This window comes from Aliihoeflea aestuarii (genome assembly GCF_024105665.1).
GTDB lineage: Bacteria > Pseudomonadota > Alphaproteobacteria > Rhizobiales > Rhizobiaceae > Aliihoeflea > Aliihoeflea aestuarii.
The window spans coordinates 1-42,034 of sequence record NZ_JAAAMK010000017.1 but is presented as its reverse complement, the minus strand read 5'-3'; the positions used below and the strand labels follow the sequence as shown (position 1 = coordinate 42,034).

Here is a 42,034-nt window from a genome sequence, read left to right as displayed (position 1 = left end):
GGCCACGAAGCGTAGACGTTCTTCCATCACCGAACACTCCATCCACGGCATCAACACCTCCCGGCAAAGCCGAAAAGTGTTACCCATGTGTCCGGTACAAAACGTCACCTATGTCTCGGGTCGTTCTATTGTAGGACCCGGAGACATGGGTAACATGTCGCCAGTCGCATAGTTCGCACTCAAACGCGCATAGTTTGCACTCAAATAGCCCTTCAATCCCGCTCTGCGCGGCTTAAGGAGGCTGGCCCCCGATTGGTCGCAGCAGCTTTTTGCATTTCAATTCGATCGGAAGTTGACCGGAGACCTGGCTTTTGTCCTTGGCGGCTCTAAGCTCCGAACGACTGCCATTCGGCATCATTCGGCATCTCACCGAAAGAGCCGCTGAACGAACTCCCGGACGCCTAAGGTCGATAGCCCTTCTGTAGAACAGCCTATAAAGGACTAGGATGAGGCGAGATTAATCACGTCCTCAGCGGGGAAGAGACGCGACGCGACAATAGCGGCATGAGCCTGTGCAGGGTCATCTGCAAAAAACACGACACCCAAATCCTCGCCGGCTCTGGAACAGCAGACATACAGAAGGCGACGGGTGCGCATAATCGTCGTTTCCTTGCCGTCCCGAATGTTTTGTTCGTCCGTGTCGGATAGAGGTGTTATGCCGAAATACTTCCCGTAGTTGAACTGATTATGCCGACCTTCTTCGTCATCTAAGATCGCGAGAACTCGGCTGAACTCCGCGCCCTTTACGCCCTGATGCGTCTCGAACGGCGACTGCTCCTCGATGTAGCGACGATAGCCCCATAGTTGCCGGATCGGCGTGTGAAGAAGCTTCACCAAAGCGGCATCGTCGCCGCTCTCGGCAGATGGAGCCGCAGGATCGTATTCGGCCATTGCCTCAACGATGCGATCATCCAGCTTAAACATGCCTCCGTCCCGCAAGTGCTCGAACGCAGCAAATGCAGGACACGCTGAAGACTCTCCGCAGATCTGTGCGAGCGCCTTCACCCGAGTGTCCATATCCTTTAGAATTCCGGGGATAGCGTTCGCCTGCATGTATTCGCGCTGCAAAAAAGGCGCATGGCGACGTAGAAGGCTCATAATTTCGAATTGATCGTCATCGGCATGGGCCAGCATCAAAGGAGCCAGCAGCTTCAAAAATGGAATGACGGACCAATGTGTGCCGTCATCGAAGCCGGCTTTGAGACCGTCAGAGGTTCTGTCGTGAAAGGCTTCATAAAGGGTGCCGAAGCCAAGGCGGTTGGCCGCCATCCGGTGGGCAATTACCAAGACCTTCACGTCAGCGTCAGCTTCATCGCTGAGCCAAAGGGCGTCGTTGTTCTGATGGGCTAGCCACTGTCGCGCTTCGGCAAGGCTCTGGGTACGGTCGGCCTTGGACACCACGAGCAGCTTCGCAGAGCCCTGGACCGGTACGCGTGCACCTCCGACCTCTTTTGTTTTGCCGCCGGTCTGAACAAGACCGTCATCGCCCGCGCGGATCTGATTGATCACATTGAGGACAGCGACGGGGCAGCGAAAATTTTCAGGCTTCTCGATAGGCTTCCAACCTTCGAGAGGCGCTATGACGCCTGCCCCGGACGTGTAGATTTTTTGCATCGGGTCGCCAATGAAACCGAGGCAGAACTTATTACCAAGCAAGGCTGAGATCGACTTAAGTGCCGCAACGACACCCGGATCGGTGTCCTGACTCTCATCGACAAAGATGAACGGGTACTTCTGCCCAACAACCTTGGCGATAACCGGCAGGTGTTGGACTAGCTCGGTCGAAAGCTTGATAACGTCGTCGTGCCCCAGAATTCCCTTCGGGTAGTCGCTTCCGACGCCATAGGTGAAGCGCTTCACATCTCCGATCGTCAGCTTTTGGGCTCGATATCGCTCCAGGTCGGCGTGTTTACGTTCGCGCGTCAACGCCCGCGTCCTGTTCGTGAAGCCTGCAATCTCAGTTTCAGTGTCTGTGATTTTCTTGTCGAGCCGACGTCCAACCCAGCTTGCGATGTCGCTCTGAAATGGCTTCACGGCCGCCCAGAGGAAGCTGTGAATCGTGGACACTTGGAATAACGGGTTGTTGCCGACATCACCCCAAATCTCGCCGACCGCGACTTCTGTGTAAGTAATGCAGGCGATCTTTTTGGACTGCGCTCGCAGAGCGCGGCCTCGCGTTTTGAGAAGATGATCGAGCGCTTTGACGATCGATGTCGTCTTTCCTGACCCTGCACCTGAGACCATCACGAACCCGGTTGACGCATCATCATCTAGCAAGGTTCTCAGTTCGATATCAGCTGGCGTATCAGGCTTTCCTGCGCGGCTGGTCATTGAGCCGCCTGAAGGTCTTGAGGTTGGGCAGGAGCGGCGTCGGTACCGGCGATTGCAGCCGTGTCGTCCGTCTCCTCTTCTACGACTGCGACGTGTTGTGCCAGCCAGTCCAAGCCCTGCTGGATGTAAGTAGGGACGACCCAAGTCGCGTCGCTGCTAGCCAACAGGCCCAAGGCGAAGTTGGTTTTCTTAAAATGCTGGCCTTTGACGCGCGTATGGATCCTGGAAGCCAAGTCGGCAAGCGGCATCGTTCCCGCCTTGCTCCATCTCAGCTTCAGATCGTGGTGCTCCTTCTTCTGGCACCACTCAAGATTTTCGTAGGCAAAGGCTTCTTCGAAGGTTCGGCTCTTCAGCTCGGCCGTCTCCGCTCCCCACGTCACGGTCACGGGGCACTGATACGTCACCATCACATGCGCACCGGAGCCATCCTGCGGCGCTTGCAGCTTGCTTTCAGGCATCGCGGCCAGAAGGTCTTCAATAAGTATCTTGCCGGGGAGCCACTGGCGCAGGGTCTGGTTTGCCGTCACAGCTCCAGGCGTTCCGGCAGGGCATTTTGAGCTTGGCTTCGGCTCATCCCCTTCAGTCGCAGCCTCATCGTCGAGATCATCTTCCTCGTCTTCGTCTTCACCAGCGGCGTTGTTACCTTGGGCAGCGGCGTCCCAGTCGGCCTCCGGAACAGCCTCAGCAACCTTCTTAGGCTTGGGCGGGTACACGCTGTCGAGATCAGTCACGATCAGGGTCGGCAAGCCGAGGAACTCAATCAGTTTCTGGAAACGAAAGGCGAAAGCGCCACCAACCTCAAGAATGCTGAGATAAGCCGCGTTCAGCTTCTCAGCACCGTGACCGATCATCAACGGAAGTACGAGGCGCTCGACGTTGCCTTCAACAAGGATTGCGCCGTCAGCGAAGAAGAGGTCACAATGCGTTAGCTTCATGTATCGCTGGAGAAAGTCCCGGTCGTCCTTGTTGCTCGCGTAGAAGGCAGAGAGGTTGAAAACGGAGGAGCTTTGCTTGGAGCCGATTTCGGCCGATCGGCGGAAGTAGCGGATCGGTTTGAAGCCCCGCTCGTACAGGATGTGCGGGGAATGCGTCGTGATGACGAACTGCGTGACGTGACCGTCTGCCCCTGCAGGTGGGATGAGTTCGGTGAGCTTGCGAACGAAGGCCTGCTGGAGTTGCGCGTGCATATGCGCCTCCGGCTCCTCGATAAACATCAGGTGGATTGGCTGGCGCTTTTCTTCCTCGCCTTCTTCCGTGAGCGACCACGCAGCGTGGAGGTCCAGCAGCTCGACGCCCATGTAGATTAGGTTTTTGAAACCCAACCCGTTGTAGCTGTCGGGGAGAGACAGGGCTTCTGCGCCATCCGCCGCCTCTTCAAGCAGGTAGTGCACCTTGGCCTGCTGATCGCCCATCAGCCGCTCCAGCCGTAGAGCGGCGCGGATCTCCAGTGAAGGGTGGGAAAGGCCGGGATACCCGAGCTTGCGTAGCGATTTGAATGTGTCCTTGAACACGTCCGAAAAATGCTTCGTCAGTTGATCTTCAGAGAGCGCCAACGCGCGCAAAGCGTTATGGTCGTCCTCGCGCTTGCTCTGGTTGCGCGTGTAGAAACGGCTGAGCCGTTTGGACAAATCCTCTGTTCGAGCTTGTGCGTTACCATCACCAAGATGTCGTTGAGCGCTCAGGAAGTCCACCTTGATCAGCGAATTGATGATTGAGTGTCCCGTTCGCTCGGTGTCTCCCAGGATCTCTTTCGGCGCGTACGTCTTACCAGCGTTGGCGGGGTCGAGCGACGCCTCGTCGAGTATGAAATAGCGCAGGCCGTATTCATTTTTCAGCTGGCGCGCGAGATAGTCGCGCATGTTGCGGGGCCAAGGCTTATAGTCTGCGCCGTGCTCAGCCTTATTCTGGGCGAACTTCGCGGCCTCGGTCGCCATCCTTCGGTAGCTGGCCAGCGTTTGAGCGGCGTCCTTCACGGCAAACTCAATCCGGACACCGACGAGTGCCCCTTCCCATGCGGCTCGGGGCAGGAGATCCACGACCCGGTAGAGATTGTCAGGATCAACGCTGATCCACACATCAAGAGTTATAGCCGGGAATTCGAAGGCTTGCTCAACCGAATCGTCCGCCGGAAAATTTTCAAAGTCCGGCCAGCAATCCGCGCTAAAATCATTGACAGTAAATTTGTCCTTCGAGCCGGATAGAAACAGATCAATAGCGTGAGTTGCAGATGTTTTTCCACTGTTGTTGGCCCCAACAAATATGGTCAGGTCGTTCGAGAACTCGACGCGCGCATTCTTCAATCTACGAAAATTCATGAATGAGAGAGAGTGAAGATGCATCTTGTTTTGGCCCCCGCCCGATCGTATCAAGACTTAATATCGATTACTGACTATCTCTTAGGCTGTGCCATAGCATATCCTCAACTGTAGGGGGAGAGGGTTCGAGGACGAGACCGGCAATCTCTCCACATCAAAAGACGGGGCAAAACGTGAAATTGGCGGTTGTGAATAGAGAGCGAACAGAGGCTCAACCAAAGCTCAAGGGAACCTGCCTGAGCTGTGGCGGTGCCGTGGTCGCCAAGTGGGGGAGGGTCGAAGTCTGGCCCTGGTCAGTCTCAGGCCAGCGCAGCTTCCTGAACAGATTATAGGAGGTATCCTCGCGTAGCATCGTGCTGGTCAGCACGTCCACGTGCGGCACTGCAGCGACATCAGGAAATGCTGTTCCTGAGACTCCCTGGGCTTCGCCATGGCCCAGCCCTCCGCCTGCAGGTTTCGGCGTCGACGAGCGTGGCAGGGGTCCGAGTTCATCTCCCGAGACCTTGACCTGTGGGCCTACACGAAGGGCGTCACGCTCGACTTCTCGCGGCCGGGAAAGCCAACACACAACGCCTACATCGAAGCTTTCAACGGTCGCTTCAGGGCAGAATGCCTGAACGCGCACTGGTTCCTGACGCGATGCGGCCGAAAAGATGGAGGATTGGCGCAGATACTACAACGAGGTTCGTCCGCATGGGGCGATCGGGCACAACGTCCCGATCTCGTTGCTAAATCACGATGGCGCTGCCAGCCCGCCAACGTGACAACATGCCGGAAACTCCAGCATCCGGCGGTCCAAAGAATGGGATCGGAGCAAAACAGCCGAGGCTCTAATCGCCGCTGGATGAAAGTTCAGTGGCAGGTCACGGTCTGCCTAAATTGGACGCCAACTTCGCGAGCTGTGGCTGCAGGTGACGCCCCTCATGCGCCTGAGACCTAGCAGCGCATTTGAAATCCTCGGTAAGACAGAAAAACTATGCTAAAACGACTTGAGCCCCACAGGCTTGGACCTGCAGGGCTCTGACGATCTAGCTTGCCGAATGGATACGGCTGACATGCGAAATATGGCGGCTCACAGATGCTCTGTCAAGCGGCTGAAGCCTAACCAATGCAGAACAGCTCTCCGAACCTCCAAAGAATGATCCTTTGAGAGTTTCACATTCGACCTCTTTCCAGCAAAAAAAGGCTGATCGAGACGTTCGTTGCTAACGGTCTCCAGCATGTCGGCCTTGAGCCAATTTTCCTCATGCGGATCAAAAAATCCGTACGAACCCGGAGGAATGCAAAAGTGATACTTTTGCGGTGTCCTTGGAGCGACCGTTGAAAACGGCACGATTGTAGTCAGCCCTCGACCGGCACTCAGCACTACACAGTGACGCTCCTTGTACATCTCAGGCTTTACACCAAGCGGACCAGTCATGATCCCAGGCTCCGCGATTTTGTCGGGGTCTGGTCCAAAATTGCATATTAACACTTGCCCCGCCTGAGGGAAAATTCCAGCCTTTAACGCCATTCCCCGGCACTATAGCTTAGGCGTCATTTTGGCAATGTTAAATGAGAGATTCTGCGGCTAGCCCAGAAGTCTTAAATGTGACGCTGGGAACTGCGCAATCCCTGGAAATTTCGTGGAGGCCCCACGAAGGCTTTATTAACTCTTCAGCGATGAGTGATCAAAACCGGTCAGAAGAACTGTGTGCGTGGGGCGAGGGCTTCGATGATCGAGTATTAATTAGGAAGGGTAGTCAGAACTCGCGCCACGCCGTCGAAGAACGGTAACCTCGCCTCTTCGGAGATCGAAGTGTCGAGCTGCTCAGGCGCATTGTTGATCCGCTTCCGGACCCTGACTTCGATGCGTCGTCGTTCGGCTGCGGCACCGGAATTCGACCCGTCAGTCACAGTATCCCCGGGCAAGATTAGCTGTCCACCTGACATCGGAATAAACGTGACGTGGGTAGCCTCTGATAGCTCCGGAAGGCCCTTCAGAAACGTCACGACCGACAACGCGCGTGCGAGCCCGAGACCTGCATTGTCGACCGGTCTCAACGCGGACACGGGCTGCGAACCTTCCAGGACTTCCCGCATGCTGCGGTCCATATTCGAAGCTGTACCGGACATCGCTTGCTCGTCTGTGTGGCCAATGACTTCGACGATGTCGACATCGAATTCCTGCAAACGCTCTGCAATAACCGGGGCGACCTCCTGGAGGCGCGTCTTGAACCCCTCCGTGAGCTCGGCACTGCCGCTCGCAAACGACTGGCCGTCGGTTTCGCTTAGGTTGATGATCGGCGGCCAATCGTGCGGGCCATCGTCACGTCCGTCAGCTCGCCCCGCAGCTTCCAGTATCGATGCCAATTCGGCCGCGGTAGCGGCTTTGTCGTAGCCGAATTTTTTGAGAACTTCCGCTGCGGCTGTAATCTCCTGCACTTCGGCAGAAGTCATTCCCTGATCGGCGGCAGATTTTGCCGCACGAACCATATCTGCAATCGTTTCTGCTTGGAGACCATGCTCGCGAGCAGATTTCGTCAACGCGGCGCTTTCTACCGCTTCTGCCAACGTTAGCCCTGCTTCCTCGATCTTCCTCACACCTTGCTGCGCTGCGCGAAGCTCACGCCACTCCTCGTCGATAGTTGCGCCACTTCGCGAGGCCAGCATCTCTTTCATCTGCTCATCAAGCGCTGCTCTCTCGCTTTCGATCGCTGCGAGCGCCGTTTCGGCGGCCTGCCGCGCAGCGATCGCCTCCTTGGTTTCCTTATCCTTGTTGCCGATGATGGCCCCTACCGCGAGCAGGAGACAGAAGACGAGCAATAGCATCGTCTCCGCCATTGTCAGGCCAAGGATCAGGCCTCGCCCGTAACCACTTCTTTCGGAGCCTATCTGCGTTCTGCTCATCGGTTCCAAAATCCGGTGAAGCGCTGGGGCCTCTCGGCAGGCTCGATGACCGGTTGGAACTCGTCGGTCCTTTCAGGCCCATCGATCTCGACGGTTCCTCCCACAACATTCGGCACTGTCTTCGGGGCGGCGACCGTTAAGGGCACGGCCTGCATTTGGGCAGCGTCGTTTTCAGGAACGGAGATATCGACGATCTCTTCCTTCGCCGCCTTGCGTGCGACAACCTTCGCAACCCGCGAGATATGTATGCCCTGCTTCTCGACCGCTTCGGCGAGCTTTGCAAAACGGTCTTCTTGATCCGAGGAGACCTCTGCCGCCGTCTCGGCTGCTTTGGCAGCGCGCTCCGAAGACGTTGCAACCTTCTCCACCATCGCAGCTATGGCCAGCATTCGCTCGTTCTGATCCTTCGCGGCATGCTCGGTTTTGACCGCATACATGCCCACAAGTTCACCAAGCTTCTTGACCATTGGGGCGAGGTCGTTTTTCAGGACCTCGTCCGGGACGATCACCTTCTCGAGCTTGTCGGCGACATTTCCCGCCTGATCGCCCAGGCGGGCCGTTGATTCCGACATGGACGTGTTAGCCTTGTCCAGAAGCTCTCCGGCGGCTTCGACTTTCTGTGCGATCTCCGCGAATTGGCGTTCGATACGCTCGTAGTTCTGGTTCATCGCCGCGCCGAGCCGCTCAGACGTCTCCAGAACGGGTTTGATGGCTTCGCTGGCCTGCTTGTCCAAAATATCGCGGATGTGCTCACCGTTTTTGGCAGCCTGCGCCGCGATCTCGTGGAAGCCTTCCTCGAGCATCTGGTTGCTGATCCGACGAAAGTCCGCGAACTCGCGGCTGACACTGTCCATTTCCGTGCGGACCTTACGCGACATCTCTGCCAGTTCGTGCCGGGCGGCCTTCTCGATATCTGCAGGATCTCGGCGCATCTGATTGTACATGATGCGAAGTGCGATGCCCGTAATCGTCGAGCTGATTGCGATGCCGAAATTACGAACCACGTCGTCGGTGGAGGTCCCCGCACCGAAATTGTAAAGCGAAGCGCCAAGAGACGTGAGCGTGTACAGGAACCCCATGTAGTAGAGGTTGTCTCCCGTCTGTTCATCGTGCATCCGCAGTTTGCCGAGCACCTTCGAGATGATCATGAATATGACCATCAGAGCGACTGGCACCACCAGCGACAAGGTTGGAGACATATTCATTGACTTCGCGACAAAAATGAAACCGCAGCCGCCAAACGTGAACACAGCGAATGTGCCTAGTTGGAGGTACGGTCCATCCACGAACGAAGATTTCGATCTGGCCATCAGTTCAACCCCTCAAGCCGTTTGATGCTGCCGATCCTGCCGCCGTTCTCAATAATCCAATCGTTCCAAAAACGGACATGCTCAGACGACGGGAAGCGCCTGTTGGCACGCTCGACGTAGAGGATCGTAACCTCGACGTCGCTCAGAGTGGTCCTGAAAGTCCGATATGCGTCGGACGCCAGATACGCCGCGAAATCCGCGCCGGAGCGATATTGCGAATAGAGATCCGTGTGCTCAATCATGTCCGAAACGATGATGATCCTTTTTGGGGATCCCGGAACGGCGATATCACTGTCGAAAAGATCGTTTCGGATCTTCTGAACGGCCGCCATCACGGGCGACTGGGAGGCTCCAATGCCATTGTCGAGGCTGGCAGGAAGCTGCTCGAGCGGCTTGCCGAACTCCTCCTCCCATCGGCGTTGCCGCCTATTTGGGTTATTGGTCCACTGGTCGACACTTGACCCGTCGCCTGGATTGCAGCCATCGAACATCATCGGGAGCTCTCGAGGTTGCCCGGTCAGAGAGGCAATCCGCAGATACTGACCCTTGCCAACCTGAGCGACCTCACGTCTGAACTCGTTCTTCAGGTTGGCCATGGTGATTTCGGAAATCGGATCTGTGGCATCTATGATGATTGCCGTCATCCCGGTCGCTCCCGTCACAGGACACCCGAGCTGATCCAGTGCGACATCCTGATCCCGCCCATAGCTGAGCCACAGGTAGCCGCCAAGCAGCGCTGCACTTGCTCCCGTCACCAGGACGGCAGCAAAAATTTGAAGTGCTGTAACGCCGGATCCGCTTCTGCGCCGGGTGCCACGCCCCGAAGACCGTCGACTGCGAGATCTAGCCATGAAGCTTGTCCGGATGAATGTTGTCCAGCGCGCGGTACTGCTCAATCCCGCTCTCGCATTCCTTGCTTATGAGCTTCATCTGGGCGCGCAGTTCATCCTGCGCGGACCTGATCCCCTCAGAAAGCTCCTTCTCGCCCCACTCTGCATCACCGGGTTTTCGAGGCTGGATACGATCCATTTTCCACTGGCTCTCGAAATACTTAGGTGGAGCGGTTTCGCGCGCTTTCGTGTTTTCTGCGCGGTAGCGTTTGAGAAGCGTGTTCCCCGCCCGTTCAAGCTGATCCTGATGCGTTGCGAAGAGCGACAGGATGCGCGCGCGGTGCTCGACGATTGCCCGGTACTCTCTCTGGCTTTTCGAAAGGTTGCCGACCACTTCCTCGACCTTGGCGTTATGATCGTCGCGAATTCCGCAAAGAGTGTCGATCAGATCGTCCTTCCGACTGATGTAATCTTGTCGATCACGATCGAGACGTTTCCTGACGCCGCCGTAGCCTTGGTAGGGATCCCGGATGTAGGTTCCGTCGATGAAGGCAATGATCGAGAACATGAAACCCAGGCCGAAAAGCAACCAGGAATTCACCGAATCCAATTGGAACGGGGTGCTGGTCAGGCTTTGCATCGTAGCTGTGCCGATATCGCCTTCAAAACCGGGCCGCAGCGAGATGTCGCGGTAGTGTGCCAAGCCCAGGTTAATGCCGACAGCGTAAGCGGCATATGCAGAAGCACCCAGCAGGCCAACCAGCTTAAACAACCAGTTCCGATGGACCAAATGCGTGGCCAGGAACATGGAGAACAGGAGCGCGCCGCCGATGTTCATGACCGAGAAGGTCAGCGCCAAGGTAAACCCGCCGACCAATCCTTCATCGCTGCCTCCGGCGAGGAACGACCCGTTGAGAATCGTCTCGATGATCAGGAGCAAGACGATGATCGCGAATTTCATATAGAGCGTGAAGCCGCTGGAGACGCGAGCTGCTCGAACCAACCGATTTCTTTTTCTGAAATCTTCATATTCGACTTCGGCGGTGTGAAGGATTCGACGCTTGTCGTGCAACTCATCCAAGCCCACCGAGACCTCGCCCTTGAAGTCAGTGACGCTGGCTTCGTTTGCTTGACGGATCAGGCCGAACTTTTCGTCGAAATCCAAGCCTGCCATGCGCTCCGAGAAGAGCTGCAGATTGTCCTCGACGATCTGATGTGCCGATTTTTGCTCGTCCCGGATCAGTTCGACGACGGTCCGCTCGAAGGCATCTATGCTTTTCGCCGAGCTCGGGGGCCGGTTATTTCGCCCATTTTCCTGGGCTGCCTCGACCAGATCAAGGTCCTTAGCGACCTTCTCAACGTCGATGCTGGCAAATGTTTCGGTCGATGACCTGTAACCATGACTGCTCGTCGCGATTTTCTCGCGGAGCTTATTCAGACTGTCGAACTTTTTCGCCAATTCCCATACCCCTGCAGCGAAGCCTTTTCACTCGGCAACTACAGCTTGTAAGTACGGATAGCGAACCAAGCAATATACATGTTCACAGTTATCTTCGGGCAGGCCTCCAGCCTGCAGCGATTGCTTCCTCTTGCGAACAAAACCACCGCTGTCCTCGGTCCTCATGGATGACGGTGCGCTCGTAGTCTCTCTGCCCCGGCGAATGAAAAATCCGCTCCCCCTTGGAGTTGATGTTGCCCTTGATCACGCATCCGGATTCAGTTGAAGGCTGGCGGGCCGCGGTCGCCTCCCTGGCCCCTCTTCGCCAGTCCCATGGCCAGTCAAAGCTGCCCTGCCAAAGGCCGCGGCTCTCACGTTCTGCAAGTTCCTGAGATAGGGCGTATGATCCGCCACTGTAGCGAGGCCAATCGAAGGCATGGCCGTTTTCGACCATCCATTCGTTGACGCCGGCTCCATCGGCACGGGTGCATGTCCCGACAAACCTGCCGTATCTGTCGCGTTCAACGAAATCACACGAAGCAGGGACGGATTTAGCGAGGAACTCAGCCAATGCATTGGCCGAGGCAGCACCACATCGGTATTCACGCCCTCCGGCCGACAGGCAGGTTTGAGCGGATTCCGGCGCATCGATCCCATTGAACCGAATGCGTTCGCCATGAATTTCGATAGTGTCGCCGTCGATGACGGTAGCTCTGCCAATGAGACGGTCTGCGGCGTGTGCACCAGATTCATCGGCTACCAAAGTCATCAGGACAGCCGCAGCGCATGCCGCACTGCGCAAGACGACGAGACGGTACGTGTCGAGCGTTCGCATTTTCAGGCTAGATGGCCTCCGAAATATTCCACCAGGTCGGTCGCAAGACATCGCTGTACCTAGCTAGGAGCAGGGTTGCGAATTGCCTCAGGAAATCCCAAACCGATCGAGGTCATGATTTACGTCTACGACCCGGTTTTGCACCTGTTTTCCGCCCCAATCCCAGTTGCAGTGCGAGCTCCGAGCGAGCCTTGGAATAATTGGGAGCGACCATCGGATAGTCAGAAGGCAAGTTCCACTTTTGTCGATATTGGTCCGGAGTTAGGCCGTACCTGGCCGACAAGGCACGCTTCAGCGATTTGAATTTCAGTCCATCTTCAAGCGAAACGATGTAGTCCGGTGTCACCGATTTCTTGATCGGGACAGCAGGCTTCTGGGTCTGTTCGATTTCAAGCGGCGCGCCCGTCGGCGAGAGCCGCGCAATGGCTGTCGCCACGCTTTCGATCAATGCCGGAAGTTCAGTCGTCGGCACAGCGTTGTTTCCCACATACGCCGACACGATGTTGCTGATGATTTCAAGCTGAACCTCAGCTTCGTTTTGATTCATGGTCATCGTGGCCTCTTTGCTCTGGTCAGCGATAGTAACAATCGCCAATCTTCTCAAGGGGTCGTAGACCAAATCACCGAACGCCAGGTGGGCTAGCCAGGCATGGTACCTGTGTTACCACCCGCCGCTACGATGAAGTGGCAGCTTCGGGGTGGTTTTCAGACGGTCGGCTTTCAGGTCGCTTTCGGAGAAAGCAGACGTTGCTGGTCCGGCAAAGTTGGGGTCGAAAGCCGCTGCCCGTCATCGGAGTCTGGTGCTTGGCAGTTGATCGATCATCGTCGCAAGCGCATATGAGGAGTAACATTCAATACTCTGCCCGCGCGCTCGCTCTTATGCGGCTTCCCAAACCTGATTGAGAATGCGCGCCGCGATCTCCGCTTTATCTTGTGGCAAGAAGCGACCGTAGTGCTGCGCAACCATCTCTGGTGTGTCCTGGATCGCATAGCTTGCTTGCTCGTAAGAGCCTGTTTGTTTCAAGATGTGCGTCGCAAGGACATCGCGGACATTGTGGGGACCGTGTGGTAGTAAGCCTTCAATCGCGCCCCGACCGGTGAACGGATTATAAATCCCGTAACGTTGGATCGTATGCCGCCAAGCCTCGAAGAAGGTGTTTTGGCAGTATGCGGCGTCGGTACTTGTGAGCTTTGCTGACTTTACAAAAAAAGTACCTGGATCTTCCGCCGGGCCGATCAGGAGCGCTCGGTGACGAGCGATCCAGGCTTCGATCGTTTCGTAAAGTCCGCCGAGATCCGGCAATATCAGCCGAAAGGGCTTCGATCCAAAGAACGATGAATTGGCGTTCTTAAAGGCCAGTGCCGGGATCAACACTTCCCACCCTTGATCTCGGCTACTCCAGCGAATCTCACCCCGTCGCTGCTCCTCCAGAATGCGTTCCGCTGTCGGCAGCCGCCCATGCGGGCACAGCAAAAGTTCACGCAAGTTCTTTTGCCTAAGCCCTGTATGCAAACCCAGACGCAGGATCAGCAACGATCGAACGGCCTCTGCCGCCGCCTTTGGATAGCGGTTCTCATCGGGCATGCGCTTGACAATTTCCTCGGTGATCTTGCGGTACTCACTCACCGGGCTCTTCGCTTCGAGAACCGGGAGGATTGGCTCAAAGGGATCGCGATGCACTCGAGCCACGCGCTTGAGCTCACGTGTCCGGTGTCGGCCATGTGCGTGCATGGCATCGCATGCAGCGTCCCAGTTGCCACGAACTGTCTCAATGTCATCCCAACTAATCAAGCCGGGGATCGGTTGGAGATTTTCAGCTATCCGAGGATTCTGACGCAGCCAGCCCGTCTCATTGCGCACGAGAGCCAGACCGATCGCGAGCATGTCGATCTCCCATTTGGTGTAAAACCCACGCCGTTGCTCACGCCATTGCAGATACCAGTCCCAGACTTGCGGAAACATTAGGATGGCGAAGCTCAGTGTATCGAGCTCGGCACCGTAACCGCGAATTTCGCTGTCGGGTGACGCAACAAACGCTCCAAACATCAGGCCAAGATGTTCGATTTTCTGCGCGGCAGTTTCGCTGTTCCAAACTCCGGTTCGGCGCATACCAAAGGCGGTCAGGGTGGCGGTTTTGAAACGCAGCAGATCATTCATCTCGCTCTGAAGCTGCTGCGGGGCGTCAACGACCTTGTTCTGCCGAGCGGCATCGTGTTGGATTCCGTGGGGAGCTGCATTCCGCTTATTCGCGCGCTTTCCTGCCCAACGCGCTGATCCATCAGGACCTCGAAAGCGGACGGCGAAGCGTTGACGCTGCGCCGCGGCCTGATATCGGCGGTAGTCCGTCGAGCCGCTAATGATATTCTTACGCACCCAATCTAGGATTTCCTGCTGCTCAGCCTCGGGACGTCCCGCAAAATCTGTCGGGAGGTGCCAAGCGAGTCGTCGGCGCTCGGGAAGTGGGATGTTGTCGAGAAGGTTGGCGACAAACGCACGGTTGGGATGCGGAAGTTTCGCTCGAAGATTGCCGTCTGGAAGACCATAGCGCTTTTCTATGCAGGCAAGTGCTTCCAGACTGTTGACCGTGCGGGGGGATGCGGTGCCAGCAACCCATTTAGCAAGGGTAGGTCGATCAAGCAGGACGCCCGCGAGAGTTACGGCTTTCGCGAGGCGGTAAACGGTCTCACCATGTCGCTCCAGATGTAGGCGAAGTGCCGATGCCAAATCCGAAGGCTCAGACCAGTCAGTCCAGAGAGCCTCAGGATTGTCGTCGATTGAACATAGCTTTCGGCTATCGGTTCTTGGCCCGTCCGATACCAAATTGTCTGATGGCTCGGCGGATTTACGTGGTGCGCCTCGCGGATTGGACGTCTTCGAACGTCGCATCGACCGCTTCAATTTTCGTGCGCTTAGCGGTCTGTTGGCCAGCGCACGGCATATAGCATCGCAGATGGACTGTAACTCGCTTTGAGCTTTGCGAAGCACCGCGGGGTCAACGCCGCATCCATTTGCGATAAGCTCAATGTCGATCGAGCTTCCACGATACGGAGGAAACTCGCGGCTGATCAGGCAATGTTCGAGATAACTTTGGGTATTTGCTAGGTCGAACGCTGATAAAAGGTTTGCGAGGCGCATTTGACAAAAAAGTTTGATGCGGCGCGGGGTGAACTTGGTTTGAGAAAATCGCATGCACGCCTCGTTTTGAAATGGGACGACGCAGAGATAGTCCGTTTCATCTCGGTTGCATGCTTACCAAGCGGAGCCGGTAGGCTGCATCATCGCAGTTCCAACGCCCAAGCGCGGTACTTGGATTCGTTGAACTAACCAGACGCGACTTCCCTAATATGCTAGTATTTGCCCGTGCATACGATGATCAACAAGCACTTCACTGGGGTCTATCTTGAGATACGCCGTCGGCCGCTTTTGGGGCATCCTACCGGAAGCGTGAATGACCAAAATGGGGTCGGCTCGAGACCGGCGCATCCGGGGTGGAAAACCGACCGTCTGCCTACCTAGCGATTGCCCTGTCTACTTTCGCATCTTCTTTGTGACTGTGTGTGGACGACCGCTCCGGTCATAGGTGATCCACTCGCCGACCTGCTGTCCGTTATCGAAGTGACCGGAACGCAGCTTGGTACCGTCGATCCGAAACCACTCCCAATATCCGGACAGGGCCCCGTCCAGCATCTGCCCTTTTGCCCGCAGAGTTCCGCCTTTATGCCAGTGTTCGACCTGCTCAAGCATCATCGTTTACCCTTTTTTAGAAACCCACCCTGCCTCGCGTTCCACGGCCACGCTGGCGCGATATTGCCATTGCCGCAGAATGTCCGCTCCTCTGGCGGCGATGAATGCGCTGTATGGCTGCAACGGGTCGTGTGCTGACCAGGCAAACTTTGCCTGACAAAGCGGGACTTGACGGCACAGGGACATGGCGAACATCCCTCAAGCCACAAGGTAACGTCTGTGAATGTCGAAACTTTCCACCAGCGCTCCCGCGCTGCTTGGGTCGCCACGCTTCATGCCGCGGTTGGCTCCAACGTCCCTTCCAGCAGTATGTGGACGCGTACAAACCAGATAGTCCGCGTCCTGACGCACATCATGGGTCATAATAACAATCATACCCACCTGTCAGCGGGCGGAAGCGTGGACATGATAAAGGTCCGCATCGCCGCCGATGACCCTAGTTGTCTGGAGTTTAATCCGTACGCACGGACGATACCGTCTATCTTATGAAGCCCAAGCAGCTCACACTCGAATTCATAGAGAATGCGCTAGCGGAGTCGTGTCTCTACCTTGAACTCAAAAACTCAAGTCGTCCGGTGTTTATCGGTCGATCGAGGAGGGCCGGGACGACAATGTTTCGCGCTACCGTCGATACTCTTCCCTCCCATGCGAGGTTGGTTGTCAGATTGCTTGGCGGAGCTGCGATGCCTGTTGCCAAGGGGTCTTTGTGGAACGGCCACGGTGCGACGTACGACGGCCGTCACAGCAAGATGACACCGGTCCAGATCCGGGCTGTAATCATTCGAAGCCTGGAATGAACTAGGTCGTTTTCAGGCTGCTCCGCTAGTAGGGTCGGAGCAGCCGTGCTCGTTGTCTGGCAAACGACTGAAATTGGGGGTGGCCCGAGTTCAACCGGATGAGAAGGATCGACGGAGGCGATGAAACCAACTGCAGCAAGATTCAAACCGACGAGAGGCCTGTTTGGGCAGTCCCCGCCCAAGAAGCAGATGCATCCATCCTACAGGTTCCTTAAGGAATCGCCGCGCAACCGATCGACCCGGGCGATGATTAACGAAGCCTTCGCCCGCTTCCCTGACCGCGACGGTAATTTCGTGGAACAGTTCCAGACGACCGGCTTCGACAACAGAACGTTCGAACTCTATGTCAGCGAACTCCTTCACTCCGAGGGGTTCACGATGATCGGCAACGCTCACCATCCGGACTTCAGCGTCGAGAAAGGAGGTGTTCGAATCCACATCGAATGCACGACCGCGAACCGCACTGACAAGGGGGGTAGCAGGCTCATTCCCTACGAGCCGACAAACACTAGGGATCTGGACATCCAAGACATCCGCGACCGATCCGAGAACGACATCCCGGTGCGCATAGGCGGCGCGCTGCGGAACAAATTGCTGCATCGAATCGACAAGAAGAGGAATCCTAAAGCCTACTGGCAATTGCCCCACGTCACAGGTCAGCCGTTCGTGATTGCGGTGCAATCCTTTCACGAGCACGGTTCGCTTGGTTTCGGCGGCGCGGCCACCGCCTTCTATCTGTATGGGATCAGGCAATCGCCAAGTTGGGACGATAGCGGTCGGCTCATCATCGAACAGAAGCAGATTGCCCGCCACGTCAGCGGAGACAAGGACATTCCGTCCGGCTTTTTCAACTTGGAGGGAACGGAACACGTCTCGGCCGTACTCTGGACTAATGCAGGAACGGTACCGAAGTTCATGCGTGTCGCCTTGGCTGGACCATACCCCGACGAGGACGTGACGATGCTCCGCTTCGGAACCATGAACGATCCCGATCCCAACGCCCATCAGCCCCTACCTTTTGCGTATATCGTCGGAGACCCAGGGACGCCGGAAGAGACCTGGGGGCAGGAGGCCATGCTGATACATAATCCCAACGCCCTCCATCCCGTGCCGCCGGGTCTGTTCGAAACCGTGACGGAGACGGTGCTCGAAAACGGCAGGCCCGTCGATACGATCAAGTCGGGCTTTTTACCCTACACCTCGTTGTCGCAGGTATTTGCGGGCCCAGGCGGGCGCGAAGGAGCGATGGACTTCGGAGATCGCGTCTACGACTCGCTGGTGCAGATCTTCGCCGCCAACGATCCCAAGCACGCTTGAGCCGACCGCCAGAGGGTCGGTATCAGCCTTGCCAACGGAAGGAAGCCGGAGGAACGGCAGATTGCGAACAGCGGTGGAAGCAGTCGGAATGACCGAATTGGGGTCGTATGCAGACTGGGCAAACTTTGCCCGACAGACAGGCCCGGTCAACCGCCAGACGCGGCCCGATAGCGGACCATCCGGAAACGGCCCCGATTCAGTCACTTAAATTCGTTGAGGATTGAGCTCATAAGAGCTCTCGAATGTTAGGTGACAGCTGGCCACCGGCAATCTCGATAGTTGCCAAAGTTATGGGGAGCGTGAACCTGCGCGGGCCAGCGCTTCCGGGATTGACGTACAGAACGTCATTCAACCTTTCGATGCTGGCGCGGTGAGAATGACCTGAAATCACAAGGTCAATGCCCATTTCCGCTGGAGCAATTGCAAGTTCGTTGCGATCGTGGATCACGTAGATCTTCTGGCCAAACAGGGTGGTTTGGATCGTGTCGGGCAAGGATGACGCCCACGGCTGAACATCGATATTGCCGCGAATTGCCGATACGGGAGCAACTGCTGCCAAGCGTTGGAGGATGTTCGGCTCACCGATATCACCAGCGTGGATGATGTGGTCCACACCATAGAGCAACTTGATGGCCTCTTCGCGCAGGAGCCCGTGCGTGTCGGAGATAATTCCAAGAGTGTTCATGGGAATGAGCTTAGCTGTTCTCGAATCCGCTCGTGAAGCGATTGATTACGATGACGGTCCGAACCGCGAAATCGTATGCCAGCTATGCGGGCGGACGAGCCTCGGGAAGAGGTGTTGAAATCTCGATCGAAGGCCGAACCTCGCTCGGGCCGCGCGTCGACTTGTCACCAACGTCGAGTGCTGTTTGCTTGTCGACCAGTCTCTCCACCAGACGCCGCAAATCCGAAGGCTTGGTATGACCGGCAACCACCTCGTGATACCCGATGCCAGCGCGGCGCAGTGCTTCCTTCTTCACCGCATCACGCGCGGCCGCTGTTCCTTGATGATGGCCAATTCCTTGGTATTCGACGACGTGCCGCGGGTGACAGTGCTCATCGACCAACAGCAGGTCGACACGCTTGGAATTGATGCAACTAAAAGCGGCCTTGTCCTTAGTGCGAAGGATTTCCCCTAGCGAGACCTGAGCCATGACCTGCCAGAGCGGATTGTAGTTGAGAACGATGTGATCGAGTTCCTTGAACACACGCACTTCGCTGCGGTTCAATAGAGGTTGGCTGGCGAACTCCGCTCTCATGACAATCCGCAGCTGGTCGGCCGCATCCATATGGTTCACGGGAACTGCATCCCGAGCTTGCTGCAATGGTGGCCAGGAAGGACTGTTTATGCCGCGTTCCTTATTCCATTTGCTCTGATTGTGAGACTGCCACTTTTGACGCACGTGGTCTGCTCGCAGCTTTTCCACCATAGCGCCTGCGGTTGCGGCCAGGCCAAGCGCAGCCGCAAGCGACGCGTGTTCGTTGATGAAGAGATAGACGTCTTCAAGCATCCGCAACGATTATCATACCTTGCCGATCTGCTAGATTAACCGTGGTGCTTCAATTGTATCGATGTGTGCGATTGATCAGCGACACATCGAGCCAAATCCGCGGGCTCTTCGTCGCCGCGAAAGGGCAACTCAAGCAACTCGCCGTCTCGACGCGTCGGGTTCCAGAGCCGATCTTGTAGCACGCCTGATGACGAAGACTTTAACGGCAGCGAACCACCAAAAGCTTCCAAAAGCAGCCTGTCTGCCTCCCGCCCCAGTTCTGCCGTTTGTGGGAATTGAGCGAACGACAGGTTCCGAGCGGGGACAGAAGCATCCCGAACGGCGACAATGGGGTCAGTTGCGAACGTTCTTACGAAACAACCAATATAGGCAAGTCCGCCAAACGCGTCGTGTATCGTGGCGTCCGCATATTGGTCTTAAGGTGCCAGCTCTTGTCGCGGAAGCCCTCGCTGGCGAGCACAAGCGACTTCTTGCCGAAGCGGTCATTGACCTGATCAAGCGCATCCATCAGGCGGCCGTCGCGTGGCCGAATAGGCGCGAACAGCATCTGCGGCGCTTCGTCAGGTCGAAGCAAATCATCGAGGATGACGCCTGCCTTGGTGAAGCCATAAGGCCGGTCGCCGCGCCACGATGCGCGCAGACATTGCATCGCCGTTTCGACCAGATCGAACGTGTCGGATGACATCGGCTTGAGCGCCATCGACTTGCTGGCATGACGCTGCGGCCGGTCCGGTCGATGCGGGTTGGTGTGGTAGAAGACCGTGAGTGTCCCGGCGACAAGACCATGACGACGCAGCTTCTCGGCGGCACGCGTCGCATGAGCGGTGATCGCTCGGCCCATCGTGTCGATATCCGTAATCGGCGTGCCGGGTGACCGCGTCACCGCCATTCCCTTGCGCTGCGGCTCGACTTCTTCAACATCGACACATCGCACGCCGTTCAGTTCGGCGACCGTCCTCTCCAGGACGACAGTGCCGACCTTGCGCGCCAAAGCCGTCGGCATGTCGCGCAGATCGGCGACCGTCTTGACGCCCTGCGCCAGCAGCTTGACCTCCGTACGGCGGCCGACGCCCCAGACTTCGCCGACCGCAATGTGAGGCAGGCAGACCGATCGGATCGTACCGTCCATCATGTCGCAGACGCCGCCGAATACCGGGTTCTTCTTCGCGACATGGTTGGCGAGCTTGGCCAGTGTCTTGGTGGGACCGATGCCGACGCACGTCGGGATGCCTGTCAGCTGGCGCACGGCCTGACGCATGTCGCGCGCCTGTCCCACCATGCGACCGCCGAAGCCGGACAGATCGACGAATGTCTCGTCAATCGAATAGACCTCCAGCGACGGCGAGAAGGCATGGAGAGCGCCGACGACCCGGCGGCTCATGTCCCCGTAGAGTGTGTAGTTGGACGACAGCACCTTGATGCCGTTGCGCTCGACCTTGTCGCGGAAGAGGTGCAGCGGCTCGCCCATCTTGATGCCGAGCGCCTTGGCCTCATCCGATCTCGCAACGGCACAGCCATCATTGTTCGACAGCACCACCACCGGCACGCCGACCAGCCTCTGGTCGAACACCCGCTCGCAGGAGACGTAGAAGTTGTTGCAGTCGATCAGGGCCAGCGGATCGGCCATGATTCATTCGACCGGGTAGCGCCGCACGACCCCGGCGACGACGCCCCAGATTTCGCAATCCTCGGTCATGCGAATGGGCGCATAGTTCTGCTTGCGCGAGCGCGGCATCAGCCACAGCTCGCCATCGCGTCGTTCGATCACCTTGACCGTGACACCGCCTTCCACCACCGCCAGAACGATGCGCCCGGGGCGGGCCTTGCCTGCCTTATCGACGGCAATCAGATCGCCGTCGAAGATGCCTTCATCGACAAGGCTGTCCCCCGATACCCGCCACCAGAACGTCGCGCTCTCGTGGCGAACGACCCATGCGAACGGATCGACCGTATCCTCCTGATCGTCGGCAGCAGGCGATGGAAACCCGGCCGCGACATTGATGCTGACCAGCCGATAGGAACGGCGGTCGATGATGTTCGGGATGCGGACGGGGCTGAGCATGGTTTCGAACATAACGCGAACAAACTTGCACGACTAGCCATCCTGTGTCTTACCTTGCGTCGAAGCGGAGGATGCCGTGCCGATGATTGCAGATGAACCACAGGTCGTCCCATACCTGCCGCAGACGCCAGCAGGCATCTTCGATCATTGGTGCACCCATCCAGGATGCACGCGCTGGGGGAGCTTCGGCTTTTCGTCCGGGCGGGCAGAGCCGCGACGGTATTGCGGCGAGCATCGCGCATTGGGCGAGACCGTCCCCGTCCAACTGGCCAACGGCTGACGGGAGGGACGCGCCTTGTGCAATCTCTACAACATCACCATCGGCCCGCAGGCGATCCTTGAACTGACGCGCGCGATGACGAACCGGGTCGGCAACCTCGAGCCGCAGGATGTTTACCCCGACTATCCCGCCCCCATCGTGCGGCAGGGCCAGGATGGCGAGCGTGAACTGGTGCGTGCGCGCTGGGGAATGCCATCATCGAAGAAGGCGATCTTTGATGCGACCGTGAAGCGGGTCGAGAAGATGAGGGCGAAAGGCAAGGCCATCGACGACGACGAGTTCAGGCGCTTGCTTACCCTGGAACCAGACATCGGCACGACCAATGTGCGCAACCTGACCTCACCGCACTGGCGACCGTGGCAAGGCGTCGAGAGCCGATGCGTCGTGCCTGCCACCTCGTTCTCCGAATACGGCACCGTGCGCGGACCGGACGGCAGGCTGCCGCTGCACTGGTTCGCCATCGACGAGATGAAGCCGCTGTTCGTCTTCGCGGGCATGTGGACGAGTTGGACCGGCGTGCGCAAGGCGAAGGAAGGCATGGTGACGGCCGACATCTTTGCGTTTCTGACGACCGAGCCTAACGCCGTCATCGCGCCGATCCACCCCAAGGCGATGCCGGTGATCCTGACGACCGCCGAGGAGATCGACATTTGGCTACGCGCGCCATGGGACGAAGCGAAAGCGTTGCAACGGCCACTGCCAGACGATCAGCTCGTTGAGGTCGCTGCATGAAGATCAAACCGCTCAGTCGGTCTGTGCTTGATCTCGAGCGGATTCATGACTGTGCCGACGCGCTGGAGCCGTATGTCTACGCGCTGCTTCGCATGGTCGACCATCAGCACGCGGAATCAGCTGAGCCCAACTTTCGCCAAGTCCGCGAAGCGGCGCGCGCTGCCGGTTGGGATGAGGTGGCGATTTCGGCCGCCATCGACTATCTCACGGCCGCCTTCGCCATGGCTGGAGAACCTGCCCGCGCGGCCGATAATGCGCGTGGACTGCGAAGGGAGCCGAGCGATGAGTGAAGAAAAACTCCCGAAGCTCATCGTGGTCATGGCGTTTGATCCCGACGATACGGGCGAGCTTCAAACCGTATTCGGGCCGCAGGACTATCAGTCAGAAGACCGTGCCGTCAGACAGGCAAAGCTCCTCGCCGATCAGCACGCGGGCGTCATCGCCTGGAGCCGCGAAGCGAATGTAGACGTCGGTGAATATGGCGAACCGGTCACCCTGTTTCAGGCGGGCGACATACCGGACATGGAATAGTGAGAATGGCCTCGTGAGCATCCAATGCAGTGTCTGACATCGCGGGTATCGGCGCTGCTGTGACCCTCCGAGGTCAGCTTGCCTCCAGCCATCCAGCAATCTGCCCAAGTTTACTATCGGCCCATCAGTCTCCCACATCAAATGCAATACCTCCCAATCACGCGTCGGGCTATGAGCACCGACGATTCCAGTGGAGATGTGCTGAGCAATGAAGGGCGGCGAATCGTTCCGGCGCAGAGACGGCATATGGCTACCAGAACATGTGCGGCTATTGGTCGAGCGTGCGCTTATCGATAGGACCGATGCCTCAGTCCAAGAGGCTCATCTCGAAATCGCAGCTCTAGTCAGGAAGGCGCACCCGGCACTCCCGATGAGCGAGCGCGAATTGCTCGTCGCGATCGCTCGATTGGCACAACAGCCGTAGCATTATCGCGAGATGCATATAGGTCATGCTGGCCACATCCACCGGACTGGATGCGCGCAGCTGACCAATTAAGCTCCACACGAATTTCAGCATGACTTATGGTACGCAGCGGAACGCTGTGAAAACTAATCCTCGCCGTCTATTGACGCATCGCGGCCTCCGACTACCTTTGGTCGAAACGATTCTGTACCGGAGGTTGCAAGCAACTTGTCCGCGACGGCCTTGACGATGTCGGGATGGTCTCCCGAGCTTCCAAGGAAACGGGGATCGACTTTGCCTTCCGCGACCAGTTGTGCAAGTTCATCGACCGCGTCAGCGTCCGTGATCTCACCATCGGCCAGCCTATGCGCGATGCTTATAATGAGTGGTATCGATCCGTTGTCCGAACCTGCTTGTTGCAGGTACGCGTCTGCGAAGAACAGTGCGCGTTTTGTTTTGTCGAGTTCATCTTTCATAGTACGGCGTGCCCCAACGTACTGTGCCTTTACCGGCGCAGAATGATTAAACCCCCAAGTCTCGCAAGAGGCCAAGAGGTGAAATTATGTTGCGCGTGCACTCAGAAGCTCTGGACTTCATCGAGCGCATCAACCGGCACCACGAACTGGACGCTCTCGAAAACGATTTCAACGGACTGATCAACCGCAACGGGTTTCACACTTCGATCATGACCCGACTGCCGGTCGCCGGAGCCGACGTCGAGCCGTTGGTAATCTCCAACAAATGGCCCGCAGCCTGGTCGGATCGCTATCGCGAGCAAGCCTATTTTGCAGACGATCCAGTCTCTTGCTGGTCTCTAACGCGCAATCGCGCTTTCCGATGGGCCGACGCACAGTCTTCACGCAGCGATGTTCGCGCACGACAGATTGAAGCCGAAAGCCGTGACGTTGGATTGGTCGACGGCCTCGGCTTCCCTATCCGCAATGCCGCGCACTGTCAGGCAGTGATATCACTGGGAACGTCGGAGCGGGTCGACATGAGCGTTGGCGAAATAGCGTTGCTCGAAATCGCCGCAAACTATTTCTTCCTCCGCGGGCAGGAGGTGATGGCGCGTCCGCATCGGCCGCGAGGTAAGCTGACGCCGCGCGAACGGGAGATACTCCATTGGTGCGGGGCGGGTAAGTCCGCATGGGAAATCGGTGAGATCCTCTCCATTTCCGAGGGCACGGTGAAGCTCCATCGCAAGGCTGCGATTCGAAAGCTGGATGCAAGCAATACAACCCACGCACTGACAATCGCTATTTCGTTGGGTGAATTACAACCCTGACGTGCCGGTCCATATCCCTTTCGGGATATATGAGTGATCGCTTATTCTAGGCACCCTTTCCTTGGTCAAACCGGGGAAATGGGCAATGGAAATCCACGTCGTCAATCAGGGCAACCGACACCTCTATGCTGACGTCCTGAAGGCCTTCTTCGAAGCACGTTACCCGATTTTCGTCGAGGAAATGGGCTGGCGAGAGCCCAACTCGGCCAAAATGGAGGTCGATCAGTACGACAACGAGCACGCGACCTATCTCATCGGCAGCATTGATGGGGAGGTCATGACCGGGACGCGGCTTTATCCGACGAGCCGTCCGCACCTTCTAAGCGAGCACTTCGCGCATATGTCGCCTTTCGGCATCGCAGCCTCACCGACAATCGCCGAGTGGACCCGTGGATTCATCGTGCCGAAATTCCGCGAACAGGGGCACGGTCCGATCAAGGGCCAGTTTTGCGGATCGGTGATGGAATACTGCCTGAAGGAAGGCATCACGATGATCGGCGGGGTCCAGGACTGCAACTGGCTTCCGCTGTGGCGGCGGTTCGGCTGGCGCGTCGAGCACATGGGGCCAGTGTCGCAAGTGGACGGAAGAGAGTGCATCGCAGCCTACTTCCACGTCACCGAAGAAGCGAGGGACAAGGCATTGCGGCGCGGCGGGATCGAGCATTCGCTCCTGGTTCACCGCGGTCCGTACCAGCCTTTCGTACAGGAGTTGGCAGATGTCCGTCATGAAGCAGCGTAACCGCATCATGAGCGAGTTCACAGCCGCAACCGACATCGGCGAACGGGCGCGTTACCTGCGCGATATGGCGATACAGATGCGGAAGATGGCGGCGACGGATGGTCACGAATTTGCTGCCTACATCTTCGACATGGCAGCGAGCGAAATGAACGATCGCTGTGAAGCTTCAAAAGCGAAACCGCGGCGGAGAAACAGATGATGCTCATGCAGCAGCGAAACTTGACGGCGCGTACTTCGCAGATGTCGCCCCGTAAAAGGAGACGCTGATGGTGCTGCATATAAAGGATGAAGAGACTGATCGCTTGGTCCGCCAACTAGCCGCGATTTGGGGGCTCGGACTCACCGAAACGATCAGGAAGGCCGTGCAGCAAAGTCTGGCTGTCACCGCCGCTCGTCCGTCGCTTTGGGAGCGTACTAGCGATCTGCGCTCCAAATATGCGGGCGGGTCTGACATCTCCACTGACAAGGCGTTCTTCGACAACCTGAGCGAACGAGATTCACAATGAGCGACGATGCGCAGCGGAAAGATTTGCGAGCCCGACTGCTAGCCGAACTGACCAAAGAAACATACGGCGAGCTGAAAAAATATTTGCCTGGCCAACCGGAATCGTTGACCGCGAAGCAACTTGCAGACGTCATCGTACTGAGCATCGATATGCTGCAAAAGCACCCTACAGTCGTACTGGACGAGAATCTATTTACGGAAGTGTATGCTGCGGGGCTACAGATGAAGCTTGCGCGGTCATCTGTTGAGGCCTTCTATTTGAATGTCGCGAAAGTTCGCTAAGCCGTGCCCACGTATTGGACGTCCTCGCAAGGGGTCGCAAGAGAGTACGAATGAAGACACTGGCACCCGGGTGTAAAAGGATCGCCGTCTTCCTTGACGGCACCTGGAATGTCACGACGGACAACACGAACGTTTGGCGGCTCTCCGCGCTGTGTGCCCCCTTCTCAAAATCCGGTGTCCGACAGGTGAAGCGGTACGACATCGGCGTTAACGGCTTCTGGGGCGGCGCGTTTGGCAAAGGAGTGGGCACCAATATCGTTGCCGCTTACGAATGGCTGGTGGGTGAATACGATCCCGGCGACGAAATCTTTATCTTTGGCTTCAGCCGCGGCGCGTTTACCGCCCGCAGCCTGGCGGGGTTCATAACCAAGTACGGGCTTCTGAAGCCTGGAGCCCCGCTTGGGGTGAAGCAGCTTTTCGAACGCTATCAACGCGCCGACGACGTGACAATTCGGGGATTGGCTGCTGCTTCCACTGACGGTTCCTTAGCCGACCCGGAGTTGGAAGAGCGTTGGATGTTGCGGTACTCGCAGCCCGTGAACATCAAAATGGTGGGAGTTTGGGATACAGTCGGTGCGCTTGGAATCCCGTGGTTCAGCTTTGAAGGCATCAGTAGGAAGACCTTCGGCTGGATGCATACAGGTCTGCGCATTCCTATCGAAAACGCGTACCATGCGCTTGCGATCGACGAACACCGTCGCTCGTTCGAACCCACGCTTTGGACAGTGAAGTCAACGACACGCGCCACGCCCCGATCGCTGGACAGCGTCGAGCAGCGCTGGTTCGTGGGCAACCATGGCAATATCGGGGGAGGCTATGGCGGTGACGTTCTCGTCCAAGCGCCATTGCGGTGGCTGCAGAAAAAGGCCGAAGGCCATGGACTTGAATTCCGATATGACGCTGAGATTGACCCCGAGCATCATGCTGCCCCTATTCCTGATTCCCACGCCGATTTCATGCGCGGCCTATACAGATTGGGCAGTGCACGCTATCTCCGACCAATTGGGTTGGAGCAGTTCTCGGACGAACGAGGAACGCACTCCATCATCAACGAAACGATTGATGGGACGGTTTTCGAGCGTTGGCATTTGAACCCCGCCTACCGTCCTGGCAACTTGTCCGATTGGGCTAGGCGCAAAGGTGTTGACCCTGAAGACATCAATGGATCCGTGCTTGCAATGGCTCCAAAACGTCCTCTTGGAGTCGATTGATAGGTGGGGCTTTAAGGAACCGTCTATAGGAATAACTCGGCCACTCCTTGGTGCATCAAAATGTGCCTCGCTCGACTTAAAAGCATGACACACCAACATGAGAGGTCCGTGCTCTTGCCATTCTGAACCTTCGGCGTGGGGTTCCGCTGCAGCGCTCGTTGCAACTCTTCCGCAAGGCATCTTCCGCAAACAATGGCTTCCAGATCATTGACGGTCTCGAACCCATGGCTTGGGTGTTGACCTTGGCGACCGCATGCATCACATTTACTACGCAAATTGCTTATAGGTAATGTGTGCACATAGATGAATTAGACATCCTGCTGGACGTCGATGGGTCGGAGGACCCTTATCTCATATTTGACGTGGCTACGTCAGATGGCGTGTTGCAGATCATGGGCGAATTCATCGTTAGCGAAAGCCACATTGTCGTTAAGGGTATGCACTTGGGCGGAGACCCGTCCATCAAATGGGGTTGGTCCAAGTTGAGGGCGCTTGGACGGACAATCGCGGAGAAATTGGATGTCGACTACATCGAAATTCATGGAGCGGTTCGGACAACGGGTGCGAACCCGGGACGTCATTCTAGTCCAGTCAGGCTTTCCGGTGCGCCTAAGCCTCAGTATCAAACCAGGAGCGAATACCCCTGAAGCAGCCCGCATTTTGGTGAGAAGGCGCGTTCCCCTTCGAAAGGCACATTCCGTCCTGACTGAAATGGCCGACCGGGGAAAAGCCTATGTTACGGTTCCCTGCGTGGAAGATCTGCATGCGCTAAAACGGGAACTACAAGGCGCGGGAGTGATTGCCCGAAACCATGCACCGGGGCAAATCGACGTGCGTCAAGTACGCGACAGAGTTGGTCTATCACAGGAGGCTTTTGCGGTTAGGTATGGGCTTGATCTTGGGACTCTTCGCAATTGGGAGCAGCACAGGTCAGAACCGGACATTGCCGCAAAGACCCTTCTATGGACGATCTTCCATAATCCTGAGGCCGTCGAGGCGTCCATCGATATGGAAGACGATTATCCGGCTCTGACGCCCTCGATCTAGCGGAACCTTCCCGCACAGCCCGGCAAATTGGTGGGTGCTCATTTGCCGGGATTGACATGTGTTTTGTTCCGTATATGTTCTCATTCATGGTCATTCTCGCTCACCACATACGCTGACAGTCGCCGCTCCCCCTCTCGGGGAGCCATGCCTGTCCCGTATCCGGTGAAATTCAATGCCCTCTTCCAACACCATTGCGCCAGTTTTGCGCTCGCGCTCGGCTGCCGTGTCCCTGAAGTTTCCTTTGATCGGCTGTGTCGGCCCTGCCGTTTTCCGATCGGCTACAGCAGCCGATATCGCTCTTTTGTTATCTGCCGACCCTGGCGTGGCCGAGTTTAGTTGCCTTCCGCGTGTCGTAGACGATCAAGGCGACGATCTTTTCCCGGACTTCGAGATCGGCACACCAAATGAGGTCAGGTACGGCCTCGTCGGAGCCTATCCTGACAATTCGATCATCAGGGATGCCGTCAACCTCGAGGCAAGCTTATGGACCGGGACCCGCCTCGCCAACCTTCAGAGACTGGCTCCCGGAGCACGGTACGTATGCCCGCCTGATGACCGCCTGCGTATCGAAGCGCTTCTTGCCGAATGTGAGTACACGACAATCGGCGAAGTCGCTGAGTGTCTGCGAACTGCGGACCCTCTCGGTGTGATCGCGGGTCTGTTCTTTCTGAACACAATCACACTCCGCATCGATGATGAAACTCTGTCCCCCCTGACCAAACTAGCAGGTCCAGCGACCGAGAGCGTAGTCGAGGCTATCATCGCGGAGGCAGGCCGATGAGACGGACACCAGCGATCAAGGATCGCTTGCTGCGATCCGTTGCACCGGCTCTCGCGTATTTTGCCCTCTGCAAGGCTGTGCGCCGCAATCCCCGTGTACGCTCAGACCGTCAGTGGCTTGTCGTGCTGCACGCCCATCAGGACGAAGACATCGCGATCGTCGAGCGGGCAGCGCGCTTCTATCTGCGCGGCAACGGAAGATCGAGAACTAACGAGTTCGCCCGTGAGGACGACGTCATCAGCGTCGATTCCAAGCCATCCTTCAGGTTGGAAGACGGCACACTCAAAGTGCCTCGAGAAAACATCCATTACAGGAAGCTCTTTCTGGTGTGTGGGCCGGACGAGAGGCCGAGCCCCGAACTCGTGTTGGCGGCCGATGCGTTTATCAGACTGGAGCCGACCAACGAGAGCCACATCCGAACGGTCTTGAGGCTGTCGCGCCGTAGCGTTCCGTCCGCACGCCAGTTGGCGGTTGTCCTGAGCAATGATCTCGCGACTATCGATTTGGCTTTCCGTGGCGACCGCACCCTGGTCGAGGCGGTCAGCCGTCTCGAAGCAATGCCCAGCAAAGAACCCCAGACATACCCGGGCAGAAACCTGGATCAAATCCACGGTATGGGTGAAGCTGGAGTTTGGGGGCGTCAGCTGGCCGAAGAAATTGAAGCCTGGAAGCAAGGCGAGCTTCCATGGTCGGCTATCGACAGCGCGATCCTCTTATCAGGTCCGCCCGGGACAGGGAAAACCTCGTTCGCGACCGGGCTCGCCAACAGCTGTGCTGCAACGTTGGTCATCGGTTCCTACGGCAGGTGGCAGGCCGAAGGACATCTCGGCGACTGTCTTGCAGCCATGCGCGATTCCTTTTCAACGGCGATCAAGAATGCCCCTGCAGTCCTGTTCATCGATGAGATCGATGCGTTCGGGAGTCGGAAGACATCGTCGAGTGACAACGCCGAATACAACAACAAGGTGATCGCAGCCCTTCTCGAGCATCTCGACGGCGTCGAGGGTCGGGAAGGCGTGGTCGTGCTCGCGGCATGCAATCATCCGGAAATGCTCGATCCGGCCCTCCTTAGGGCCGGAAGACTCGACTTGCATGTGCGCATCCCTCTGCCCGACATCACCGCGAGGGCAGCCATCCTGAAAGATCTTTTCGAGAACCGTCTTGAAATCGAGCTCCTGCGCAAGGTCGCCGCACGTACGCACGGTTGGACAGGTGCCGACCTGACCGCGTTGGCCCGCCAAGCCAAGCGGCGAGCCAGGCAGGAGCGCCGCGAAGCGTCGATCGCGGACTTGGAGGCAAGCCTTCCCCGCCTCGTCGAATTGCCCCAGGACGACCTGTATAGAACCGCGGTCCACGAAGCGGGGCACGCACTGGTGTCGATCGGCCTCAAATGGGCTGAGGTAATGTCTATCTCGGTGATTTCACATCGGGAATTGAAAGCGGGTTCTCAGACGGCTGGCGAAACGACATATAAACCTGGATTGCCGACCATCCTTACCCGATCGGAGGGTTTGAAACGGCTTGCCGTTCTCCTGGGTGGGGCAGCCGCCGAGGAACTCGTCTTCGGCGAGAGATCAGAGCTCTATTCGGCGGGGGAAGGGTCTGATCTAGAAAGCGCGATTGCTGTCGCAAAATCAATCGAGACGCTTTCTCTCGGAAAGGGCAGCGCCTTTGCACTTCCGGCTCCCTCGGGCGGCGACGCTTCGCTGGACGCCCAAGGCAGGATGGAGCGGTTGCTCGGCGAGGCCTATGCTTTGGCATTGCAGACGCTACGCGACGATGCGATGGCGCTGAAGGCAATGAGCGTTCATCTTACATCGAAGAAGTATCTCGGGCAGAAGGAAATCCTCGATGTCACCCGTCAGAATTGACGCCTGTCGATGTCTCTCAATCGCCCAGATCACCCCGGCGCAACGGACCGCCCTTGGCGAGCATATCGGCAGGATCGGTGCGCTCGGCGCGCCCGAGAGCCAGTATCTGATACTTGCGGCCTTGGTAGTGGATCGTCTGAGCCCCTGTATCGTCGACCGCCGTCAGGACGTCTTCGAGCGGACCTCCGTCACCTTTCAGGAGCCAGTTGTTCTCGCCGTCACGGGACAATCCCAAAGTCGCCTCCTCGTTAGGTTTGCGTAAGGTAAACAGATGTATGCCAAGGTCCACATTTGCAGCCTTACAAAGATCGCGAGGCCAATTGCGGTTCCTGCTCGACACCAACGTTATCAGCGAACTCGCGTTGAAGGAGCCCGACCCCCGCGTCGTTTCGTGGTTGCAGGGCAGTCAGGTGCATAAACTCGCCCTGTCCTATGCGGCAGTCGTCGAGATTGCCCGCGGGGTCGAACTCCTTAGGGACATGCAGCCCCAGCGGGCGATCCAGTACGAAGCCTGGCTTGAACAAATCCTTCGGTCTGACATCGACTGGTTGCCTTTGACCCCTGCGGTGGCACGACTGCACGGCCGTATGCTGGCGCTGCCGTCCCTGAAAGACCTTTGGACCAACGCGCCCGTAAAACGGCAACCGAAATGCAAACTGGATCTCATGATAGCAGCCCAAGCGATCACGGCGAACACACCGGTCGCGACTTTCAACCTCAAGGACTTCATTCAGATCGATCACCACTTTCCACTACCGGGAATTTTCGATCCACGCGAGGGAACGTGGATTAAGCCGACGCACTTCGGGAGCGAAATGAAGCTGCAGTCACGCATGACCTGACCCATGCGATCCTGCGCTCTCGTCCGAGCAGCTGAATTCTTTCTCTTCAAAGCGAAAAGGAAACGGATGTCGGGCTGCCGGATTTCTTTGCAGATTTCCCGCAGAAGCGGTCCACGCACCAAATTCTGCGTCATAAGACGTCCTCGTGGCGTGCGGGCATTATCGCGGGGGTCACGGCAAACATGCCGATTACGATCGCCATCAGCATGATGACAATAAGCAGGCCGGGCAAATCCGTTCGCCGGGGTGCGCGATAGAATCTTTTCACCAGAATTCTCGACGGCGGCAGGTCCGCTGGACTTGGTCCAAGCTTCCATCCGTCGCGGCGGAATCGATCATCAATTCCCGCATCGATGCCAATCCATTTCGTAGCCAGCCTGACCTTCTCGACCATAGCACCATCCCGCGGCTTGAGCGGACATTTGAGTATGTTCGCGCGCCTCGCAAGCCTGCCAAGTCTCCGGGCGATCTCCCGAGCCACCGCGGCAGTTCGAATTCTGCTCCTCCCAAAGAGCCAGCATTGCGCTTGGATCAGCCGACTGTCCCTTCAGAACTGACCCGGCTTCGCGGGTGATCTTCATCTCGTCGGTGTCCAGATCGAATGAAAAGGTCGCGACGCCATTTGTGCTCCGCTGCCTCAGAGGACTATGGGCAAACCAATCAACGGTTGCCGTCATCGTGCACGTGGAGCCGATGCAGTTAGCCGTAAGTGACCCAGCGCGCGTCGTGTAGGTGCGTACAGGCCAGCGTTCGGCAAACTTCCTTTTTTCGTCACCAGCGCCGAATGTGAAATGCGGTTGCCGTAGAAATCCACCGATGTGCCGTAGATGCTGCTCATGAACTCGATCGCCTGTTCGTTGGGCGAGGACCACGCGATATGGTAGGCGATGGCGAACGCTTCGGCGAGTTGCTCCGTGCTTGGCCCGTCATCCCGGCCCCGAGCAGCAGGAATTGTAAGCTCTGCCGATGGGCTTTCCGAAATCGCAGGCGAAAAGCAAAGCACCTGGACAATGCTTGGCACCAAAGCCTCTGACAGGTCTGCCGTTGAGAGTGGAGGCGCGGAGGCTTGGCCGTATGCGTATTCGATAGATCGGCTTTGCAGGAATAATTCCGCTACGTTGGAGCGTACGGCGAAATTGACGTTCTGTGGCAGGATTCCTGTGACGCCCGCGAAGGTTTGCCCGAGCACGGATGTGGCGATGCCAAGAACGTTGCCATCCCGATCAAGAACGGGCCCGCCTGAATTGCCTGGCTGGAGGGGAGCTGAAATCTGCAGATAGCGCGTATCGTTGTCCATGCCGACAAGGGAGTTGATGTTGCCGGTCGTTACCTTGATGGAGTCCGACAGAATTCCCGAGAGGGGAAAACCGTACGCGACTATGTCGTCGCCCAAGCGGACAGGCAGCTGTCGAAACCGAACGAACTCATCGCTTTGCTGCGATGGCAGTTTCACTGCTGCGAGATCGTTCTGACGATCCATTTTGATGTCGGTAGCATCTCCTCTGCCCGCGACAGAGACCCGCGCACACTCTTGGACCACGTGAGCATTCGTCAGCACCCAGCCATCAGCATTTATGAAGAAACCGGTTCCTGAACTGGTCGGCGAGTCCTGGGCCATGCCGGGAGCTGCTGCCGCGATGTTCGCCAGGAGTGCGCAGGTCATCGTCCTAAGAACCGGCACTGTCATTTTCCCCAACCCATCGTCCACTGGCCGCAACAAATCCCCGAGCTCGCGGCCCACCCCGGAATTTGACCTATCTCATCAAACCCTAAGGAAACCGTAGCTGCTGGAGTGAGAAGATTACGAATACTCAGTGGGATGGCAACAGAAGTCCGCCAATAAATTCAGACATGCGCAACGAGACCCTGCCTGAAATACGAACGAAGGATTCGATATTGGTTCCGTACCCTTCATCTGGCATGTCTGAAGGATAAATCAGTTTTGACAGCGATCGACTTGGGAATTCAAATCTGGTTCTGTTGCTCGTGGGACGTATAGCATCTGGGGCAAGCAAGTGGGAAAGAAGTCCGGCGGCAAACTTGGCTGGTTGGCGGCCGCAGTGCTCGCCGCTGCTTGGTGGAGCAGCGAGCCGGGTGAGAGGCAGTATCCCGATGATCAGTCACAAGCCTCCGTGCCGACTTCGACGCAGGAGGTGTCTCGTCAGCGTCAAACGGCATTCGTCACGCAAACTCAGCCCCCTGCCCCAATGGCTACAGATACATCATCACCGCGACCCCAAGAGTCCGCTCGGGTACTCTACACCACAGCGAATGTTCGGCTCCGCGAACAGCCGACCACTGAGGCACCTGTGGTCTGGACGGCTCCGGTGCGTACCCAGGTTCGATCAACGGCAACCGAATCCGCATGGCATTACGTTGCCGTTGGAGGCTTCTCAGGTTGGATGCATGGTGACTATCTTGCTGAACAGCTGCCGGATGAGCCGCCACAGCGCCGTTCCGTCTCGGTTCCAATACAGCCGCTGCGATCCATCGCTCCAGCACGGTCCTCGGCAGGAACGCCGATCAAGGGCACCCTACGTAGGCACTTGCGACTGTCCGTATGACCAGATGCGAAATGGACGTCGCTGCGGGAACAACAGTGCTTATAGCAAGCCTGGCGGCCGGAACCCGGTTTGCTTTCAATGAGCTCCACGGATCAAATTTACGACTGAGCTAACGATTAACCTGTTGTGCTGTATGCCGCCGACGTAAATGGAGGTGTCATGCAGTCGATAGGATTCAGGCTTACCGAAGATCATACCGATTTCTGGTTTTTCGGGACGACCGACGACGGGTTTCCCACCCAAGCTTATCTTGGTGTGGAAGGACTTCACAGACTACTGGGAGAGATGAGAAAGCGGCAGCTTCGAATTGTCCATCAACTGTTGGACTCCGAGGAGGTCCGGGAAGCTCTGCGGAATTTTCAATCGGAACATTGGCTGGTGATCGATCTGGCTACGAATGGCGCGCGTTATCTTGCCTTTGCGTCCGCAGACAAACGCGTAGATGATGGCCGATACGAAACGATCACGGAACTCCGCGCGGCGGTAGCCGAGCCCGTTAAGCCGCGGTTCCCATGATCTGACGATAGCGGCGCGCAGCCTCGACATGATCTCGCGTTAATATGCGGGGATTGTCCATGGATTTCTGGACAAATGGATGTTCGAGATTGAGCAGACTTCCTTTACCATGTTCATCCTCTACGAAGGCGCAGCGTTCGGCCTCACGTTCAAACCACGCAATTCTCTCGCGGACTTCAGGTGAGCCTGACGCTCGCAATTCCTTGCCCCATTGCGACACATCTCGGAAAAGCAGGTCAACAAAACCGGCTTCGTAATCGAACCGCAGTGTTTCGAGCAGCCAATTCTCCCGGCTATTCTGATTCCAATTAATCGGCATCTGCTACTCCTCATCCACACTCACATGAATAGGTTGGATGAACCTGCCGCCGGCTGCAAATGGCCGAGGCCGAACGCCAATCCGAGACGGCGGGATCTTTTCGATGCTAGCGTGACGCGATACCTGATGCATATCGTTCATTATTTGTTCTATTCGATGCGGTCGGGGAAGATTTGCCGCTGCCAGAAAAAAGATCTTGCCTTTATCACAGCGAGCTAATATTGAGCCCACCTCCGGTTCGCCGGACATCAAAGGAAGCCAACATGTTCTCTCCAATATCGATAAGTGTCAGAGCGAAAAGCTCCACGGCTGCGTAAGCTTCGATATCGGAGTCGGCGCGACCGCGCCCGGGCTTCTTCCATCTGCACAAACTTGAACGGTACCCGTCTCGACTGATTATTCGGTCGAGCGACGGTAACCGTGCTGTCGATCATTTCCGTCCTCCATTACGGGGAGGATCGATCATTGCAACTTGCCGCACTCCCGCGGCCAACCAAGGAGGTACGCCAATGCAACTGCTTGTCTCAACTGCCTCCCTGGGGGCAAATCACATCCTGCGAATACGTCGCTGACGTTTCCGGACACGTCGTCCGAAGCCTCATCACGTCCCCCAATCAAGGGGTTTCAGCTCCGGCAGCCACCGGAGAACGCAGGAGATTTGTATCTTGACCACGAATTCGAAATCCGGCTGGAGCCGTGAATCCAGCATCCCCACCCGCATGGAGGAGACCGCAGGAGTGCGCGTTCCGCCTCGCCGCTCCCTTGCCCAGCGCAACATCACGTTGCGGTCCAGAGGATCGTTTCGCGGCACGATCATCAATCCGCTGAACAATCGCGAAGTCCACTACGAGAGCGTTCTCGAGCGTGATGCTGCGTACATCCTCCTGACCGATCCGCGCGTAGTCGCGCTCCGGGAACAGGCGGGGCCCGTCAAGTTCCGTGACGAAAACGGTACCGAGCGCAGCCACTTCTTCGACTTTTCCGTGAACTTGAAAGACGGATCGACGCACCTGATCGCAGTCAAATACGAGCGGGATGTCGCCAAGTCCGGCATCACCGACATTCTTTCCAAGGTCCGACAACGGTTGCCGCGCAGGGCGGGACAGTTCGTTCACCTTCGCACCGACCGCCATATCACGCGCGTGCGGGCCGCGAATGCCCGTCTCGTGTTCGCTGCCAATCGCGATGCGGATCCGGCTGACGTCGCGATCATTGTTGACGCCATCAGAACGTTCCACGGGACCATGAGTGCGGAAGCGCTTCTCATGACCGCCGGGCTCAACACGCCGAAGGGGTTCCTCGCACTTGCCCACGCCTTCGGTCTCGGCCTCGTGAAGTGCACCGAAGACCTCCCCCTCACCCATTCCTCGCGGATTCGAGCGGTGAGGCCCGGGCCTGCCGTTGGAGGCCGCCAATGAACGCGCCTTGCGAAACCTTGCCGATCCGTCTGGAGCCGCAGGACAAGGTGACGATTTCCGGCATCGACTATGTGCCCGACTCCTTCGACGACGATGGCCACACCCTGCGCCGTCTGGACATGCCTGATGCCTACCATCAGTTCAGCCATGACGAACTGCGTTCCATCTGGAATGAGCACGTCCAGCTGCATCCCCGCTTTTTCTCGCGGTCCAGCGGGAAGCGACGCGCGAGCGGCTACACCTTGCAGACCCTTCCTCGTGACGAGCTGCCGAAAATCTATTGGCGAAAGGACTGGTGCGACGCGTTCCTGGAGGAAGAGCGCGCCGGGAAAGTCAGCCGTTCCGATCAAGCGATCAGAGAATTCGTTGCAGAAAACGAACTTCGGATCATGGGCTTGGCATCTCGCGCAGAGGCCCGGTCCGGCCGCTGTGACCGCCTGAGGAAAAGCTACGGTCCGCCCAGCCCGACATGCCTGAGAGAATGGCTTCGCAAATACGAAGCCGCCGATTTCGATCCGATTGTCTTTCGCGACCGATACGGCCGCAGTGGCAACCGGACGGATCGGCTCCATGAACAGGTTCGCGCGCTGCTCGTCCAAGCCGCCGAATCCTATGCCGATAGTCGGCGTCCATCGAAAGAACAGATCATGAGACAACTGCACGAACAGATGAACGACCTGAACACCCGCCGGAGCGAGGAAGGCGAACCCACCTTGGCAGTTCCCTCAATGTCCACGCTGAGCCGCGAGATTACCAAGCTGAACGTATATCAAACGGTGGCAGTCCGAGAGGGCTTCGCGAAGGCAAGGAACAAGTTTTCTCCCGTAAGGCACGAGCACTCCATCCGTCGTCCGCTTGAGCGTGTCGAAATGGACGAGTGGCTCGTCTCGCTACAAACGCTACTTCAAAAGGCAGAGCTCTGGAGCAAACTCTCCCCAAAGCAGAAAGCCGAGGCCAAAAAGACCCGCGTCTGGCTTTCGGTCATGATCGATTGTGCCACCCGCTCCATCGTCGCCGCGCATCTCATCAAAGGCTCGCCAACCTCGGAAGACGCTCTCGCGACGATGCGGATGGCCGTCAGCGACAAGTCCGCGATCGCGGCTGCAGCGGGCTGCAGGAGCCCCTGGCTTGCAGGCGGGCGATTCGAGGCAATGGCAACCGACACCGGGGCAGCCTATTACGCTCATGAGACGCGAGCCGCTTGCGGCGATCTTGGGGCAGATCAAATTTTCCCGCCCGCGGGTGTGCCCCAGATGCGCGGTCGGATCGAGCGCGTGTTCTCTACCCTCCACAAACAGTTCGTGTCACTGTTTCACGGCCGGACGTTCGAAAATGTCGCGGCCAAAGGCGACTACGATGCAGAGGCCATGGCGATCATGGATGCGGACGAGCTCTACCTGCTTCTGATCCGCTATATCGTCGACATCTACCACAATCAGCCCCATGACGGGTTGGGCGGCGAGACGCCCAACGAGTGCTGGAACCGCTTGGGCAAGAGGCATTTCATTCGGCCGCATGCCGATGCCAACACGATCGGCTCCGTGTTCGGGGTCACGCTCGAGCGCACCTTACGCCGTGAAGGTATCGAAGTTTTCGGCATCTTCTACTCCCACGACGACCTGCACCGTGCACGTCGTGAGAAGAACACCGCCAAGGTGAAAATCCGCGTGGATCAAACCGACCTCAGCCGGATCTGGGTCCACCTGGATGACAAATGGCTGACCGTGAACGCCGTGCGCGACGACCTGAAAAGGGTGGCGTTGGATACGTGGCTAAAGAACCGTGCGGAGGACATGAAGGAATTCGCCGCTCAGGCCGAGATGGCAAAACCTGTCGTAGATGCAGCCTACCGCGACATCAGACAGTTCGTCATGTCGGCCGAGCAGCGCGCCGGTCTGTTCCCGCTGACCTACTCGAATGCGCGCCTCGTAGGACTGGCCGACTCCATCTCGAAGTTTGCCCGCACTGATGATGCGCTTTCCGAATGCGACATGCTCGAGGCCTATGATGAGGAGGAGACGAACCCCGTCACCGATCTCCCAGCCACTGAAAACAGCATCATCTCCGGGCCGTCGGTCGGCCAATCGAACACCGACGACAGCGACGACTTCCTGGAGGACTGATTTGAAGAACGCGACCGAGAACCCGACCGACCAAATCGCACGTGATCTGCTCAAGGCTTACCTGAAGCGTGACCAGGATGACGTGCTCGAACAGAGGTTGCAGGAGCTGATCATCGTCACCGATCGGGTGCATACGCCGCGCACGGACGGAGATCGCGTCGGCCGTCTGGCTGAGTGCAAAATCCTCGCTCTCGTCGGGCGCTCCGGGGCGGGCAAGACAAGAGCATTGGAGCGCGCGTTCGCAAACCGGCCGGAATTTTCTGGTTTGCATGAACTCGACGCGGGATGTCCGCTGATCTCGCTCAAGGCTCCATCGCCTTGCACGCTCAAGCAGCTCGGCATCGAAGTGCTCAAGGCACTCGGCTATCCGCTGAGGCGCGATCCCAAAGAGTACGAAGTCTGGGACATGGTCCGCGAGCGCCTCGAGATGCAGGGCATCCGCTATCTGCACATCGATGAGATCCAGCACGTCACAGCCAAGGCGAACCGCAATCGTGTCCAGAACATTCGGGACACGTTCAAGGCGCTCGTTCAGCGAAGGGAATGGCCGGTTTCCCTCATCCTTTCAGGAACGCCTGATTTCGTACCGTTCCTGGAAGAGGACACGCAGATCAAGCGTCGGTGCCTGAATGTTGCCTTCCCCGACCTGAATGCCGAGCAGGATCATCGTTGGGTCTTGGATCGGGTCCGGAAGCTGATCGAGAAGAAGACGCCCTTGGTCGACGTGGAACAGGATCTGGAGATTATCACGCGTTTGATGCACGCGTCCGAATTCCAGTTCGGCACCCTTATCGAATTTGTACAGGATGCCGCGTTGAAGGCTCTGGACGATGGTCTCGACAAGCTTCGGATGAGCCATTTCGCGGACGTCTATGCGATCCGGACGGGGTGCCCGGACGATGCCAATGTCTTCGCATCGGAGAATTGGCAAAGCATCGTCGTGGGTTCCGCGCTGCAGGACGTATTCTCACCGTCGCCGATGCCACCTTCCTTCCAGAAGGTGCGGGTGGAGCGTGGCCGATGAGCGGTCTCCTTCCCAGCAAATTCTCGGCATTTTTCCACAACGACGAGACGACTTGGAGTTTCATCTCCCGGGTCGCGTTCCTGAACAAGCGTTCGCCTGGGGAATTTTGTCGCGACATCGGCGCGCCCCTGCGGGAGATCGCTGCCGGAGACCAGATCGCCATTGATCGTTTGGCCTTGGTCACCGGATCATCCGCTTCTGCAATTCGCGCAAGAACGTTCATCCTCGAAGAACGGAACCGTTATCGCTTCGGCGACGAACTCGTCGCGGTCCAGGGATTGGACTTCAGGAGCCTGCGCTTTTGCCCGGAATGCATCCGGTCCGACGCCGATGGCGGGTCCGGCCTCGTCGAAGGACGTCCGTACCGTCGGTCTGCATGGATGTTCTCTTCCTATCGCACGTGCCATCTGCACAAGACCGAGCTGGTCTGCGTACCTGCGGGTGACGGGCCGTCGGCATTGGATTTCGCGGCTGCCATCCAGTCTCACTTGCAAGCCACTTTGTCTTCGGCAGACCAGCGACCTGCGCACGAAGCTCCTCTGGAAGAGTACATCGTCGGTCGCTTGGCCGGAACGCGACCCGAGTCCAATTGGCTGAATGGCTTTCGTATCGATGCGGCAGCGCGCATGTGCGAACTGACGGGTGGCACTGAACTGTTCAAGGACGTCATGCTTGCACACATGACGCCCGCGATGCTTCGTCAGTCCGCCTCGAGCGGTTTCATGGTGGCTAGCGCTGGCCCTGAGGCTGTGCGGGCACTCCTTGAGCAGGTCCAGTTACGGATGCCAGAACCGGCGAGAACGGCCAGCAGCGCCTGGCCTTCGCTTCAGGCCTATCTGACAAGGGCAAACGACGATCCTGAGTATGATGCCTTGAGGGATATCGCCTTCGATCAAGCTGTTCGGTCCATGCCACTGGGACCAGGCGATCTGTGCCTCGGCCGAGAGGTCGTGACCCGGCATATCCATTCTGTAAAGTCAGCTGCCAGCGAAACAGGCATGCATCACATCCGGCTTCGCCGATTGCTTGAGAAAAAAGGTATCATCTCTTCCGAGGCGGCGAAGCTTCACAGCGGACGAATCCTGTTCAACGCCGCCGCCGCCAAACCCTTTTTGGACATGGCTAAGGATGCGCTGCCACTTGAGACAGCGGCGAGGTATCTGAACGTGCGTTTCAAATGCGCAAGGCAAATGGCAGCAGCGGGCCTTCTTGAGCCGCTTGCCGCGGTCGACGAAGGTCCGCTAACTCAGCACGCTATCCCGAAACGGGAGCTTGACGAATTTCTCTCCGGCCTTACTGCCCGAGCCATCGAAATCCGAGACGATGAGCCCCAATTCCTCGCAATCGCGCCCGCTGCCGGTATGTCCAGGCACAAGATTGTCGATATCGTGAAAGCAATCCTTACGGGGGGATTGAGGGAAATCCGATACGACCCGCACGAGTCTGGGTTTAAGTCAGTCCTTGTGAGCCTCGATGAGATTGCCATGTTCTTCACGAATAAGGCTCCCGCGATGGAAGCGACAAGCAGAGGGTATCGCTCGGCCTTCAGCTATAACCACGCAGCTAGCGTGATTAAGACGTCCACCACGGTTGTCGGCGCTCTTGCCAAACATGGCATCATCGAGACGGTCTTGCGCGGCGTTCCTGGGTCCGAGTCGAGAACCACTGTGCCAGACCCCGACAGTGTGGACGACTTCGCCCAGCGCTATATTTCTCTACGCAATCTTTCCGAGGAGACCGGGATTCACCCTGGCACTCTCCGCTGCAAACTTGAGAAGGTAGGTCTGGCTCCGGCTTTTCCGAAGGAACTGGTCGGCACGAGGTTTTATGATCGAGCGGCATTGCCCGACCTCAGATAACCCTCCAGTCGTTCACCTCAAGCCCGGCTCGCCGGGCTATTTTTTTTGGCCGAAAGCCATCGGTTTTGGCCGCGTGCGCGCTTTTGAGCGAGATTGACGAGGTTGTTCCAGGTGCAGTGAGGGCCACTATGCGAAAAAACCCTTTATTTACGTTCACTTAGCGTTTCGATAAGCGGAACTTTGCGGTCGGTGACATAACAGAATGTACCTAAGACATGGGTGACAACCTCGTGCCGAACGGGTTGTCGATGGTCTGCAAGGTCTTCTGTTCCAGGTCGATATATCCCAGATCATAGTGCATGAAGCTGACGAGCCAAATGCC

At 57.5% G+C, this 42,034-nt stretch carries 41 protein-coding genes and 1 pseudogene; 22 read left to right on the top strand and 20 right to left on the bottom strand.

Annotated features, from left to right (window positions below):
* Nucleotides 1–441 precede the first annotated feature (441 nt).
* The gene (locus GTW25_RS19965; protein WP_252914044.1) at nt 442–2,331 is read right to left on the bottom strand and encodes a UvrD-helicase domain-containing protein; all 1,890 of its coding nucleotides are present in this window, start codon (nt 2,329–2,331) and stop codon (nt 442–444) included.
* Nucleotides 2,328–4,670, bottom strand: coding sequence for an ATP-dependent nuclease (locus tag GTW25_RS19960; RefSeq protein WP_290128139.1), 2,343 nt, complete (start codon nt 4,668–4,670; stop codon nt 2,328–2,330). The genes GTW25_RS19965 and GTW25_RS19960 overlap by 4 nt, the downstream gene beginning before the upstream one ends.
* 442 nt (nt 4,671–5,112) lie before the next feature.
* Here GTW25_RS19960 and GTW25_RS19955 point away from each other — a divergent pair.
* Nucleotides 5,113–5,410: pseudogene (locus tag GTW25_RS19955) on the top strand (integrase core domain-containing protein); the annotation flags it as partial.
* Nucleotides 5,411–5,718: 308 nt separating this feature from the next.
* Here GTW25_RS19955 and GTW25_RS19950 read toward each other — a convergent pair.
* The 9 genes from GTW25_RS19950 to GTW25_RS19910 form a co-directional block, all read right to left on the bottom strand.
* On the bottom strand, nt 5,719–6,066 hold the full coding sequence (locus GTW25_RS19950) for a type II toxin-antitoxin system PemK/MazF family toxin (RefSeq protein ID WP_372493259.1): 348 nt from the start codon (nt 6,064–6,066) through the stop codon (nt 5,719–5,721).
* A 305-nt stretch (nt 6,067–6,371) separates the two neighbouring features.
* The gene (locus GTW25_RS19945) at nt 6,372–7,535 is read right to left on the bottom strand and encodes an OmpA family protein (protein ID WP_252914041.1); all 1,164 of its coding nucleotides are present in this window, start codon (nt 7,533–7,535) and stop codon (nt 6,372–6,374) included.
* Complete coding sequence (locus GTW25_RS19940; protein WP_252914040.1) at nt 7,532–8,845, bottom strand: hypothetical protein; 1,314 nt, start codon at nt 8,843–8,845, stop codon at nt 7,532–7,534. The genes GTW25_RS19945 and GTW25_RS19940 overlap by 4 nt, the downstream gene beginning before the upstream one ends.
* The gene (locus GTW25_RS19935) at nt 8,845–9,696 is read right to left on the bottom strand and encodes a hypothetical protein (RefSeq protein ID WP_252914039.1); all 852 of its coding nucleotides are present in this window, start codon (nt 9,694–9,696) and stop codon (nt 8,845–8,847) included. The genes GTW25_RS19940 and GTW25_RS19935 overlap by 1 nt, the downstream gene beginning before the upstream one ends.
* Nucleotides 9,689–11,134, bottom strand: coding sequence for a hypothetical protein (locus GTW25_RS19930; RefSeq protein WP_252914038.1), 1,446 nt, complete (start codon nt 11,132–11,134; stop codon nt 9,689–9,691). The genes GTW25_RS19935 and GTW25_RS19930 overlap by 8 nt, the downstream gene beginning before the upstream one ends.
* Before the next feature lie 88 nt (nt 11,135–11,222).
* The gene (locus tag GTW25_RS19925) at nt 11,223–11,882 is read right to left on the bottom strand and encodes a thermonuclease family protein (RefSeq protein ID WP_252914037.1); all 660 of its coding nucleotides are present in this window, start codon (nt 11,880–11,882) and stop codon (nt 11,223–11,225) included.
* A 178-nt stretch (nt 11,883–12,060) separates the two neighbouring features.
* The gene (locus GTW25_RS19920) at nt 12,061–12,495 is read right to left on the bottom strand and encodes a Ros/MucR family transcriptional regulator (RefSeq protein ID WP_372493261.1); all 435 of its coding nucleotides are present in this window, start codon (nt 12,493–12,495) and stop codon (nt 12,061–12,063) included.
* Nucleotides 12,496–12,825: 330 nt separating this feature from the next.
* On the bottom strand, nt 12,826–15,138 hold the full coding sequence (locus tag GTW25_RS19915) for a hypothetical protein (RefSeq protein ID WP_252914035.1): 2,313 nt from the start codon (nt 15,136–15,138) through the stop codon (nt 12,826–12,828).
* Nucleotides 15,139–15,477: 339 nt separating this feature from the next.
* Nucleotides 15,478–15,696: a toxin-antitoxin system YwqK family antitoxin gene (locus tag GTW25_RS19910; RefSeq protein WP_252914034.1), complete on the bottom strand. Its 219-nt coding sequence runs from the start codon at nt 15,694–15,696 to the stop codon at nt 15,478–15,480.
* Nucleotides 15,697–16,610: 914 nt separating this feature from the next.
* Here GTW25_RS19910 and GTW25_RS19905 point away from each other — a divergent pair.
* Nucleotides 16,611–17,807: a hypothetical protein gene (locus GTW25_RS19905; RefSeq protein WP_252914033.1), complete on the top strand. Its 1,197-nt coding sequence runs from the start codon at nt 16,611–16,613 to the stop codon at nt 17,805–17,807.
* 226 nt (nt 17,808–18,033) lie between these two features.
* Here GTW25_RS19905 and GTW25_RS19900 read toward each other — a convergent pair whose 3' ends face one another.
* From GTW25_RS19900 to GTW25_RS19885, 4 genes are all read right to left on the bottom strand, one after another.
* Nucleotides 18,034–18,492 (bottom strand): metallophosphoesterase family protein, encoded by a 459-nt coding sequence (locus tag GTW25_RS19900; RefSeq protein ID WP_252914032.1) that lies wholly within the window; start codon nt 18,490–18,492, stop codon nt 18,034–18,036.
* Between the two features lie 82 nt (nt 18,493–18,574).
* Entirely contained in the window at nt 18,575–19,318 is a 744-nt protein-coding gene (locus GTW25_RS19895) for a DUF2726 domain-containing protein (protein WP_252914031.1), read from the bottom strand.
* A gap of 349 nt (nt 19,319–19,667) precedes the next feature.
* Nucleotides 19,668–20,945 carry a Y-family DNA polymerase gene (locus GTW25_RS19890; protein WP_252914030.1) on the bottom strand — a complete coding sequence of 426 codons (1,278 nt, stop codon included), beginning with the start codon at nt 20,943–20,945 and terminating at the stop codon, nt 19,668–19,670.
* Nucleotides 20,946–20,948: 3 nt separating this feature from the next.
* The gene (locus GTW25_RS19885; protein ID WP_024588042.1) at nt 20,949–21,380 is read right to left on the bottom strand and encodes a LexA family protein; all 432 of its coding nucleotides are present in this window, start codon (nt 21,378–21,380) and stop codon (nt 20,949–20,951) included.
* An 82-nt stretch (nt 21,381–21,462) separates the two neighbouring features.
* Between GTW25_RS19885 and GTW25_RS19880 the strand changes: the two genes are divergently transcribed.
* Genes GTW25_RS19880 through GTW25_RS19865 form a run of 4 tightly spaced genes read left to right on the top strand, consistent with a single transcriptional unit; the run spans nt 21,463 to nt 22,923 of the window.
* The gene (locus GTW25_RS19880) at nt 21,463–21,660 is read left to right on the top strand and encodes an EsV-1-7 cysteine-rich motif-containing protein (RefSeq protein ID WP_252914045.1); all 198 of its coding nucleotides are present in this window, start codon (nt 21,463–21,465) and stop codon (nt 21,658–21,660) included.
* 15 nt (nt 21,661–21,675) lie between these two features.
* Complete coding sequence (locus GTW25_RS19875; RefSeq protein WP_252914029.1) at nt 21,676–22,392, top strand: SOS response-associated peptidase; 717 nt, start codon at nt 21,676–21,678, stop codon at nt 22,390–22,392.
* Nucleotides 22,389–22,682, top strand: coding sequence for a hypothetical protein (locus GTW25_RS19870; protein ID WP_252914028.1), 294 nt, complete (start codon nt 22,389–22,391; stop codon nt 22,680–22,682). Before GTW25_RS19875 ends, GTW25_RS19870 begins: the two co-directional genes overlap by 4 nt.
* Nucleotides 22,675–22,923 carry a hypothetical protein gene (locus tag GTW25_RS19865; protein ID WP_252914027.1) on the top strand — a complete coding sequence of 83 codons (249 nt, stop codon included), beginning with the start codon at nt 22,675–22,677 and terminating at the stop codon, nt 22,921–22,923. The genes GTW25_RS19870 and GTW25_RS19865 overlap by 8 nt, the downstream gene beginning before the upstream one ends.
* 549 nt (nt 22,924–23,472) lie before the next feature.
* Here the strand turns inward: GTW25_RS19865 and GTW25_RS19860 are convergent.
* Entirely contained in the window at nt 23,473–23,802 is a 330-nt protein-coding gene (locus tag GTW25_RS19860; RefSeq protein ID WP_252914026.1) for a hypothetical protein, read from the bottom strand.
* An 86-nt stretch (nt 23,803–23,888) separates the two neighbouring features.
* Between GTW25_RS19860 and GTW25_RS19855 the strand changes: the two genes are divergently transcribed.
* The 9 genes from GTW25_RS19855 to GTW25_RS19815 all read left to right on the top strand — a co-directional run bounded on the left by GTW25_RS19855 (nt 23,889) and on the right by GTW25_RS19815 (nt 31,047).
* Nucleotides 23,889–24,611 (top strand): LuxR family transcriptional regulator, encoded by a 723-nt coding sequence (locus GTW25_RS19855; protein ID WP_252914025.1) that lies wholly within the window; start codon nt 23,889–23,891, stop codon nt 24,609–24,611.
* Between the two features lie 85 nt (nt 24,612–24,696).
* The gene (locus GTW25_RS19850) at nt 24,697–25,350 is read left to right on the top strand and encodes an acyl-homoserine-lactone synthase (protein WP_252914024.1); all 654 of its coding nucleotides are present in this window, start codon (nt 24,697–24,699) and stop codon (nt 25,348–25,350) included.
* The gene (locus GTW25_RS19845; protein WP_252914023.1) at nt 25,328–25,549 is read left to right on the top strand and encodes a hypothetical protein; all 222 of its coding nucleotides are present in this window, start codon (nt 25,328–25,330) and stop codon (nt 25,547–25,549) included. The genes GTW25_RS19850 and GTW25_RS19845 overlap by 23 nt, the downstream gene beginning before the upstream one ends.
* Nucleotides 25,550–25,616: 67 nt before the next feature.
* Entirely contained in the window at nt 25,617–25,856 is a 240-nt protein-coding gene (locus GTW25_RS19840; RefSeq protein ID WP_252914022.1) for a type II toxin-antitoxin system VapB family antitoxin, read from the top strand.
* Nucleotides 25,853–26,137, top strand: coding sequence for a hypothetical protein (locus GTW25_RS19835; protein ID WP_252914021.1), 285 nt, complete (start codon nt 25,853–25,855; stop codon nt 26,135–26,137). Before GTW25_RS19840 ends, GTW25_RS19835 begins: the two co-directional genes overlap by 4 nt.
* A gap of 50 nt (nt 26,138–26,187) precedes the next feature.
* Complete coding sequence (locus GTW25_RS19830; protein WP_252914020.1) at nt 26,188–27,348, top strand: phospholipase effector Tle1 domain-containing protein; 1,161 nt, start codon at nt 26,188–26,190, stop codon at nt 27,346–27,348.
* A gap of 519 nt (nt 27,349–27,867) precedes the next feature.
* Nucleotides 27,868–28,395 (top strand): helix-turn-helix domain-containing protein, encoded by a 528-nt coding sequence (locus GTW25_RS19825; RefSeq protein WP_252914019.1) that lies wholly within the window; start codon nt 27,868–27,870, stop codon nt 28,393–28,395.
* A gap of 172 nt (nt 28,396–28,567) precedes the next feature.
* The gene (locus GTW25_RS19820) at nt 28,568–29,176 is read left to right on the top strand and encodes a hypothetical protein (RefSeq protein ID WP_252914018.1); all 609 of its coding nucleotides are present in this window, start codon (nt 28,568–28,570) and stop codon (nt 29,174–29,176) included.
* The gene (locus tag GTW25_RS19815; RefSeq protein WP_252914017.1) at nt 29,173–31,047 is read left to right on the top strand and encodes an AAA family ATPase; all 1,875 of its coding nucleotides are present in this window, start codon (nt 29,173–29,175) and stop codon (nt 31,045–31,047) included. The genes GTW25_RS19820 and GTW25_RS19815 overlap by 4 nt, the downstream gene beginning before the upstream one ends.
* Before the next feature lie 16 nt (nt 31,048–31,063).
* On the opposite strand, the gene GTW25_RS19810 is transcribed toward GTW25_RS19815, so the two are convergent.
* Nucleotides 31,064–31,282 carry a hypothetical protein gene (locus tag GTW25_RS19810; RefSeq protein ID WP_252914016.1) on the bottom strand — a complete coding sequence of 73 codons (219 nt, stop codon included), beginning with the start codon at nt 31,280–31,282 and terminating at the stop codon, nt 31,064–31,066.
* Between the two features lie 85 nt (nt 31,283–31,367).
* Here GTW25_RS19810 and GTW25_RS19805 point away from each other — a divergent pair, with 85 nt between their 5' ends.
* A complete protein-coding gene (locus tag GTW25_RS19805; RefSeq protein WP_252914015.1) occupies nt 31,368–31,889 on the top strand; it encodes a PIN domain-containing protein in 522 nt (173 codons plus the stop codon).
* A gap of 130 nt (nt 31,890–32,019) precedes the next feature.
* Here GTW25_RS19805 and GTW25_RS19800 read toward each other — a convergent pair whose 3' ends face one another.
* The gene (locus GTW25_RS19800) at nt 32,020–32,283 is read right to left on the bottom strand and encodes a hypothetical protein (RefSeq protein WP_252914014.1); all 264 of its coding nucleotides are present in this window, start codon (nt 32,281–32,283) and stop codon (nt 32,020–32,022) included.
* A gap of 279 nt (nt 32,284–32,562) precedes the next feature.
* Nucleotides 32,563–33,507, bottom strand: a complete 945-nt coding sequence (locus tag GTW25_RS19795) for a S1C family serine protease (RefSeq protein WP_252914013.1) — start codon at nt 33,505–33,507, stop codon at nt 32,563–32,565.
* 589 nt (nt 33,508–34,096) lie between these two features.
* Here GTW25_RS19795 and GTW25_RS20735 point away from each other — a divergent pair.
* Both GTW25_RS20735 and GTW25_RS19790 read left to right on the top strand, forming a co-directional pair.
* The gene (locus GTW25_RS20735) at nt 34,097–34,453 is read left to right on the top strand and encodes an SH3 domain-containing protein (RefSeq protein ID WP_372493260.1); all 357 of its coding nucleotides are present in this window, start codon (nt 34,097–34,099) and stop codon (nt 34,451–34,453) included.
* Between the two features lie 159 nt (nt 34,454–34,612).
* Nucleotides 34,613–34,969 (top strand): hypothetical protein, encoded by a 357-nt coding sequence (locus GTW25_RS19790; protein ID WP_252914012.1) that lies wholly within the window; start codon nt 34,613–34,615, stop codon nt 34,967–34,969.
* Here GTW25_RS19790 and GTW25_RS19785 read toward each other — a convergent pair.
* Nucleotides 34,950–35,288 carry a hypothetical protein gene (locus tag GTW25_RS19785; RefSeq protein ID WP_252914011.1) on the bottom strand — a complete coding sequence of 113 codons (339 nt, stop codon included), beginning with the start codon at nt 35,286–35,288 and terminating at the stop codon, nt 34,950–34,952. The genes GTW25_RS19790 and GTW25_RS19785 overlap by 20 nt on opposite strands.
* A 665-nt stretch (nt 35,289–35,953) precedes the next feature.
* On the opposite strand from GTW25_RS19785, the gene GTW25_RS19780 reads away from it, so the two are divergent.
* The 4 genes from GTW25_RS19780 to GTW25_RS19765 are packed head-to-tail and all read left to right on the top strand — an operon-like array spanning nt 35,954 to nt 41,712.
* On the top strand, nt 35,954–36,706 hold the full coding sequence (locus GTW25_RS19780; protein WP_252914010.1) for a PDDEXK family nuclease: 753 nt from the start codon (nt 35,954–35,956) through the stop codon (nt 36,704–36,706).
* Complete coding sequence (locus tag GTW25_RS19775; protein WP_252914009.1) at nt 36,703–38,829, top strand: TnsB C-terminal domain-containing protein; 2,127 nt, start codon at nt 36,703–36,705, stop codon at nt 38,827–38,829. Before GTW25_RS19780 ends, GTW25_RS19775 begins: the two co-directional genes overlap by 4 nt.
* Nucleotide 38,830: 1 nt before the next feature.
* Nucleotides 38,831–39,853 (top strand): TniB family NTP-binding protein, encoded by a 1,023-nt coding sequence (locus GTW25_RS19770; protein ID WP_252914008.1) that lies wholly within the window; start codon nt 38,831–38,833, stop codon nt 39,851–39,853.
* A complete protein-coding gene (locus tag GTW25_RS19765; protein ID WP_252914007.1) occupies nt 39,850–41,712 on the top strand; it encodes a TniQ family protein in 1,863 nt (620 codons plus the stop codon). The genes GTW25_RS19770 and GTW25_RS19765 overlap by 4 nt, the downstream gene beginning before the upstream one ends.
* Nucleotides 41,713–42,034 lie beyond the last annotated feature (322 nt).

What these genes read in the sequence shown, in the direction of transcription:
- GTW25_RS19915 (WP_252914035.1), bottom strand. Translation starts at nt 15,138, where the DNA reads ATGCGATTTTCTCAAACCAAGTTCACCCCGCGCCGCATCAAACTTTTT.
- GTW25_RS19965 (WP_252914044.1), bottom strand. Translation starts at nt 2,331, where the DNA reads ATGACCAGCCGCGCAGGAAAGCCTGATACGCCAGCTGATATCGAACTG.
- GTW25_RS19945 (WP_252914041.1), bottom strand. Translation starts at nt 7,535, where the DNA reads ATGAGCAGAACGCAGATAGGCTCCGAAAGAAGTGGTTACGGGCGAGGC.
- GTW25_RS19815 (WP_252914017.1), top strand. Translation starts at nt 29,173, where the DNA reads ATGAGACGGACACCAGCGATCAAGGATCGCTTGCTGCGATCCGTTGCA.
- GTW25_RS19840 (WP_252914022.1), top strand. Translation starts at nt 25,617, where the DNA reads ATGGTGCTGCATATAAAGGATGAAGAGACTGATCGCTTGGTCCGCCAA.
- GTW25_RS19765 (WP_252914007.1), top strand. Translation starts at nt 39,850, where the DNA reads ATGAGCGGTCTCCTTCCCAGCAAATTCTCGGCATTTTTCCACAACGAC.
- GTW25_RS19885 (WP_024588042.1), bottom strand. Translation starts at nt 21,380, where the DNA reads ATGCTCAGCCCCGTCCGCATCCCGAACATCATCGACCGCCGTTCCTAT.
- GTW25_RS19855 (WP_252914025.1), top strand. Translation starts at nt 23,889, where the DNA reads ATGTTGCGCGTGCACTCAGAAGCTCTGGACTTCATCGAGCGCATCAAC.
- GTW25_RS19800 (WP_252914014.1), bottom strand. Translation starts at nt 32,283, where the DNA reads ATGGTCGAGAAGGTCAGGCTGGCTACGAAATGGATTGGCATCGATGCG.
- GTW25_RS20735 (WP_372493260.1), top strand. Translation starts at nt 34,097, where the DNA reads ATGGCTACAGATACATCATCACCGCGACCCCAAGAGTCCGCTCGGGTA.
- GTW25_RS19835 (WP_252914021.1), top strand. Translation starts at nt 25,853, where the DNA reads ATGAGCGACGATGCGCAGCGGAAAGATTTGCGAGCCCGACTGCTAGCC.
- GTW25_RS19960 (WP_290128139.1), bottom strand. Translation starts at nt 4,670, where the DNA reads ATGCATCTTCACTCTCTCTCATTCATGAATTTTCGTAGATTGAAGAAT.
- GTW25_RS19795 (WP_252914013.1), bottom strand. Translation starts at nt 33,507, where the DNA reads ATGGCCCAGGACTCGCCGACCAGTTCAGGAACCGGTTTCTTCATAAAT.
- GTW25_RS19830 (WP_252914020.1), top strand. Translation starts at nt 26,188, where the DNA reads ATGAAGACACTGGCACCCGGGTGTAAAAGGATCGCCGTCTTCCTTGAC.
- GTW25_RS19850 (WP_252914024.1), top strand. Translation starts at nt 24,697, where the DNA reads ATGGAAATCCACGTCGTCAATCAGGGCAACCGACACCTCTATGCTGAC.
- GTW25_RS19870 (WP_252914028.1), top strand. Translation starts at nt 22,389, where the DNA reads ATGAAGATCAAACCGCTCAGTCGGTCTGTGCTTGATCTCGAGCGGATT.
- GTW25_RS19790 (WP_252914012.1), top strand. Translation starts at nt 34,613, where the DNA reads ATGCAGTCGATAGGATTCAGGCTTACCGAAGATCATACCGATTTCTGG.
- GTW25_RS19865 (WP_252914027.1), top strand. Translation starts at nt 22,675, where the DNA reads ATGAGTGAAGAAAAACTCCCGAAGCTCATCGTGGTCATGGCGTTTGAT.
- GTW25_RS19920 (WP_372493261.1), bottom strand. Translation starts at nt 12,495, where the DNA reads ATGAATCAAAACGAAGCTGAGGTTCAGCTTGAAATCATCAGCAACATC.
- GTW25_RS19820 (WP_252914018.1), top strand. Translation starts at nt 28,568, where the DNA reads ATGCCCTCTTCCAACACCATTGCGCCAGTTTTGCGCTCGCGCTCGGCT.
- GTW25_RS19925 (WP_252914037.1), bottom strand. Translation starts at nt 11,882, where the DNA reads ATGACTTTGGTAGCCGATGAATCTGGTGCACACGCCGCAGACCGTCTC.
- GTW25_RS19895 (WP_252914031.1), bottom strand. Translation starts at nt 19,318, where the DNA reads ATGCTTGAAGACGTCTATCTCTTCATCAACGAACACGCGTCGCTTGCG.
- GTW25_RS19905 (WP_252914033.1), top strand. Translation starts at nt 16,611, where the DNA reads ATGAAACCAACTGCAGCAAGATTCAAACCGACGAGAGGCCTGTTTGGG.
- GTW25_RS19880 (WP_252914045.1), top strand. Translation starts at nt 21,463, where the DNA reads ATGATTGCAGATGAACCACAGGTCGTCCCATACCTGCCGCAGACGCCA.
- GTW25_RS19900 (WP_252914032.1), bottom strand. Translation starts at nt 18,492, where the DNA reads ATGAACACTCTTGGAATTATCTCCGACACGCACGGGCTCCTGCGCGAA.
- GTW25_RS19775 (WP_252914009.1), top strand. Translation starts at nt 36,703, where the DNA reads ATGAACGCGCCTTGCGAAACCTTGCCGATCCGTCTGGAGCCGCAGGAC.
- GTW25_RS19910 (WP_252914034.1), bottom strand. Translation starts at nt 15,696, where the DNA reads ATGATGCTTGAGCAGGTCGAACACTGGCATAAAGGCGGAACTCTGCGG.
- GTW25_RS19785 (WP_252914011.1), bottom strand. Translation starts at nt 35,288, where the DNA reads ATGCCGATTAATTGGAATCAGAATAGCCGGGAGAATTGGCTGCTCGAA.
- GTW25_RS19860 (WP_252914026.1), bottom strand. Translation starts at nt 23,802, where the DNA reads ATGAAAGATGAACTCGACAAAACAAAACGCGCACTGTTCTTCGCAGAC.
- GTW25_RS19935 (WP_252914039.1), bottom strand. Translation starts at nt 9,696, where the DNA reads ATGGCTAGATCTCGCAGTCGACGGTCTTCGGGGCGTGGCACCCGGCGC.
- GTW25_RS19950 (WP_372493259.1), bottom strand. Translation starts at nt 6,066, where the DNA reads ATGACTGGTCCGCTTGGTGTAAAGCCTGAGATGTACAAGGAGCGTCAC.
- GTW25_RS19890 (WP_252914030.1), bottom strand. Translation starts at nt 20,945, where the DNA reads ATGGCCGATCCGCTGGCCCTGATCGACTGCAACAACTTCTACGTCTCC.
- GTW25_RS19940 (WP_252914040.1), bottom strand. Translation starts at nt 8,845, where the DNA reads ATGGCCAGATCGAAATCTTCGTTCGTGGATGGACCGTACCTCCAACTA.
- GTW25_RS19845 (WP_252914023.1), top strand. Translation starts at nt 25,328, where the DNA reads ATGTCCGTCATGAAGCAGCGTAACCGCATCATGAGCGAGTTCACAGCC.
- GTW25_RS19825 (WP_252914019.1), top strand. Translation starts at nt 27,868, where the DNA reads ATGTCGACTACATCGAAATTCATGGAGCGGTTCGGACAACGGGTGCGA.